At 59.2% G+C, this 57,671-nt stretch carries 45 protein-coding genes and 1 tRNA gene (2 of these 46 only partly in view); 23 read left to right on the top strand and 23 right to left on the bottom strand.

The window, feature by feature from the left end; all coding sequences use genetic code 11:
- The 6 genes from ACAM27_RS02540 to rpmH all read right to left on the bottom strand — a co-directional run.
- On the bottom strand, positions 1–372 hold the 5' end (the start) of the coding sequence (locus ACAM27_RS02540) for an ABC transporter substrate-binding protein (protein ID WP_014423150.1). 378 nt of this gene lie to the left of the window's left edge; the window shows 372 of its 750 coding nt (coding positions 1–372); it begins with the start codon at positions 370–372; its stop codon lies off the left edge, out of view.
- A 165-nt stretch (positions 373–537) separates the two neighbouring features.
- Positions 538–1,908: a tRNA uridine-5-carboxymethylaminomethyl(34) synthesis GTPase MnmE gene (gene mnmE / locus ACAM27_RS02535; RefSeq protein WP_141066695.1), complete on the bottom strand. Its 1,371-nt coding sequence runs from the start codon at positions 1,906–1,908 to the stop codon at positions 538–540.
- 72 nt (positions 1,909–1,980) lie between these two features.
- Complete coding sequence (gene yidC / locus ACAM27_RS02530; protein ID WP_222198166.1) at positions 1,981–3,684, bottom strand: membrane protein insertase YidC; 1,704 nt, start codon at positions 3,682–3,684, stop codon at positions 1,981–1,983.
- Between the two features lie 4 nt (positions 3,685–3,688).
- Positions 3,689–3,982, bottom strand: a complete 294-nt coding sequence (yidD, locus tag ACAM27_RS02525) for a membrane protein insertion efficiency factor YidD (RefSeq protein WP_011787297.1) — start codon at positions 3,980–3,982, stop codon at positions 3,689–3,691.
- On the bottom strand, positions 3,982–4,380 hold the full coding sequence (gene rnpA / locus ACAM27_RS02520; protein ID WP_011787298.1) for a ribonuclease P protein component: 399 nt from the start codon (positions 4,378–4,380) through the stop codon (positions 3,982–3,984). Before rnpA ends, yidD begins: the two co-directional genes overlap by 1 nt.
- Positions 4,381–4,395: 15 nt before the next feature.
- Positions 4,396–4,530, bottom strand: a complete 135-nt coding sequence (gene rpmH / locus ACAM27_RS02515; protein ID WP_008940054.1) for a 50S ribosomal protein L34 — start codon at positions 4,528–4,530, stop codon at positions 4,396–4,398.
- 643 nt (positions 4,531–5,173) lie between these two features.
- Between rpmH and dnaA the strand changes: the two genes are divergently transcribed.
- From dnaA to gyrB, 5 genes are all read left to right on the top strand, one after another.
- Positions 5,174–6,637, top strand: coding sequence for a chromosomal replication initiator protein DnaA (gene dnaA, locus ACAM27_RS02510; RefSeq protein WP_011783582.1), 1,464 nt, complete (start codon positions 5,174–5,176; stop codon positions 6,635–6,637).
- Between the two features lie 60 nt (positions 6,638–6,697).
- Complete coding sequence (gene dnaN, locus ACAM27_RS02505) at positions 6,698–7,801, top strand: DNA polymerase III subunit beta (protein WP_014419997.1); 1,104 nt, start codon at positions 6,698–6,700, stop codon at positions 7,799–7,801.
- An 18-nt stretch (positions 7,802–7,819) separates the two neighbouring features.
- Complete coding sequence (locus tag ACAM27_RS02500) at positions 7,820–9,091, top strand: AarF/ABC1/UbiB kinase family protein (protein ID WP_114434619.1); 1,272 nt, start codon at positions 7,820–7,822, stop codon at positions 9,089–9,091.
- 102 nt (positions 9,092–9,193) lie between these two features.
- Complete coding sequence (gene recF / locus ACAM27_RS02495) at positions 9,194–10,315, top strand: DNA replication/repair protein RecF (protein WP_121208023.1); 1,122 nt, start codon at positions 9,194–9,196, stop codon at positions 10,313–10,315.
- Between the two features lie 67 nt (positions 10,316–10,382).
- Positions 10,383–12,797, top strand: a complete 2,415-nt coding sequence (gene gyrB / locus ACAM27_RS02490; protein ID WP_113879386.1) for a DNA topoisomerase (ATP-hydrolyzing) subunit B — start codon at positions 10,383–10,385, stop codon at positions 12,795–12,797.
- A 100-nt stretch (positions 12,798–12,897) separates the two neighbouring features.
- Here the strand turns inward: gyrB and ACAM27_RS02485 are convergent, their stop codons facing one another.
- The 3 genes from ACAM27_RS02485 to ACAM27_RS02475 form a co-directional block, all read right to left on the bottom strand.
- Positions 12,898–13,665 carry a VC0807 family protein gene (locus ACAM27_RS02485; protein WP_011783587.1) on the bottom strand — a complete coding sequence of 256 codons (768 nt, stop codon included), beginning with the start codon at positions 13,663–13,665 and terminating at the stop codon, positions 12,898–12,900.
- Between the two features lie 105 nt (positions 13,666–13,770).
- A complete protein-coding gene (locus ACAM27_RS02480; protein WP_022992627.1) occupies positions 13,771–15,048 on the bottom strand; it encodes an aspartate aminotransferase family protein in 1,278 nt (425 codons plus the stop codon).
- Positions 15,049–15,136: 88 nt separating this feature from the next.
- Entirely contained in the window at positions 15,137–16,909 is a 1,773-nt protein-coding gene (locus ACAM27_RS02475) for an ABC transporter transmembrane domain-containing protein (protein WP_222447417.1), read from the bottom strand.
- Between the two features lie 226 nt (positions 16,910–17,135).
- On the opposite strand from ACAM27_RS02475, the gene ACAM27_RS02470 reads away from it, so the two are divergent.
- Positions 17,136–18,929 (top strand): ABC transporter ATP-binding protein/permease, encoded by a 1,794-nt coding sequence (locus ACAM27_RS02470; protein WP_369612485.1) that lies wholly within the window; start codon positions 17,136–17,138, stop codon positions 18,927–18,929.
- A 9-nt stretch (positions 18,930–18,938) separates the two neighbouring features.
- Here ACAM27_RS02470 and recD read toward each other — a convergent pair whose 3' ends face one another.
- The 5 genes from recD to ACAM27_RS02445 all read right to left on the bottom strand — a co-directional run bounded on the left by recD (position 18,939) and on the right by ACAM27_RS02445 (position 29,379).
- A complete protein-coding gene (recD, locus tag ACAM27_RS02465) occupies positions 18,939–21,191 on the bottom strand; it encodes an exodeoxyribonuclease V subunit alpha (protein WP_369612484.1) in 2,253 nt (750 codons plus the stop codon).
- Positions 21,188–24,913, bottom strand: a complete 3,726-nt coding sequence (gene recB / locus ACAM27_RS02460) for an exodeoxyribonuclease V subunit beta (protein WP_369612483.1) — start codon at positions 24,911–24,913, stop codon at positions 21,188–21,190. The genes recD and recB overlap by 4 nt, the downstream gene beginning before the upstream one ends.
- The gene (gene recC / locus ACAM27_RS02455) at positions 24,910–28,503 is read right to left on the bottom strand and encodes an exodeoxyribonuclease V subunit gamma (protein WP_369612482.1); all 3,594 of its coding nucleotides are present in this window, start codon (positions 28,501–28,503) and stop codon (positions 24,910–24,912) included. The genes recB and recC overlap by 4 nt, the downstream gene beginning before the upstream one ends.
- 162 nt (positions 28,504–28,665) lie before the next feature.
- Complete coding sequence (locus tag ACAM27_RS02450) at positions 28,666–28,887, bottom strand: hypothetical protein (protein ID WP_152525378.1); 222 nt, start codon at positions 28,885–28,887, stop codon at positions 28,666–28,668.
- 24 nt (positions 28,888–28,911) lie between these two features.
- Positions 28,912–29,379: a hypothetical protein gene (locus ACAM27_RS02445; protein ID WP_023011924.1), complete on the bottom strand. Its 468-nt coding sequence runs from the start codon at positions 29,377–29,379 to the stop codon at positions 28,912–28,914.
- A gap of 156 nt (positions 29,380–29,535) precedes the next feature.
- Between ACAM27_RS02445 and ACAM27_RS02440 the strand changes: the two genes are divergently transcribed.
- The 6 genes from ACAM27_RS02440 to ACAM27_RS02415 all read left to right on the top strand — a co-directional run bounded on the left by ACAM27_RS02440 (position 29,536) and on the right by ACAM27_RS02415 (position 38,972).
- Positions 29,536–31,236, top strand: coding sequence for a VRR-NUC domain-containing protein (locus ACAM27_RS02440; RefSeq protein WP_222198172.1), 1,701 nt, complete (start codon positions 29,536–29,538; stop codon positions 31,234–31,236).
- The gene (locus tag ACAM27_RS02435) at positions 31,233–33,485 is read left to right on the top strand and encodes a helicase C-terminal domain-containing protein (RefSeq protein WP_369612481.1); all 2,253 of its coding nucleotides are present in this window, start codon (positions 31,233–31,235) and stop codon (positions 33,483–33,485) included. Before ACAM27_RS02440 ends, ACAM27_RS02435 begins: the two co-directional genes overlap by 4 nt.
- Before the next feature lie 129 nt (positions 33,486–33,614).
- Positions 33,615–34,007, top strand: a complete 393-nt coding sequence (locus ACAM27_RS02430) for a globin domain-containing protein (protein WP_011783597.1) — start codon at positions 33,615–33,617, stop codon at positions 34,005–34,007.
- Positions 34,008–34,128: 121 nt separating this feature from the next.
- Complete coding sequence (locus ACAM27_RS02425; RefSeq protein ID WP_022992636.1) at positions 34,129–35,127, top strand: HlyD family secretion protein; 999 nt, start codon at positions 34,129–34,131, stop codon at positions 35,125–35,127.
- Entirely contained in the window at positions 35,120–37,849 is a 2,730-nt protein-coding gene (gene rbbA, locus ACAM27_RS02420; protein ID WP_222198174.1) for a ribosome-associated ATPase/putative transporter RbbA, read from the top strand. The genes ACAM27_RS02425 and rbbA overlap by 8 nt, the downstream gene beginning before the upstream one ends.
- Before the next feature lies 1 nt (position 37,850).
- The gene (locus tag ACAM27_RS02415; protein ID WP_206854291.1) at positions 37,851–38,972 is read left to right on the top strand and encodes an ABC transporter permease; all 1,122 of its coding nucleotides are present in this window, start codon (positions 37,851–37,853) and stop codon (positions 38,970–38,972) included.
- Between the two features lie 43 nt (positions 38,973–39,015).
- Here the strand turns inward: ACAM27_RS02415 and ACAM27_RS02410 are convergent, their stop codons facing one another.
- On the bottom strand, positions 39,016–39,387 hold the full coding sequence (locus ACAM27_RS02410) for a VOC family protein (RefSeq protein ID WP_222198175.1): 372 nt from the start codon (positions 39,385–39,387) through the stop codon (positions 39,016–39,018).
- A 129-nt stretch (positions 39,388–39,516) separates the two neighbouring features.
- On the opposite strand from ACAM27_RS02410, the gene ACAM27_RS02405 reads away from it, so the two are divergent.
- Positions 39,517–40,038: a lipocalin family protein gene (locus tag ACAM27_RS02405; RefSeq protein WP_222198176.1), complete on the top strand. Its 522-nt coding sequence runs from the start codon at positions 39,517–39,519 to the stop codon at positions 40,036–40,038.
- A gap of 15 nt (positions 40,039–40,053) precedes the next feature.
- Here the strand turns inward: ACAM27_RS02405 and ACAM27_RS02400 are convergent.
- A tRNA-Pro gene (locus ACAM27_RS02400) sits at positions 40,054–40,130 on the bottom strand.
- Between the two features lie 223 nt (positions 40,131–40,353).
- Here ACAM27_RS02400 and ACAM27_RS02395 point away from each other — a divergent pair.
- Entirely contained in the window at positions 40,354–41,799 is a 1,446-nt protein-coding gene (locus ACAM27_RS02395; RefSeq protein ID WP_022992647.1) for a TrkH family potassium uptake protein, read from the top strand.
- A 57-nt stretch (positions 41,800–41,856) separates the two neighbouring features.
- Here the strand turns inward: ACAM27_RS02395 and glyS are convergent, their stop codons facing one another.
- The 6 genes from glyS to def all read right to left on the bottom strand — a co-directional run bounded on the left by glyS (position 41,857) and on the right by def (position 49,324).
- Positions 41,857–43,938, bottom strand: coding sequence for a glycine--tRNA ligase subunit beta (glyS, locus tag ACAM27_RS02390; RefSeq protein WP_369612480.1), 2,082 nt, complete (start codon positions 43,936–43,938; stop codon positions 41,857–41,859).
- Between the two features lie 2 nt (positions 43,939–43,940).
- Complete coding sequence (gene glyQ, locus ACAM27_RS02385; RefSeq protein ID WP_036149746.1) at positions 43,941–44,963, bottom strand: glycine--tRNA ligase subunit alpha; 1,023 nt, start codon at positions 44,961–44,963, stop codon at positions 43,941–43,943.
- A 134-nt stretch (positions 44,964–45,097) separates the two neighbouring features.
- The gene (gene trkA, locus ACAM27_RS02380) at positions 45,098–46,501 is read right to left on the bottom strand and encodes a Trk system potassium transporter TrkA (RefSeq protein WP_014420019.1); all 1,404 of its coding nucleotides are present in this window, start codon (positions 46,499–46,501) and stop codon (positions 45,098–45,100) included.
- The gene (gene rsmB / locus ACAM27_RS02375) at positions 46,498–47,799 is read right to left on the bottom strand and encodes a 16S rRNA (cytosine(967)-C(5))-methyltransferase RsmB (protein ID WP_222534157.1); all 1,302 of its coding nucleotides are present in this window, start codon (positions 47,797–47,799) and stop codon (positions 46,498–46,500) included. Before rsmB ends, trkA begins: the two co-directional genes overlap by 4 nt.
- Before the next feature lie 2 nt (positions 47,800–47,801).
- Positions 47,802–48,737 carry a methionyl-tRNA formyltransferase gene (fmt, locus tag ACAM27_RS02370; RefSeq protein ID WP_369612479.1) on the bottom strand — a complete coding sequence of 312 codons (936 nt, stop codon included), beginning with the start codon at positions 48,735–48,737 and terminating at the stop codon, positions 47,802–47,804.
- 80 nt (positions 48,738–48,817) lie between these two features.
- On the bottom strand, positions 48,818–49,324 hold the full coding sequence (gene def, locus ACAM27_RS02365; RefSeq protein WP_197535995.1) for a peptide deformylase: 507 nt from the start codon (positions 49,322–49,324) through the stop codon (positions 48,818–48,820).
- A 464-nt stretch (positions 49,325–49,788) separates the two neighbouring features.
- Here def and ACAM27_RS02360 point away from each other — a divergent pair, with 464 nt between their 5' ends.
- From ACAM27_RS02360 to ACAM27_RS02325, 8 genes are all read left to right on the top strand, one after another.
- On the top strand, positions 49,789–50,805 hold the full coding sequence (locus ACAM27_RS02360) for a LysM peptidoglycan-binding domain-containing protein (RefSeq protein WP_011783624.1): 1,017 nt from the start codon (positions 49,789–49,791) through the stop codon (positions 50,803–50,805).
- A 33-nt stretch (positions 50,806–50,838) separates the two neighbouring features.
- On the top strand, positions 50,839–52,056 hold the full coding sequence (gene dprA / locus ACAM27_RS02355) for a DNA-processing protein DprA (protein WP_113879409.1): 1,218 nt from the start codon (positions 50,839–50,841) through the stop codon (positions 52,054–52,056).
- A 15-nt stretch (positions 52,057–52,071) separates the two neighbouring features.
- Complete coding sequence (locus ACAM27_RS02350; RefSeq protein ID WP_014420025.1) at positions 52,072–52,644, top strand: L-threonylcarbamoyladenylate synthase; 573 nt, start codon at positions 52,072–52,074, stop codon at positions 52,642–52,644.
- 8 nt (positions 52,645–52,652) lie between these two features.
- Positions 52,653–53,579, top strand: a complete 927-nt coding sequence (hemF, locus tag ACAM27_RS02345) for an oxygen-dependent coproporphyrinogen oxidase (RefSeq protein ID WP_011783627.1) — start codon at positions 52,653–52,655, stop codon at positions 53,577–53,579.
- On the top strand, positions 53,572–54,399 hold the full coding sequence (gene aroE / locus ACAM27_RS02340; RefSeq protein WP_113879410.1) for a shikimate dehydrogenase: 828 nt from the start codon (positions 53,572–53,574) through the stop codon (positions 54,397–54,399). The genes hemF and aroE overlap by 8 nt, the downstream gene beginning before the upstream one ends.
- Before the next feature lie 38 nt (positions 54,400–54,437).
- Positions 54,438–55,211: a motility protein A gene (locus ACAM27_RS02335; protein ID WP_011783629.1), complete on the top strand. Its 774-nt coding sequence runs from the start codon at positions 54,438–54,440 to the stop codon at positions 55,209–55,211.
- Between the two features lie 3 nt (positions 55,212–55,214).
- Entirely contained in the window at positions 55,215–56,048 is an 834-nt protein-coding gene (locus ACAM27_RS02330; protein WP_014420029.1) for a flagellar motor protein MotB, read from the top strand.
- Positions 56,049–56,173: 125 nt separating this feature from the next.
- Positions 56,174–56,491, top strand: a complete 318-nt coding sequence (locus tag ACAM27_RS02325; RefSeq protein WP_011783631.1) for a PA4642 family protein — start codon at positions 56,174–56,176, stop codon at positions 56,489–56,491.
- 30 nt (positions 56,492–56,521) lie between these two features.
- On the opposite strand, the gene ACAM27_RS02320 is transcribed toward ACAM27_RS02325, so the two are convergent.
- Positions 56,522–57,061: a gamma carbonic anhydrase family protein gene (locus ACAM27_RS02320; protein WP_014420031.1), complete on the bottom strand. Its 540-nt coding sequence runs from the start codon at positions 57,059–57,061 to the stop codon at positions 56,522–56,524.
- Between the two features lie 282 nt (positions 57,062–57,343).
- On the opposite strand from ACAM27_RS02320, the gene prlC reads away from it, so the two are divergent.
- A protein-coding gene (prlC, locus tag ACAM27_RS02315) for an oligopeptidase A (protein ID WP_369612478.1) crosses the window boundary here: on the top strand, positions 57,344–57,671 show its 5' end (the start). The gene runs 1,718 nt beyond the window's last position; the window shows 328 of its 2,046 coding nt (coding positions 1–328); its start codon is at positions 57,344–57,346; its stop codon lies beyond the right edge, outside the window.

Here is a 57,671-nt window from a genome sequence, read left to right as displayed (position 1 = left end):
GGCCGGGGCAAAGATGGTCCACAGGTTGTTCGCCAATGGCCCTACCCACTTGAACTGCGGTGCCCGGCTTTCGGTATAGGTGGTGCAGAAGATCCCGTGGTTCTTTTTGTTCAGGGCCCGGTTGTAGCCGTAATCCCAGTTCCGGAGCTTGATGACATAGTCGAGCCCGGACGCCTGCAGCACCGCTTTCACCATCTCGGTGCACAGTCCATCAATGCCATCGCCGTTATGCTCGAAGGCACGGCCGGTGGAACTCATGTTGTACGGAGGAAAGTTCTCGGTGTAGATGTAGAGTTTGTCTGAGCCCAGGGCGGGCACAGAAACGCCGGCAAACACCAGCGTGGCAGCTAACAGAGAGGCCAACTTGCGCACGGGTTATCTCCTTTACCACGAATGACTTGGTCCGCTGCACAGGCAGCGGCACGATGAGACAGTAGTGGAGTTTACCCGAGCTTTTAACGTTGTTTTACAGATAAACTGTTTGTTTTCGTAAGGGAACACCCGAGAGCCAGAGCGGGCTGAGGGCTCCTTCCTGAATTATTTCCCGATGCAGAAACTGCTGAATATTTTCCCCAGAAGCTCATCCGGGGTCAGATGCCCGGTGATTTCCCCCAGGGCATCCTGAGCGGCCCGCAGATCTTCGGCCAGCAATTCACCGGCGCCGTAACCTTCCAGCTGGGTCTGGCCTTGCAGCAGGGAATCCCGGGCACGTTCCAGGGCATCCAGGTGCCGGCGCCGGGCCAGGAAGCCACCTTCGGTGGTGCTGGCAAAGCCGATGCATTCTTTCAGATGCTCACGCAGAACCTCCAGGCCCTCCGCAGCTTTTGCTGCCAGACGAATCACCGGAGCGGTCTGATGCGACTCGGCGCTGATACCCACCGGTTCACCAGACAGATCCACCTTGTTCCGGATCACCGTCACCGGTGCACTCCTGGGCAGTTGATCAATAAAATCCGGCCAGATTTCATGGGGCTCGGTTTTGTCGGTGGTGGTGGCATCCACCATCAGCAAAATACGATCGGCCTGTCGGATTTCTTCCCAGGCCCGGGCAATACCAATCTGTTCCACTTCGTCAGGGCTGTCCCGCAGGCCGGCAGTATCAATAACGTGCAGCGGCATACCATCGATGTGGATATGTTCCCGCAACACATCCCGGGTCGTGCCCTCGATGGCGGTGACAATCGCAGCCTCCCGACCCGCGAGGGCGTTCAGCAGGCTGGATTTGCCGGCATTGGGCCGGCCAGCAATAACCACTTTCATGCCGTCCCGCAGAATGGTGCCTTGCTGGGCTTCACCGAGAATCTGCTGCACCTGCTCCAGCAGCCCCTGCAAGTCAGAAGCAACCTTGCCATCGGCCAGGAAATCGATCTCTTCCTCCGGAAAATCGATGGCCGCTTCCACGTAGATGCGCAGATGGGTGATGGCCTCCACCAGGTTATCCACACGTTTGGAGAACACCCCCTGCATGGAACGCACGGCGCAGCGGGCCGCCTGTTCCGAGCTGCTTTCAATCAGATCTGCAATGGCCTCAGCCTGAGCCAGGTCCAGCTTGTCATTGAGAAACGCTCTTTCGGAAAATTCACCGGGCCGGGCCAGCCGGGCGCCCAGGCTGCAGACTTCCCGCAACAGGATATCCAGGATCACCGTACCCCCATGGCCCTGAAGCTCGAACACATCCTCGCCGGTAAAGGAATGCGGGTTGGGAAAGTACAGACCTATGCCCTCATCAATGAGCTCTCCCTGCCGATCCCGGAACGGGCCGTAATGGGCGTACCGGGGTTTTGGCTCAAAGCCCAGCATGGTGCGGGCAATGGCCATGGCTCTGGGTCCGGACACCCGGACAATCCCCACCCCGGCCTGGCCCGGGGCAGTGGCGATGGCGGCAATGGTGTCAGTCGCTGGCTGCATCTTGGTTTTCCTGAAATAGAAATGACAAAGGCTCCACAAGGGAGCCTTTGTCAGGTCAGAAGCACTGTTGAATCAGTACTTCTTGCCTGCCGTTTCCGCTTCGATCTTGCGGGTAATGTACCACTGCTGGGAGATCGAAAGAATGTTGTTCACCAGCCAGTACAGAACCAGACCAGCCGGGAACCACAGGAAGAACACGGTGAAGATCAGCGGCATCAGCTTCATGATCTTGGCCTGCATGGGGTCCGGGGGCGTCGGGTTCAGGCTCATCTGGATGAACATGCTGGCGCCCATCAGGATCGGCAGGATGAAGTACGGGTCCATCTGGGACAGATCCTGAATCCACAGCATGAACGGCGCATGACGCAACTGGACACTTTCAAACAGTACCCAGTAAAGCGAGATGAACACCGGCATCTGCACCAGTATTGGCAGACAGCCCCCGAGCGGATTGATTTTCTCGCGCTTGTACAGCGCCATCATTTCCTGGGACATGCGCTGGCGATCGTCGCCATAGAGCTCTTTCAGCCGGGTCAGTTGCGGAGCGACCGCGCGCATTTTCGCCATGGAGCGATAGCTGGTGGCGGAGAGGTGGAAGAACACCGCTTTTACCAACACCGTCAGCAGGATGATAGCGACACCCCAGTTACCGACCAGGCCATAGAACCATTCAAGGATGTAGAACAGCGGCAGGGAAATGAAGAACAGCCAGCCGAAATCAACGGTGCGATCCAGGTTCGGAGCCAGAGCTTCCAGCCGATCAATGATCTTGGGACCGACATAAGCAGTGGCGCCCACTTCTGCGGTCTCACCCGGTGCTACCGTCGTCGCAGGATAAACAAAGCCCATGACATGGAGATCACCCCGTCGGGTGGTCTGGAACTGGGCTTTCTGGTCCCGCTCGGGTACCCATGCGGTCAGGAAGTAATGCTGCAGGAAGGCCAGCCAGCCATTGGTGACGGACTGATTGACGCGCTTCTCTGACAGATCCTCGAAATCGTACTTCTCATACGGATCTTCCGGGGTACTGATCACCATGCCCAGATAAGCCCGGATTCCCATGCTGGCCTGCGAGGTCGGATCCGGCGCCTGATCACGCACGATCTTGCCGGTGAAGTTACCTTGCCATGGGCTTTCTGAACGGTTGTCGATCAGGTAGCTGACATCAATCTGATAGCTGTTGCGGGCCAGATGATAGCGTTTGGTGATGGCTACACCGCTGTCAGTGGTGTACACCAGGTTGATGGTAAGTTCATCTTCCCCTTCCGCCAGCTGGTAACTGCCGGTTTCTGCCTGAAATACCGGAGCTTCACCGGCTTGGCTGCCATCCGGGCCATCGCGACCGATCAGGCCGCTTTCCAGAAGATAGGTGCGGGTACTGGTATTGGTCAGAAGTTTCAGTGGCTGTTCGCTGTCCAGAGACTCGTCGTATTGCAACAGGGAACTGTCAACCACATTACCGCCTACGCGGTCGATCTTCAGCTCGTAAACATCCGTGGTCACGGTAATAAAACGATCTGCCAGATCCTGATCACTGTTGGCGGAGGTTGACGCCAGTGAGCCGGTCTCCGGCGTTGCAAACTCTTCACCGCCTGCGTTGTTATCCTCAGGCAGGATCATGTCATCGGTGCTGTTGGTAGCACTGTTGTCTGAGGGAGATTGCGCCTCGGCAACCTGTTCTGTTTGAGGCTGGTGATAATCCTCGTTCCAGGCAAGTACCATCAGGTAACTGACAATGGCGAGGCCGGCAAACAAAACGATGCGTTGAATATCCATAAACTTAGTGTCTGGTCTGAGTAGTGGAATGAGTGCTTTCTGTCGGATTGCAGGCCTGGCCGGAGCGAGGCGCCGTATTCAGTTCCGTTCCCGGTACCGGATCATAACCGCCTTCTGCCCAGGGATGACACCTGAGTAGCCGGGCTGTTGCCAGGTAACCGCCTTTAAGAGGTCCGTGATGTTGGATGGCCTCGACGGCGTATTGTGAACAGGTAGGGTAATGACGGCAATGGCTGGCCATCATCGGACTGATGGCATACTGGTAGAACCGGATGGGCAAGAGCAGGAGTTGACGCATTACTCCGTACCTCTGGGATTGCCGACGGATTGATCAGGCGTGGACTGCCGGTATTTTTTCTTTACCCGATGCCAAAGATCATTCAGTGAGGAACGGACCGTATCGTTATCCAGCCGATCCAGCCCCTGGCGGCCGAGCACAATGATATCCAGGCCTGGCAGATCTGGTTGGAGCCGGAAGGTTTCCCTTACCTGACGCTTGATCCGGTTTCTCTGAACGGCGAGCCGAAGATTCTTCTTGGAGAAGATCAATCCGACCCTGGCGTGTCCCAATGAATTGGCAGAGGCCAGGATCAGAAAATTCCTGTGCGGAACTTTCAGCGTTACGTCATTGAAGACCCTGCTGTAATCCGAAGGTTTCAACAGTCTGTGAGACTTCGGAAACGTCAAGGCCTTCATGAGGCAGGCTTCAGATTACGCAGACAGGCGTGCACGGCCCTTGGCACGGCGACGAGACAGTACCTTGCGACCATTGGCTGTCGCCATACGGGCACGGAAACCGTGAACGCGCTTGCGCTTCAGGACGCTCGGTTGGAATGTTCTTTTCATGGTGATGTTCTCACAAATCGTCGATGGACATTGATCAGTGGCTGGAAAATAGACAGCCAAAACAGGAGCGGCATTCTAGTCAAATACGGGTGCAAGTTCAATGGTTATGGTTTGGTCAGGCAAGATTCTGGCATGGGTACTAACCGACATGGCGAGTAATAGAATCTGTAAGGTCTTTTTAAAATTCTTTCAAAGATATTTATTACTGTTGTTAGGCACCTTGATTTCTGTGGATAAGGTAAAATTCATATTAGTAATCATGAAATTAACGCCATGACAAAGCTTGTGACAGATACCGGTGAGCCCTGTGGATTTCGTCATCACGGATTGTGCACAAGTGGGATAGGTGATGGTGAACTGAGTTATGCAAGTATCCGTCAAGATCTTTCCCACAGGACTGAACCCCGGGTTTGCACAAGCTTCTGTGAATAACTTTTTTTCAGGCATTTTCTGTACACAAGGCTGTAGATATGTCTGAAACAATCTGAAAAATATAAAGAAAAGTTTCCACAGGGTGTTTATGACAAAGGTTTCCGGCCTTTTACTGAAGGCTCGTGCAGGTTAGAATCTCCGGTCACTTCAGGCACCGGTTGGCGTTGGTTTAACGGTGCCTTATCAGTCAGGTTTTCGGGAGCAGGCGGTCGTGCCGAACAGTATGTGGCATCAATGTCTTGAAGTACTCCGGGATGAGTTTCCCGCACAGCAGTTCAATACCTGGTTGAGACCCCTTCAGTCTGATCACCGGGAGGGGCAGCTCATGCTGTTTGCCCCGAACCGGTTTGTGATGGACTGGGTCAATGAAAAATACCTCCGCCGTATAGAAGAAGTATTGAAGGATCTGAATGGTGGTCAGGCGCCACGAGTCATGATGAAAGTGGGCTCTGCGCCCAAGCCCACAGATCCGGTGGTTCGCTCCGAAGTGGCGCCGCCGGTCCGGGTCTCGGAAGAAACCGAGCAGACCGTTACGGAAGAAGAAAGAAGTGTTGCGGCTACTGTTGCGGATTCAGCACCAAGAGCGATGTCTGCGCCGGCACCCAAGGCCCAGGCCGAGCGCCGTCCGGTGCAGGTAGAAGGTGATATCAAACACCAGAGTTTTCTTAATGAAACCTTTACCTTCGATACCTTTGTCGAGGGTAAATCGAACCAGCTGGCCCGGGCTGCCTCCATGCAGGTGGCAGAAAACCCCGGTGGTGCCTACAACCCGCTGTTTCTCTATGGCGGCGTGGGCCTGGGTAAAACCCACCTGATGCATGCCATTGGCAATGAGATTGTGCGTCGCAACCCGCGCGCGAAGGTAGCCTATCTGCGTTCGGAACGGTTTGTGGCCGACATGGTCAAGGCACTGCAGCTGAATGCCATCAATGAGTTCAAACGCTATTACCGGTCGGTGGATGCGCTGCTGATTGACGATATCCAGTTTTTTGCCCGCAAGGAACGCTCTCAGGAGGAGTTTTTCCACACCTTTAATGCGCTGCTTGAAGGTGGCCAGCAGGTGATCGTGACCTGTGACCGTTTCCCGAAAGAAATCTCTGATATGGAGGAGCGGCTGAAATCCCGCTTTGGCTGGGGCCTGACGGTGATGGTCGAGCCTCCGGAACTGGAAACACGGGTGGCGATCCTGATGAAGAAGGCGGAACAGGCCAATGTGAAACTCAGCAGCGAGGCCGCGTTCTTTATTGCACAGAAAATCCGATCAAACGTTCGTGAGCTTGAAGGGGCGCTGCGTCTGGTGATAGCGAATGCTCACTTCACTGGCTCGGAGATTACCCCGCCGTTTATCCGTGAGAGCCTCAAGGATCTTCTGGCCCTGCATGAAAAGCAGGTGAGCATCGATAATATCCAGCGAACGGTGGCTGAGTACTACAAGATCAAGGTGGCGGATCTGCTGTCCAAACGCCGCACTCGCACAGTCACCCGGCCGCGCCAGGTGGCTATGTCCCTGGCCAAGGAACTGACCAACCATAGCCTGCCGGAGATTGGCGACGCGTTCGGTGGGCGTGACCACACCACCGTTCTGCATGCCTGTAAAAAGATTGTTGAATTGCAGGAAACCGATCCCGGTATCCGTGAGGATTATCAGAATTTTATGAGATTGCTGACCACCTGATTGAAGGTGGCCCGTACGAACAACACATACATTCACTTCCGATAACTGAAGCCGAGTGCCATGAAACTGACCATCAGCCGTGAATCACTGATCACCCCGCTGCAAAGCATCGCGGGCGTTGTGGAAAAGAAACAGACCATGCCGGTGTTGTCCAACGTCCTGCTGGAAGCGGAAGACAATACGCTGACACTGACCGGTACCAATATGGAAGTGGAGCTGGTGGCTCGGGTAGCACCAGTCCATGTGGATCAGCCTGGTCGTATCACGGTTCCGGCGCGGAAGTTGGCGGATATCTGCCGGGCCCTGGGGGATGAGGCGCCTATCGATCTGGCATTGGAAGGCGATCGTCTGCATCTGCGCGCCGGAAATTCCCACTTCACCCTGTCGACGCTGCCGGCGGAGCACTTTCCCAATGTCGAAGATGAGCCGGAAAGCTTCCGCCTGGCATTGCCACAGAAAGAGCTCGGTCGCATGCTGGATGCCACTGCGTTCGCCATGGCCCAGCAGGATGTGCGTTATTACCTGAACGGGTTGTTGCTGGAAGTGGATGTTAATCATGCCCGGGTTGTTGCTACCGATGGTCATCGTCTGGCCATGGCCCAGTTCGATCTGGATACCGGGTGTCCAGAGTTGCGGCAGGTTATTGTGCCTCGTAAAGGTGTGCTGGAGCTGGCCCGGCTTCTGGATGATGAAGAATCGCCGGTTACGCTGGTCATCGGTGACAATCATCTGCGGGCGACGGTGGGCAGCTATACCTTTACCTCCAAGTTGATTGAAGGCAAGTTCCCGGATTACAACCGGGTGATCCCGCGGGGCGGTGACAAGACCGTACTGGCTGATCGTTCAACGCTGAAAAGTACCCTGCAGCGGGCGGGCATTCTGTCGCACGAGAATATCCGTGGTGTGCGTCTGAACCTTTCTCCCAACCAGTTGCAGGTGTTCGCCAATAACCCTGATCAGGAACAGGCCGAAGATGCGTTGCCGGTAGAGTATCAGGGCGAATCACTGCAGATCGGGTTTAATGTAGGCTATCTGGTGGATGTCATGAATGCACTGGATGATGACCAGGTGAAGATTACGTTGTCGAATCCCAACAGCAGTGCGCTGATTGAGGCTCAGAACGACAACCGTTGCCTGTATGTTGTCATGCCGATGCGACTGTAATCAGGTTTGGAGGGCTCTATGGGTGCTGTAACGAATGGAATCAAAGGCGCGTTCAGGATCGGTCAGACCCTATCTGTGCTTGGCCGCACCGGGGTAAACTGGGTTCGGGGCGATCGGCCCCCTGCCCCGAAACTGTTAAGGCAGACCTTCGAAAGTCTGGGCGCAACCTACATCAAGCTGGGACAGTTTATTGCCAGCTCACCGACCTTTTTCCCCAAGGAATATGTGGAGGAGTTCCAGTTCTGCCTCGACAAAACCCCGAGCCTTCCCTTCAGCGTAATCAAGAAGATCATCCGGGACGAGCTTGGTCGCCCTATTGATCAGGTGTATTCGGAAATTGATCCGGTTGCTCTGGCTTCGGCATCCATTGCCCAGGTTCATGCTGCTCGCCTGGTAACGGGTGAAGAAGTGGTGATCAAGGTTCAGAAGCCGGGTGTGGAAAACATTCTTCTGACGGACCTCAACTTTCTTTACCTGTCTGCCCGAATGCTCGAGACGCTGGCCCCGAAACTTTCCTGGACCTCCATGTCCGGCATTGTGGATGAAATTCAGAAAACCATGATGGAAGAGTGCGATTTCATCAAAGAGGCCAACAACCTGAAAGTGTTCCGGGAATTTCTGCAGAACACCCACAATGAAGACGCGACGGTGCCGCGGGTGTACGAGCATTGCAGTACTCGCCGGATTCTGACTATGGAGCGGTTCCATGGGGTTCCATTGACGGATCTGGAAAGTATTCGAGGCTTTTCCCGGGATCCGGAGCGGACATTGATTACCGCCATGAATACCTGGTTCGCCAGCCTGACCCAGTGCGAGTTTTTTCACGCAGACGTTCATGCCGGTAACCTGATGGTGCTTGAGGACGGTCGCGTTGGTTTTATCGATTTCGGCATTGTCGGTCGGATCAGGCCGGATACCTGGCAGGCCGTGAGCGATTTCATTTCGGCGATTATGGTGGGCAATTTTGACGGTATGGCTGACGCCATGATCCGGATTGGCGTTACCCGGCATACCGTGCGGGTGGACGATCTGTCTGCTGATCTTCAGCGTCTGTATCGTCAGATGGATCGCATGGTGCCGGATGATGTGCCCTATGAAGTGGAACGGGCCGAGGACGACGTGAATAATATCCTGATGGACATGGTAAAGGTTGGCGAAAGTCACGGTTTGCATTTCCCCCGTGAATTCGCCTTGCTGCTCAAGCAGTTCTTGTATTTCGACCGCTATGTTCACATCCTGGCGCCAGAAATGGATGTGTTCATGGACGAACGGCTAACCATGCTTCATTAACCGGTCTACCGGGGTTTCTAGTACACTAGGGCGATATCGGAAACGGTATCGCCCTTTCTCGTTTTGGTCGTCCGAATTTTCAGCCTGAGCACTCCCTTACCCATGGCGTTAGTCAAACTCCAGACACAGCATTTCCGAAACCTGTTATCTGCGCCTGTAGAATTTTCACCGTCCTTCAATCTTCTTTATGGCGCCAATGGCAGTGGTAAAACCAGTGTGCTGGAGGCAATTGGTTATCTTGGCCTTGGCCGGTCGTTTCGGGTCAGCCGGCATCAGGCAGTGGTGGCCCACGGGCAGTCGAAGCTGACTGTCTTCGGGGCACTGGATTCAGGTCTGTTGGCGCAAGCGTCTTCAGAAAAGGTTGAGCACAGGATTGGCATTTCCCGGGATGTCAGCCTCAAGGAAACCCAGTTGCGGGTAGATGGTGAGGCGGTTCGCAGTCTTTCGTTTCTGGCGATGCATCTTCCGGTCTCGGTGATTGATCCCGGTGTGTTCGACATTGTTGCCGGTGGTCCGGGCAAACGCCGACAGTTTCTGGATTGGTTAGTGTTCCACGTGGAACCTTCCTTTTCTGCCCTGTGGCAACAGGTTCAGAGGGTCACGTCACAGCGGAATCAAATGCTGAGAAATGGTAGACTGGACGAATCGTTGATGCGGGTCTGGGATTCCCAGTACGGCGCCTTGGCGGAGTCGTTGAGTGACATCCGCGAAACTGTCTTCCATCGCTTCAAGATCGCTTTTGAATCGGTGTTGGCGGAGCTGGATGCGCCTTGGGTGGAAGGTCTGAAGATGGACTTCTACCCGGGCTGGGATCGAAGCACAGCGTTGACCGAAGTACTGGTTAACCATCGCGAACAGGAACGTCGTATGGGTCACACCTTATACGGCCCGAACCGGGCGGATATCCGCCTGAAGTTTGGTGGTCGTCCGGTGGCGGAAACGTTCTCGCGGGGGCAGCAAAAGACACTGGTGATCCTGATGAAGATTGCTCAGGGCAAGGTGTTGAGTGATCTTGGCAAACAGGTGACGTTTCTGTTGGACGATATCAACGCCGAGTTGGATGTTCGACATCGCGTTATGCTGGCTCGCAACTTACAGGAACTGCGTTGTCAGGTGTTTATCACCTCCATTGAGCATCCGGAACCGGACACGTTGTGGCACGATGGGGATACACCTGAATACAGAATGTTCCACGTGGAACATGGACAATTGACGGAAGAATAGCTGAGCCTGGCGGGTTCGCGAATGATCGTGTCGCCAGGGCTGGGCTCACCTCCAGGAGTCTCTTTTAATGAGTGAATCGAACTACAATTCCTCCAGTATCAAAGTCCTCAAAGGACTCGACGCGGTGCGTAAACGGCCCGGTATGTACATCGGTGATACCGACGATGGCACCGGCCTGCATCACATGGTCTTTGAGTTGGTGGATAACTCCATCGATGAGGCTCTGGCCGGTTACTGTTCTGAAATCGGCATCATCATCCACCCGGACGAATCCATTACCGTAAAAGACAACGGTCGCGGTATCCCGGTCGATCTTCATGAAGAGGAAGGTGTTTCGGCCGCCGAGGTCATCATGACCGTCTTGCACGCCGGTGGTAAGTTCGACGACAACTCCTACAAGGTCTCCGGCGGTCTGCACGGCGTGGGTGTGTCTGTGGTCAACGCCCTGTCTTCCTCGCTGACCCTCACCATCCGCCGGGATGGCAAGGTCTACGAGCAGAGCTACACCCACGGCGTGCCCAATGCGCCCCTGGGCGAAGTCGGTGAAACCGATGCCTCCGGTACAAAGGTTCACTTTATTCCCTCGCCGGAAACCTTCACTCATATCCAGTTCCATTACGACATCCTGGCCAAGCGCCTGCGGGAACTCGCTTTCCTGAACAGTGGTGTGCGTATCCGCCTGACGGATGAGCGTTCAGGCAAGGAGGAGATTTTTGAATATGAAGGTGGTCTGCGGGCCTTTGTTGAGCACCTGAATACCAACAAGACGGCCATCAACCGTGTCTTCCATTTCAACCGTGAGCGGGAAGATGGCATTGCGGTAGAAGTGGCCATGCAGTGGAACGATGCCTTCCAGGAAAACATCTACTGCTTCACCAACAATATTCCCCAGCGGGATGGTGGTACTCACCTGGCCGGTTTCCGGGCAGCACTGACCCGCTCTCTGAACAACTACATTGATCATGAAGGCCTAGGCAAGAAAGCCAAGGTAGCGACCTCCGGTGATGATGCCCGGGAAGGCCTGACCGCTATCATCAGTGTGAAAGTGCCCGATCCCAAGTTCTCCTCCCAGACCAAGGACAAGCTGGTGTCCTCGGAAGTGAAGACGGCGGTGGAGCAGGAACTGTATCAGAGCTTTGCGGAGTACCTGCAGGAGCAACCCAACGAAGCCAAGCAGATCGTTAACAAGATGATCGAAGCGGCCCGTGCCCGGGAAGCAGCCCGTAAGGCCCGGGATATGACCCGCCGTAAGGGCGCCCTGGACATTGCCGGCCTGCCCGGCAAGCTGGCGGACTGCCAGGAAAAAGACCCTGCCCTCTCCGAACTGTTCATTGTGGAGGGTGATTCTGCGGGTGGCAGTGCCAAGCAGGGCCGTGATCGTAAGACCCAGGCCATCCTGCCCCTGAAAGGTAAGATCCTGAACGTCGAGAAAGCCCGTTTTGACAAGATGCTGTCTTCCGCGGAAGTTGGCACTCTGATCACGGCACTGGGTTGTGGCATCGGCCGCGAAGAGTTCAACCCGGACAAACTCCGTTATCACTCCATCATCATCATGACCGATGCCGATGTGGACGGTTCACACATCCGTACCCTGCTGCTGACCTTCCTGTTCCGCCAGATGCGGGAAATCATCGAGCGCGGCCATGTGTTCATTGCCATGCCGCCACTGTACAAGGTCAAGCGTGGCAAACAGGAGCAATACCTGAAGGACGAGAAGGCGAAGGAAGCCTATCTGACCCAGACGGCCCTGGAAGGCGCCCAGCTCTATGTGAACCCGGAAGCACCGGCCATCAAGGATTCCGCCCTGGAAACCATGGTGAAGGATTATCAGGCAGTGATGGCGATGATCGATCGCCTGTCCCGGGCCTATCCGGCCAAGGTACTGCAGCAGATGGTCTACAACAGTACGCTCAAGCCGGAACACCTGAAGGAAGAGGCTGAAGTGGCCCGTTGGGTGGCGCGCCTGGGTGAAGGTCTGGATCTGGATACCCGCACGGGCACCAAGTACACCTTCTCCGTTACCCGCGATGAGGAACGGGGCCTGTACCTGCCCAAAGTCACCATCTTTGTGCATGGCATTCCCCATGAGCATGTGTTCAGTCATGACTTCTTCGAGTCTTCGTCCTACGGGGCCATTGCCCGTCTGGGCGAGACCCTGGAGGGGCTGATTGAGGATGGCGCCTACATCCAGCGTGGCGAGCGCAAGCAGTCTGTGCTGTCCTTCGAGGGCGCCCTGGAGTGGCTGATGAAGGAAGCCCAGCGTGGCCTGAACATCCAGCGTTACAAGGGGCTGGGTGAAATGAACCCGGACCAGCTGTGGGAAACCACCATGGATCCGGAAACCCGCCGGATGATGAAGGTTACCATTGAGGATGCGATTGCCGCTGACCAGATCTTCACCACACTGATGGGGGATGATGTGGAGCCACGGCGGGACTTCATCCAGAGCAACGCGCTGGAAGTGACCAACCTGGATATCTGATCAGACAAACCTTGTTGGCAATAAAAAACGGTGGCTCCTTGTGGATGCCACCGTTTTTTTATGGGTGTCCGGGGAACCCGGAAACCGGTGTTGTAATAACCTATTTCGAGGACCCTGACTCTGCCCTCTTCCGTTCCTTTTCTTTTTCCTTTTCAATCAGATGTGGCGCCATAACCTCTTCCAGGGTATACCCCGTCAGGCGCCGGATGGTGCGCCAGAGGTAATAGAAGATCAGCATCATCATCACCATGGAGGGGATGGCAATCATCGGATAGCTCACCAGGGTCATGCGGCCCAGTTCCTCATTGAAGGCCTGGGTGCCCGAAGGGCTCACCACAATCCATTTCGCCAGCACATAATTCATGATGGACGAGAACAGGAAGGTGCCGGCAAAGAAATAGCTGGCCTTAAGTAGCCGCCCTTCAAACTCCTCCACGCAGTTCTTTTCTTCCAGTGAGGCCTGAATCTTGTCCACGTCCAGCACATTCGGGTTATAAAGCAGAGTACGGACCAGGGGGTACCTGGTGCGCGTAGACACCAGTACCGCCAGACCAATGACGGCGGGCACGGCCGCTTCCTTGATGGCGAGCCAGCCGGCATCCAGTTCCAGCAAACCAATGCCGCCGGTGAGGCCGACACTGATCAGGCCCAGCAAGGCGATGAAGTTTTTCTTGTGGTAGCGCACCAGCTCGAACAGGCCCCAGCCCAGGGGAAACGCCAGGCCGATGATCAGCGCATTGACGCTGCCGAGGTGTTCGTCACCACTGAACTTCATCAGAATCACCGAGGGAATGATGATACTGACCAGCAGGTCGATCCAGGGTCTGGGTTGGTGGTCTGGAGTGGGAGAATTACTCTGGGACGTCATGGTTACCGCCTGATCGGTGAATCAACGGCAGAACCCGAGGGGGCACTGCCGGAAAGAGCTTCCGGCAGTATACGACGAATAGGAAGTCAGACGTAACCGCCTGGTTCAGGCGCCCACTTCCTTCAGGCATTCCTCAACAATATTCAGCCCTTCTTCCAGCACTTCGTCTTCGATGGTCACCGGCATCAGGAATCGCAGTGTGTTGCCGTGCATACCGCAACTCAGCAGGATCAGTCCTTTCTCCTTTGCCTTTTTGGTAATGGCCCCGGCCAGTTCTGGCATGGGCTTGTGACTTTCCTTGCTTTCCACCAGCTCGAAGGCCGCCATGGGGCCCAGATTTCGAGCGTTGTCCACATGGGTGAACTGCTCCTGCCATTGGTCGAACCGGGCTCTGAGTTTCTCGCCCAGGCGCTGGCTCCTGCCAAGGATATCTTCTTCCTTGATGACATCGAACACCGCCAGGGCGGCGGCGCACGCGGTGGGGCTGCCGGTGTAGGTACCGCCCAGGGAGTTCGGGCCGGAGGAGTCCATCACCTTGTCGGTGCCGACGATGGCCGAGATGGGCATGCCATCGGCCATGGATTTGGCCATGGTCATAATGTCCGGCTCAATACCACTGTGTTCGATGGCGAACAGCTTGCCGGTGCGGCCAAAGCCACTTTGCACTTCATCCACGATCATCATGATGTCGTTTTCATCGCAGATCTTGCGGATGGCTTTCAGGAAACTTGGCGGTGCCGGGTAGAAACCACCCTCACCCAGAACCGGTTCCAATACGATGGCGGCGGTTTCATGGGCCGGGGAGTCGGCTTTCATGGTCATCGCCAGGCCACGCAGGGACTCTTCTTCGGAAATGCCATGGTAAGGCACCGGGTAAGGCGCGCGGTAGACCAGGCCGGGCATGGGCCCGAAGGAGGTCTGGTAAGGGGCGGCCTTGCCGTTCATGGCCATGGTGAAGAAGGTGCGGCCGTGGTAACCGCCGTCAAAACAGATAACGTTGTTTTTGCCGGTGGCTGCGCGGGCAATCTTGACCGCGTTTTCCAATGCCTCGGCGCCGGAGTTGGCCAGCATGACCTTGCCGTGGCCTTTTACCGGCACCACTTCGCTCAGTTTCTGGGCCAGCTTCACGTAGCCCTCGTAGGGCATCACCGTCTGGCAGGTGTGCATCAGTTTGTCGAGCTGCGCCTTGACGGCCTCAACCACCCTGGGATGTCGATGGCCGATGTTCAATACGCCGATACCGCCGGCGAAATCGATCATGCGTTTGCCATCTGCGTCCCAGACCTCTGCGTTCAGGGCGTGATCTGCAAATTGATCATTGGGGCTTGCTGCGCCCGCGGCGACGTATCGCTCTTTGAGTGCCTGCAATTCTTTGTTGCTCACTTTGCGTGTCTCCCTGTGTCAGGATTAGGAATTTCTAGTACCAGTGTAGGGAGTACGCACCCAACACACAAACCGACCAACGGGGCACTCAGTGTTCTGTCTGGCTCCCGGTGTCCCGGAATTGCAGGCTGGCCAGGCGCCGGTACAACGCGTTATCGCGGATCAACTGGTCGTGACTGCCCACTGCCAGCAGTCGGCCTTCGTCAAATACCGCGATCCTGTCGGCGTCCCGCACCGTTGCCAGCCGGTGAGCAATCACCAGGGTAGTCCGGCCCTCCGTGAGCGCCGGCATGGCCTGCTGAATCAGATGTTCGCTTTCCGCATCCAGGGCGCTGGTGGCTTCATCAAGCAGCAGAATCGGAGCGTCGGCCAACAGCGCACGGGCAATCGCCAGACGTTGTTTCTGGCCACCGGAAAGGCCCTGGCCGGCATCACCCAGGGGCGTGTCGTAACCCTGTGGCAGGGCCTGAATAAATTCGTGGGCGTGGGCAATACGGGCGGCCTGCTCGATCTCAGCCTGATTGGCCTCGGGCCGGGCGTAGCGCAGATTATCGGCGACAGTGCCATGAAACAGGGCGGGATTCTGCGGCACCAGAGCGAAACACCGTCGCAGGTCAGCCAGTGGAACCTTGGCGGTGTCTATGCCATCCAACCGGATAGAACCGTCCTGTAGCGGATAGAAACCCAGTAGCAGATCAAACAACGTGGATTTACCGGCACCGGACGGTCCGACCAGGGCAAGGGTTTCACCCGGCTGGATTTCCAGAGAGACCCTGGCAAGCGCTGGCCGTTCCGTGCGCCCGCTGTAGCTGAAGCTCAGGTTATCCAGAGTAATTGCACCGGTCACTGTGCCCGGAAGCCGGTCCGTTCCCGTCTCGGGACGCCGCTCCGGCTCGGTTTGCAGCAGCTCAAACAGGCGAGCTGCGGAACCGGCGGCGCGCTGCAATTCGCCAATCACCTCACTGATGGCTCCAGCCGCCACGCCAACCAGAAGGCTATAGAACACAAAGGCTGCCAGCTCCCCCGGTGAGATTCGGCCATGAATCACGTCCAGCCCGCCAATCCAGATGACAATACCGACGGCGCCCATCACCAGGGAAATCGCCAGTGTGGTCAGCCAGGCGCGCTGCCGAATCCGTTGCCGGGCAATATCGAAGGCTTTTTCAGAAACCTCGGCGAAATAGCGGCGGTCGTGAGGCTGATGATTGAAGGCCTGTACGGTTTTGATCTGGCTGAGATTCTCCCCGACATAACTGCCAACATCCGCCACCCGGTCCTGACTCAGTCGGGACAGCGCCCGCACCCGGCGGCCGTAAAACAGGATCGGCGCAATCACCAGCGGAAACCCCAGCAGGATGATGCTGGCCAGCTTGGCGTTGGTGACAAACAGAAGAATCAGCCCGCCGATAAGCATCAGCGTGTTGCGCAGAGCGATGGAGACGGTGGAGCCAATCACCGATTGCAGTACGGTGGTGTCAGCCGTAAACCGGGACTGAATCTCCAGGGCCCGGTTCTGTTCAAAGAAGCTGGGCGTGAGATCGATCAGGTGATTGAATACCCGTTTGCGAATATCTGCCACCACCCGTTCGCCAATCCAGGACACCAGGTAGAATCGGGCAAACGAACCAAAGGCCAGGCCGAGGACCAGCACGAAAAACAGGCCGATAGCCTTGGCGAGGTTTTCCGGAGACTGCGTGGCCAGGCCCTGATCGACCAGAATGCGCAGGCCCTGGCCCAGACCAAGAGTGATGCCGGCAGTAATAACCAGTGCCACCAGTGCCCCTACAACCGCGCGTCGATAGGGACTGATAAACTCGATGACAAGTCTTAGAGCTTTACGATGGTTGGGGCTGATGGTCACTCTCCTGATCGATCAAAGTTTAATTAAGCCGTTTCTTTTACGATTTGTCCTCAGATGAAGACGTATCATAGCTGTTAGCAAGAGTGCACGGGATGGGGAGCCTTTCCGGGACCGTCAAAAGCCAGGGATGGCTTTTGTCGAGCGTACAGGGATGTATTTACAGCGTGTCCCGGAAAGGCTCCCCATCTCGGGCGCTCGACATCTCCAAAAGTTCAAGGATATTACATTGAGAGCCTACGCCGACAACGACTACCCCGCCGATCATAAGCCAGACTGGTCGATTATTTCCGGGCTGTGGCCGTATCTTCTGGAATTCAGGGGGCGGGTCGCGTTGGCTATGGCGATGCTGGTTTTGGCAAAGCTGGCCACCGTCGCCACCCCGGTGGCACTGAAATACATTGTCGACTACCTGGACCAGAACCGAGGTGCCGACATGCTGCTGTGGATTCCGGTTGTCTTGGTAGTGGCCTACGGTAGCCTGCGTTTTGGTGCCACCCTGTTCAGCGAACTGCGGGATGCCGTGTTTGCGCGGGTCGCGGAGCGGGCTATGCGGCGGGTCTCTCTGCGGGTGTTTGAACACCTGCACCAGAGGGAACTGGGATTTCATCTGGACCGTAAAACCGGTGGCCTGGCCCGGGATATTGAACGCGGCACCAACGGCATCAGCTTTCTGCTGCGCTTCACCCTGTTCAACATCGTGCCTACCATCCTGGAAATCCTGCTGGTGGCGGGCATCCTGCTGGTGGTGTTCAACGTCGGGTATGTCGTCGCCATTCTGGTGGCGGTGGTTGTGTATGTGGTGTTCTCCATCAAGATCACCGAATGGCGGACGAAATTTGTTCGGGAGGCCAACGCCCGGGATAACCAGTCCAACTCCCGGGCCATCGACAGCCTGCTCAACTACGAAACCGTCAAATACTTCAACAACGAACGCTACGAAGCCGAGCTTTACGATCAGGACCTGGATGAGTGGGAAAAGGCTCGGTTGAAGAACCGTCTGTCGCTGGCCACCCTGAACGCTGGCCAGGCATTGATCATCGGCGTGGCGCTGATCGTCATTATGGCCATGGCGGTACGCGAAGTGGCCAGCGGCGAAATCACTCTGGGTGATTTCACCATGATCAACGCCTACCTGATCCAGCTGTTCATTCCTCTGAATGCCCTGGGCTTTGTCTACCGGGAAATTCGCCAGGCCCTGGTGAATGTGGAGCGTCTATTCAAACTGCTGGGTGACCAACCGGCAATCCATGACGCGTCGGATGCCAGGCCCCTGGTTGTGGATAACGGAGAGGTATGCTTCGAACATATCCACTTTGCCTACCGCCCGGACCGGTTGATCCTGCAAGACGTTAGCTTCACTATCCCTGCCGGCCATACCGTGGCGGTGGTGGGCGCCAGCGGTGCCGGCAAGTCTACCCTCGCCCGGCTGCTGTTCCGCTTCTACGAGGTCGATAACGGCGCTATCCGGATTGATGGCCAGGATATTCGATCGGTCACCCAAGACAGTCTGCGTTCTGCCATCGGGGTGGTACCGCAGGACACCGTACTGTTCAACGATACGCTTTACCGTAACCTGGCGTATGGCCGCCCCGAAGCGACCGAGGAAGAAGTCTACCGGGCCGCGCGCATGGCCCACCTGGAAGATTTTATCCACAGCCTTCCAGAAGGCTACGAAACGAAAGTCGGCGAGCGCGGCCTTAAGTTGTCTGGCGGCGAAAAACAGCGGGTGGCCATTGCCCGGGTTATCCTGAAGAACCCGCCAATACTGATTCTGGACGAGGCAACCTCCTCCCTGGACTCCTTGTCCGAACAGGCCATCCTCGGTGCCCTGAAAGAGGTCAGCCACCAGCGTACTACCCTGGTGATTGCCCACAGGTTATCCACAGTTCGCGATGCCAATAGCATTCTGGTGATGGACGGGGGCCGGATTGTCGAAAGTGGCAGTCATCACGAGTTGCTGGCCCGCGATGGTCATTACGCCCGTCTTTGGGAACAGCAACATCGGAGTGAGGATAACTAATGCCCGGGGCTATTGCTCCCCGAGCCGAAGCGCCAGTCCTGAAGCCCGCACCACCTGTTGGCTTACGCTGTCTTTGAACACCTGCGCATCGCCGGTAATCAGGCTGAACCAGTTCTTGGCCCGGGTGATGCCCGTGTACACCAGTTCCTTGGTCAGTACCGGGCTGAGGCGATCCGGCAGCACCAGACAGGTGTGGTTGAATTCGGAACCCTGGGACTTATGCACCGTCATGGCGTATACCGTTTCCAGCTGTTGCAAACGGCTGGGGGAAATCCAGCGAATGCCGCCGGTGCTGTCACCGCTCGGGAAGGCCACCCGAAGGGTCGTTTTTGGCTCGCCGGTTTCGGTCTTATCCCAGGGTACACTGAAGGTGAGGCCGATATCCCCGTTCATCAGGCCGAGGTTGTAGTCGTTGCCGGTGACCAGCACCGGCCGGCCGGCGTACCAGCCGTCGGTTTTGTCGATCAGTTTTTCAGCCAGCAGCTTCTGGGCGATACGCTGGTTCAAGCCCTCCACGCCCCAGGGGCCTTTGCGTAACGCACACAGCACCTGGAAATCGTTGAAGGCTTCCAACACCTCAGCGGCGTGGGCATCCCAGGCTTCCCGGGGACTGCCGGCGGTCAAATCACAGCTGTGGATAACTTCCAGATAATGGCGATAGCCTACCGGTGTTGGCAGCGCCTGGCCATTCACCACCCGGCCCTGGCCGGCGTTGCGGAAAGCCTCCGGTGAGCCGGTGATGGCGTGGTGGCAGATCAGCTCAAGTGTCTGATCCGGATCGGGTTTTGGTGTTTGGCCGTTCAGCCAGATTACATCATCAAACCCGGCGTCCCGGATCTGACCCAGTACCTGGCTGGTGAGCTCGCTGGAGTTTACGGATTCTGCCAGTTGACGGATACCACTGTCCTGTCCGAAGCGGTAGCTCTTGCGCAACATCGCCACCGCCTGGTCGAGTGGCTGGCCGGAGTTATCCACAAGGCTATCCGGTACCTGCGCGCCGGTGATGGCGGCCAGCCAACGGGCAGTATCCGGCGTGTAGTGGGCGTCCAGGGCCCGTTGGCAAAGTTCCCCCAGCACCGCACCGGCGTCCACTGAGGCCAACTGGTCCTTGTCACCAAGCAGGATCAGCTGAGCGCTGGCGGGCAGGGCATCGAATACCGAGGCCATCAGGTCGACATCCACCATGGATGCCTCATCGATGACCAGGATATCCACCAGCAACGGATTGTCTCGGTGATGTCGGAACTGGCGGGTGTCTGGCCGGCTCCCGAGTAGCCGGTGCAGGGTGGTGACCTTGGTGGGAATGTCCTCCAGTTTCACGGAGCCGGGTAGGTCGGCCAGTGGCAGCTTGCTGACCGCACCGCCAATGGATTCGTTCAGCCGGGCGGCGGCCTTGCCGGTGGGTGCGGCCAGGCGGATACGGTACTTGCGCCCTGCCCGCTCCGGGCTTTCCCCGGCCACGGCCTGCAGGGCTGCAAGAAGATTCACCACGGTGGTGGTCTTGCCGGTACCCGGACCACCGGTGATCACGGCAAAGCGGTTACGGGCGGCCAGGGCGCAGGCCAGTTTCTGGTAATCCACCGGCGCTGTGGACCGGAACAGTTTGCTGAGCGCTGTGGATAAGGTTTGCGAGGCCGCCGATTGCGGGTCGGCCAGCGGCGATGGCAGGGCCAGTCGTTGCTGTATGCCCTCAGCAATGCGTTGTTCGTAACGCCAGAACCGGCGCAGGTACAGTCGGGTGCCGTTCAGTACCAGCGGTGCCGGCACGGAGCCATCGCTCACGGCCAGAGAACCCTGCAGGGCTGCGAGGCAATCGGTTAGCTGTACCCGTGACAGCAGTTCCTGTGGATAACGCCCTTGCAGGTTGGCCACCTCGCTCTCAGACAGGCCGGTATTGGCCGGTTCTTCCGGCGGCAGCGCCAGGATCTGGCCGGCATCGTCGAGTAGCGTGGCCAGGTCAATGCACACATGCCCCCGGCCCACCTGGTGCGAGGTCAGTGCCGCCAACAGCAGCACCAGTGGTTGCGGGCCTTCGCCCTGCTCTTCGCTGAGTTCCCTGATCAGCCGGGCAAAGCCGGTATCCAGCGGGCGAATCCAGCCGGCCTGTTGCCATTGCCCTAACAGCGCCTCGGTGTCGTCAGGATGGGCCAGCAGCTGGGAGTTATCCACAGTCTCCGGTGATTCTGTGGCCGCCCGGTTCACTGGCGTGTCGTCACCCAGGTCCAGGGCAAACTGGTTTTCGGTATGGCGGGTACGGCTCATGCAGCCACCTCCCCGGACACCGGCTCGCCATCGAACAGGGCATCCAGTTGTTCGATCAGCACCCTGGGGGGCTTGTCGGTAAAGGCGCCGCCGCTGGCGGAGTTCACCCCTCGCAGGAACAGGTACACCGCGCCGCCAATGTGCTGGTCGTAGTCGTATCCCGGTAAACGGGCCTTCAGCAGCCGGTGCAGGGCCAGCAGGTAGAGGATGTATTGCAGGTCGTAGCGTTTGTCCAGAATCGCCTGGCCCATGGCCTGGTCGGTGTAGGCGTCGTCGTCCTCGCCCAGGGTATTGGATTTGTAGTCCAGCACGTAATACTGCCCCTTGTGTTCAAACACCAGGTCGATAAAGCCCTTGAGCATGCCATTGAAGCGGTTGGCCTCGGCCCGGGGCCGGTCCGCGCCGTTCAGGGTGTAACGGGTGACCAGTTTGTCCAGTGTATGGATGCTGACGTTACGGCTTTCAAACCAGAACTCCAGCTCCGGGCGCAGACTGCCCAACTGCGCCAGGCTGGCGGTATCCTGGCCATTGCGATCCAGTCGCAGTGGTTTGCGGATCAGTTCCAGCAGCCAGTGTTGCAGGGGGTCCACCCAGTCGCTCCAGCCCCGGGTGCCGCAGCGGCGGCTCAGCTGTTCGTGCAGCAGCTCGGGGTTATCCACAACCCGCTGGAAGCCCTGCGCCGTGCACCATTCCAGTAATTCGTGCAGGAAGGTGCCGGGGCCGGCGCCCTTGGGGAAATGGTGATGGTTGCGCACCGCGGGCACGGGGGGCGCTTCATCAGTGTCGTCCTGGGCACTCTCTTCCAGCAGGTTCTGGGTCTGGGCGTCTTCCACCTCGCCGGTGAAGGTAATGCCGGTGCCGGCCATGCCGGTGTATTCGATGGTGGAGTAACTGGCTATCCACCAGTCTTCCTTCGCTTCGCGGTTGGAGATCAGCGCCGGGCCCAGGGCTTCCGGGGCGGTTTCGGTGAATATTGTGTTTCCGGCTTCCGGCAGCGGGGAAATCCGGATTTCCGGGCGGTCCTGGGCCAGTGAGGCCAGAGCCTGGCTAATGGACCGCTCCGGTGTTCCGGCAATCGCATAGCCCAGGCCGCTCTGATACCAGTTATCCACAGCCGCCGCGCCCACCCAGGTGGCAAACCGGGCCCGGGTCAGGGCCACATAGAGTTTACGGATGTCCTCGCCCAGGCGTTCCTGGTCGGCCCTTTCAATGTCTTCCGGAGTCGGATCGAACACGGTCACCAGCTTGCCGGTGTCGTCATGGTAGCGAACATACGCCTGCTTCGGGTTCTCTGCCCGGAAGGCGGTGCCGAAGGGCAGGAATACCAGTGGGTATTCCAGGCCCTTGGATTTGTGCACGGTGATTACCTTTACCAGACCGGCGTCGCTTTCCAGGCGCAGGGTGCGGTGTTCGTCTTCTTCGTCTGCCGCCCGCAGGATCTGGGTGAAGTGGTGCACCAGGGCATGTTCGCCGTCCAGTTGCAGGCTGTCCTGCTGCAGCAGTTCGGCAATGTGCAGGATGTCAGTCAGTCTTCGCTCACCGTCAGGGCGTTGCAGCAGGCGGCCGGGAACCTCGAAGTCCATCAGAAAACTACGCAGCATGGGCAATACGCCCTGGCTCTGCCACTGTTGCTGGTAGCGCTGGAAGCGCTCGATTTCCCGTTCCAGTATCAGCTCATCGGTGAGCAGCCGATCCAGTGCGTGCCAGCTCTGGCCCAGGGTCGGTGTGGCCAGCGCGGCGCGGATGAACGCCAACTGCCGGGGTTCGGCAAAGGCGCGCAGCCAGCACAGTACCTCGTTCGCCTCCCGGGAGGTCAATACTGAATCCCGGTCCGACAGGTACACACTCTTGATGCGCCGCCGGCCGAGGGCGTCCCGCACCGCAGCGGCCTCGTTGCGGTTATTCACCAGTACGGCAATGTCTCTGGCTTCAACGGGTTCGAGGTCGTCCGGGCTGTCTGGCAAGGCAAAGCCGGCCTGCCTTCCCTGCCCCAGGGTCAACAATCGGGCGATTTCACTGGCGCAGGTTTCGGCCATTTCAGCCGTGGCGGTGCCCTTGGCGAGGCCTTTTGGGTTGCCCTCTTTGTCGGTTTCACCGGATTCGTGGGTCCAGAACACCAGGCTGGGCTGGACTTCACCCTGCACCGACCACAGCCGCCTGGTGCCGTTGGCATCGACGCCCTGGAACGGCAGCGGCGTGCTGTCGCCCTTGCCGAACAGGAAGGCGCCTCTGGCGCTGAACTGGTCGCTATGCTCAAACACCCGGTTGACGGCGCTCACCATGGTTTCGGCGGAGCGGAAGTTTTTGCCCAGGGTGTAAGTGCGTGCCTGCACACCCAGGCGGGCCTGCAGGTAGGTGTGGATATCGGCGCCCCGGAAACCGTAGATGGCCTGTTTCGGATCGCCGATCATCAGCAGGCAGGTGTCCGGTTGGTTGCCTTCGACGTTATAGATCCGGTTGAAGATGCGGTACTGCACCGGGTCGGTATCCTGAAACTCGTCAATCAGCGCTACCGGAAACTGGCGGCGGATGGTGGCGGCCAGTTGGTCCCCGCGGGGGCCGTGCAGCGCGTCATCCAGGCGGGTGAGCAGGTCATCAAAACCCATTTCCGAGCGCTGCTGCTTTTCCGCTTCCAGTCGCCCGGCAATCCAGTGGCTGGCGTGGCGCAGGATGTCGGACTTGGCACTGGGCGGGTTCTGGCCGAAGGCCAGCAAGGCGTCGATGGCGTCAAACGCCGGGTGCTGGGGTGCCGGGTCGTCGCCTTTCAGGATGTTGTCCAGACCCTCGGGGGTCTGGTTCTTGTAACCGGCAGCGCTGTCCAGCTTCTCCGGCAATAGCTCGTCGGATTCGGCCCAGGCGACCAGAAACTCCCACACCTTGAGCATGGCGTTCTTGCTGCCCCCGTGCAGACGCTTGCGTTTGTTCAGATCGTTCAGCAGGTCAGTGACTTCCTGTTGCCACTGGGCCCAGGGGTGGGCTTTCAGTTCACCGGCCCGCGCGAGCCGTTCGCTGACCACCTGGTCAATGGCTTCGTGCACGCTCTGGGGCGGTGTACCCAGAGCATCCGGGTCGTCGATCAGATTACGTACCGCCTTGCGCAGATCGGTGGGGGTTTTCCAGTGGCTCAGGGCTTCGTCCATAAGGGCCGGTGGTAACGGGTAAACGAAGGTACGCCAGTAATCCCTTGCCACCTCGTCCAGCAGTTCGCTCTGGTCCGTTTCCAGGGTGAGCTTGAACAGGCTGCCGCTGTCGAAGGCGTGTTCGCTGAGCATGCGGTTGCAGAAACCGTGAATGGTGGATACCGCCGCTTCGTCCATCCATTCGGCGGCCAGCAGCAGTTTCTTGCGGCAGTCAGGCCACCTGGCCGGGTCCGGATAACTGTCATCCCGCAGCTTGTGGATAAGTGCGGTTTCCGGGGTGGGTTCGAGGTGGTCAGCGGCGTCGGAAAACACCTCGGCGGCTTGGGTCAGCCGGGTGCGGATGCGGTCCCGCAGCTCCTTGGTGGCGGCGTCGGTAAAGGTGACCACCAGCAGGTTTGGTGGCAACAGGTTCTGCAGCGGGCTGTCTTCTGCCTGGCCATGGCCCAGCACCAGGCGCACATACAGGATGGCGATGGTGAAGGTTTTGCCGGTGCCGGCGCTGGCCTCGATCAGCGCGCTGCCATTCAGGGGCAGGGCCAGCGGGTCCAGGTTCGGGTTTCGGTTGGTTCTCTGTTCCGTCATTCCATACTCCCGATTTGCTCCGCCGCCGATTTGCCCTGTTCGGCCTCCCACAGAGGCACATAAAGCTGGTGCAGCAGGGCTTCAAACTCGCCGCTCGCCATCAGTGCCTCGGGACTTTCGAAGGCACCCAGCAGGTAGCCGGTGTCCCGGTCCAGGGCGGTGGAATAGGCCTGTTCTGCTTCGCTAATGGCCCGTTCGTGGTCGCCGACAGATTTCTTGCCGCCATAGAAACTGGTGATCCAGGCAAAGCCGGCTTCGCAGTGAATGGGCAGGGTCCGGGTGGTGGCTTCCATCCAGCGGCCCAGAATGGCTTCGAAGTGCTTTTGTGCCTGCTCCGGGGCCATGACCGGGAAGTGGAATTTACGGCCTTCTTCCTTGCCCAGGATCACGGTTTCATAGGGCTGGCCACTGAGTTGCCCGGCCAGGTGAACCAACCAGTCCCGCAGCAGATTGGCGTAGCGGACTTTTTTCGAGTAACCGGAGCCGGTCAGCAGACCGGAGTTGGCGATCACCAGTCGGCACAGTTGTCCTGAAGGGTTGCAGCGCAGATTGTCGATTAAATCGACCACCTCCACTGCGCCTGTGCTATCCGAGTACCGAAACTCGAACGGTAAGGGCTCGGCCACTGCTTCCGGCCACTCGGCCAGCGCGCCGCGGTAGCGTTGAAACAGGTCTGGCAGGCGGCCGGCCAGCTCGGTGCGCAGGCGATGTTCGGTCACCCCCATACCCAAATCGCCCCGCCGGGCCATACGGTCCAGAGTGGCTTCCAGGCGTTCGTGCAACTCCTCTTCACTGGCCGCTTTGACGACACCCTCATGGATCAGCTCGTTGTCCAGGCGCCAGCGGTCCAGGCCGTTCAGGTCGAAGTTTTCGTTATCGGTGTCGTCTTCTTCCACCGCTTCAAAGCGCACCTGCAGCCGGCGCTGGTAGAAGATGTCGATGGGCTTTTTCAGGAAATTCGCCAGCTCGTTCAGGCTGATGGGCTCTTCGGGCGTCTGGTACGGCAGCGCTTCCCGGCTCTGCTCCGGGTTATCCACTGCATGAGCGCTGCGCCATTCCCGTTCATAGGTGAACAGTCCCCGGGCCTGCAGCACGTCGGCCAGGGGTTTGGGTTGGGTCTCTTCACCCTCGCCCACGCCGTTGGTTCTGGGGAAATAGTCCCGGCTGAAAGGCTGCAGCGGATGCTGGGTGGTCAGAGCCCTGGTAACAGAACCATCCGGTTGCCCCGCCACGGTCCACAGACTGTTCAGGTGGTCCTGTAACTGGCCGATGAGCACCGAGGGTGGCCGTTCGGAGTCGTCCCTGATACTGCGCCCCACCCAGCTGATGTACAGCTGTTCCCGGGCGGACAACAAGGCTTCCAGAAACAGGTAGCGGTCGTCTTCCCGGCGGGAGCGGTCCCCCGGCCGATAATCCTGGGCCATCAGGTCGAAATCCACCGGCGGCCGGGAGCGAGGGTAATCGCCGTCGTTCATGCCCAGCAGGCAGACCTTGCGGAACGGAATGGCCCGCATCGGCATCAGGGTGGCGAAGTTGACCTTGCCGGCCAGGAAACGCTGGTTCAGGCCGCCCTCATCCAGGCCCTGCAGCAGCACATCCTTGACGATATTCAGGGGCAGCGGTTGCTGTTCCAGTCCGGCGGCCAGGGCATCGTCCAGCCACTGCTCCAACTGACGGCGGAAGCGGTTCAGCAACAGCAGGTCCTGGCCTTCCACCTTGTGGAAAAACTGCTCCAGCATGGCGGAGAACAAGACTTCCCATTCCCCGGGCGTGCGGGTGGCCTGCAGTGCCTGCCACAGGGCTTCCAGCTGGTGCACGAATTCGCCCAGGCGACCGGCCAGGCTGGCTTGCAGGCCGCCGATTTCACCATAGGGCTCTACCCCGCCCCAGGGCTGGTCATCGCCCATGCCATAACCCAGCAACATGGCGCGCAGCCCTGCTTGCCAGGTGTTGCGTTCCAGCTCTGCCGGCAGGTCCAGGCTTTCCCGGTGCTTGCCATGCAGGCCCCAGCGAATGTTGGCGCCTTCCACCCAGCGCCGGGCCAGAGGGATGTCGTCTTCGCTGATGTCAAAGCGGTCGCGGATGCCGGCTACTTCCAGCAAGCTGATGATTTCGCTCACACCGAAGCGGCTGCGGGGCAATGACATCAGGGTTTCCAGGGCAATCAGCACTGGTTCGTGGTGGCGCTGTCCCTGGTCGGAAATGGTGAACGGAATGTGGCGCTTGCGGCCCGGCGAGTAGCGACCGAACACCGCCTGAATATGAGGCGCGTACACGTTGATGTCAGGCACCATCACGATCACATCCCGGGGCCGCAGTGTCGGATCGGCATTGAACGCAGCCAGCAGCTGGTCGTGCAGAATTTCCACTTCCCGCTGGGGGCCGTGGGCGTCGTGGAACACCACGGAATGGTCGCGGGTCAGATCCACCGTGCGCTGCTGCTGGCGGATTTCCTGCAGCGGCGTCAGGTTGTGGATATCGTTCTGCAACTGGTGCAGCAGGCAGGGGTTATCCACATCGCCATGGTCGGTGAAGATGTCGATCTTCTGGCCCGGCGTCTGGAAACTGGCGCGGTAGTCGTCCGGGTTGTCGAACTCATCCAGCAGGCGGATGTAGTCCCGGCCCTGTTTTCCCCAGGCCGCCAGCAACGGGTTGGCGTGCTGGTGCAACTGGTCCGGGTCGTCAATTTGCGACAACACCGGGTGTGCTGCGCCCCGCTTGCGTTCGGCTTTTAACAGTTCCCGGTCGCTGATGATGTCGGCCCAGTAGAACTGGCAGGGGTTGTGGACGCACAGCACCACCTGGCTGAACCGGCTCAGTACATACAGGGCTTCCAGCGCCTGCCGGGGCAGCGACGATACTCCGAACACCACGATGCGCTTGGGCAAGCGACTGGCATTGGCCGGTTCGCTGATGCGCTGGCCCTGGGCCATAAAGCGGGTGTGGATTTGCGAACGGCTGGTGTGGGCCTCGCTGCCCACGTCCTCGACCAGCTTGCGCCAGAGCAGGGGCTGCCAGCAGGCTTCCGTATCCAGAGCTTTCTCCTCGCCCCGGGCCGTGATCACCACATCCTTGCCCTGTTCCCAGGCCGCGAGCCAGTCGGCCCGGAACACCTGGTACTGGTCGAACAGATCCGCCACTTTCTCCGCCAGCTGGAAATTGCGCAGATCGGTATCGCGGCCGTCCAGGAATCGCGCCAGTGGTGTGAAGGCCTCATCCTGCCCCACCAGCTCCGGCAACAATCGGTACAGCCGCCAGACCAGGCGGCGCTTGTCGAAGGGGGACTGCTCCGGTACTTCGCCGTCGGGCAACACCGCCCGATAGGCCTGCCAGATGAACCGGGCAGGAAACAGGAAATCCATGCCGGCGGCAATGCCCAGGCCGCCTTCCACGCCATCCTCGGTGCGCTTCTCTGCCAGCGCCAGCTTCAGCCACTGGGCAATGCCGTTACTCTGCACCAGAAAGGTCTCGCTCTGTAGCGGCGGCATGGGGTTCTGCCGGCAGATATAGACCACGGCGCGGCGCAGGTCTTCCAGATGGTTGGCATGGATGGCGTGAAAGCCGGGTTCAATGGCGGTAGAGTCGGCCATGGTTTTCCTTGTCTGATGAACAATTCAATCCTTGGGCCACAGCTTACCGCAGTTGGCCGAGAATACGGACCGTCAGGCACACTCCATCGTAACCTGACGGAGCGATGCGGGCAGTCGTGATTGTTCAAAAGACAGAGGTTGCGAATCCGGATGACGGCCGGGTCAGGAATGCCGCAGACAAGCCAGAAGCAGATGACGAACCTGGCTCTGGGAGGACGCATCCAGACAAGAGAAATCCTCGGCGTGCAACTGCCTGTTTTGCATCAGCCTGGCCAGACTTTTGGTATCAATGCTGATGCAAACCCGATCATGATGCCGGCTCTCCAGCCAGCTCAGATCTTCAATCTTGTGCGCCTGAACCGGGTTCGGGCGTGTGAAGGGCATACCCATAGCTCCTCCGTAAACCTGTCAGTGCATGGCCATCGCCGGACGTGTTGTCGGCGTTGTGAACGGGAACGAGGGCCAGTTCAGGTACTCGGCAAAGAATGCCGAATGACGACGATGATCCAGCAATACCTCCAGACACTCATCGGTGCTGCATCGACCGGTTATACCCGGGCAGGGCTCGCTGGATTGCAGGCTGTCCAGAGCCCGGAAAAGCACATGCTCGGCGGCGCTGATGTCGCCACGGTCGCGGAGCGCCCGGCATACCAGTATCGCCGCCAGGGTCAGCTCTACCTGCATGCAGTCCGGGTGATGTTTGCGGGCCAGGCACGCCAGATCGAAAGCACTGCCGGTGGCGGCCACCAGCTTGTCGGAATCCTGGTTTTCACTGAAGGTAAAGGCATATTCCATCCAGAGCAGCCATAGATCATTTTTCTCGTTCAGGGAAAGACTGGCAAACATCCGGCGGTGGCGTGGGCAGAGAAATTTCATGGCGTCCTCCTTGTCTTGATGCAAATGATAATAGTTATCATTAAATGAATTGGCAAGGCTCGTGATGATTAATTTTTGTGCATGGAACAGGTTTGAGCCTATCCGCCTTCCGGCGTAAAGTTTGTGCCTCTCTGCCAATCCAACGTCTGCATTCCTATGATCAAGCACCGACCGGTTCCCGCCAGCCTGGATGATCCGCTCTATTATCTGGAGAACATGGATATTCTGGTGGCCTGGGTAGCGAACCACCACGCGGACCTGTTAACGGAACAGGAGCGAAACCGGCTGGCGGCCTTCAGCGGCCTGGCCACCGGGCCCCGGGCGCTGCTGACCCGCATGGTAATGCGCACCGGAGAGCTGTTCCGGGCCGACAAGCTGCGTTATCCCGAACTGCCGGTGCCGGAATCGGAAGCACTCAGGACACTGGTGCAGGCGAGCTGGCTGGATCCTGCGCCGGAGCTAAGCCTGGACGACCTGTTCCGGCTGTTTACCCTGGCCGAATTACGGCCGGTGTTCGCCGATTGGTTGCAACAGCAGGGTCACCCGAAAACTCTGGGCAAGGCCCGGATGCGGGCGCTGCTGGCGGAACCGTTCAATGCACCAAGAGCCCTGGGGGCTTGGCTGCCTGGTGGCGGTGAGGCTTCGACTGTGGTCCGGTTGAAGGACATGGCCCTGTTCGACCGCATCCGCCTGATGTTCTTCGGCAACCTGCGCCAGAGCTGGACCGACTTTGTACTGGTGGAACTGGGCGTACAGCAGTTCGAGTCTGTGCCATTTACCCCGGCATCCCGGGCCTTCCAGCAGCGGGCAGAGGTGGATTGCTACCTGCAGATGCATGCATGCCGGGAGCGACTCGACAACGGCGAACCGGCGGTCGACGTCTGGCCCGATGTTCCGGGGCCTGTGGATAACCCCTGGCTCACCAGCCGCCGGGACCGGTTGTTGCTGGAACTGGGCCGGCAGGCGGAGCGACAGGGCGAACGGGAACTGGCACTTGAGGTTCTGGAAAACAGCGGACACCGGGAAGCGCGGCTGAAACAGCTTCGCTTGCTGGAACGGATGAAGCGTTTTCATGAGGCCTGGGGCATAGCCTGTCAGTGGCGAACCAGTGCGCTGAGCGACGCCGAAGCCCAGGGCCTGACCCGGTTGCTGAAGCGGCTGGCGCCGAAGGTAGGGGCCGACCAGCCCAAGCCTGTGGACAACCCCCCGCTGCAGGAATTCACCCTCACATTGCCGAAGCCGGACACGGGTACGGTGGAGTGGGCAGCGCTGCAACATCTGGCCACGGATGACGCCCCGGTGTTCTATGTGGAAAACACCCTGATCAACGCCCTGTTCGGTCTGCTGTGCTGGCCGGTGATCTTCCAGCCCCTGCCCGGCGCCTTCTTCCATCCGTTCCATATTGGTCCGGCAGACCTGACCCGGGAAGACTTCGTTGCCCGTCGCCAGCAGGCGTTCGAGCAAAGGTTCCGTTTGCTGGGCACTGGCGCCTATCGCCGGGAAATCCTCGACACCTTCAAGAACAAGCAGGGCATCGCCAATCCCTTCGTGTTCTGGCCGGTTTTGGATGAAGCTCTTTTGGAGCTGGCCCTGCACTGCATTCCCTCGGGCCACCTGGAGGCCCTGTTCCGACGCCTGCTCAACAACATCAAGGAACACCGCAGCGGCTTCCCGGACCTGATCCGTCTGGTGCCAGAAGCAGACCACCCGGAACAACGCTATGAAATGATTGAGGTGAAAGGCCCTGGCGACCGCCTGCAGGACCATCAGGTGCGCTGGTTGCAGTTCTTCGCCCGGCAAGGCATCCCGGCCAGCGTGTGCTATGTGCGCTGGCAGGATGATGAGGCCATTGTGTGAAAGTTGCTGTCCGCACCCTGTGTGAGTTCGCCGCCCGCCACGGCGACCTGGATTTTCGCTACACTCCTGCACCCACCGCCGAGGAGGGCATAGCCGGCCATCAGGCCATCCAGTCAAAGCGTGGCTACGGCTACAAAAGCGAGTTTTCAGTGACCGGTCTCGTTCTCGGAATGGAGCTGTCCGGCCGGGCTGATGGTTACCATCCGCACAAGAACCGGCTGGAAGAAATCAAGACTCACCGGGGCGATGTGTCCCGCATCCGCCTTCACCAGCGGGCTTTGCACCGCGCCCAGTTACGGGCCTATGGCGCTTTGCTGTGCCGGCAGGAAAACCGCAAGAGCGTGGAACTGGCGCTGGTCTACTACGACATCGGCCGGGACAAGGAAACGTTGCTCACCGAAACCGCCAAAGCCGACGAGCTCTGGCAGGAGCTGGAAACCCTGTGTGGTCTGTACAAAGCCTGGGCCGAGCAGGAAGAACACCATCGGGAACAACGAGACGCCCTGCTGGCCAACCTGCGCTTTCCCTTCCCGGACTTTCGCCCCCGGCAACGGCAGCTGGCGGAAACCGTGTACAAGAACTCGGTCAAAGCCGGCACCCTGCTGCTGGAAGCGCCTACCGGCCTGGGCAAAACCCTGGGTACCCTGTTCCCGGCCCTGATGGCGATGCCTGCCGCGAGGCAGGACCGGCTGTTCTACCTCACCTGCCGCAACACCGCCCGGCAGCTGGCGCTGGACGCTGTGTATAAGTTGCAGCATGCCCGGGATGAGTTGCAGCCCTGGCCTCTGCGCACCCTGGAACTGGTATCGAAGGACGACGCCTGCGAACACCCGGACAAAGCCTGCCACGGCGACTCCTGCCCGCTGGCAAAGGGCTTCTTCGACCGCCTGCCCGATGCCCGGGCCGAGGCGGTACAGAGCAAGGAGCCGTTAACTCAAGAGACATTGGCGAACATCGCCGCCGGTCATGATATTTGCCCCTACTTCCTGGCCCAGGAAATGGTCCGCTGGAGCGACCTGGTGATTGGTGATGTGAACCGGCTGTTCGATCAGTCGGCCCTGCTGCACGGCCTGATTCGCCAGAACCACTGGCAGGCCAGCGTGCTGGTGGACGAAGCCCACAATCTGGTAGACCGGGCCCGGGGCATGTACTCGGTGCAGCTGGAACAGCAGCGCTTGTTGAAGCTGAAAAAAACCGCCCCGAAACCGGTGAAAGCCGCCCTGGAACGCACCGCTCGGGCCTGGCAGGCGCTGATCCGGGATCACGGCGAACAGGCCCAGCCGGTGTTCCTGCCGATTCTGCCGTCGCAATTGCTGGGTGCCCTGCAGGCGATGGTCTCGGTGATCACCGATTACCTGGCTGACAACCCGCCGGACCTGGCCCTGCAGGAAGTGATGTTCGAAAGTGTGGCCTTCATGAAACTGGCGGACAGCTTTGGTGATCATTCCCTGTGCGAATTCCAGCGCAGCGGCCGTGGCCGGGCCAGCCTGACCATCCAGAACCTGATCCCGGCGGATTTCCTCATTGAGCGCTTCAAAGCCGCTCACTCGGTGCTGCTGTTCTCCGCAACCCTCAGCCCCGGCGTGTATTACCGGGACTTGCTTGGTTTGCCGGAAGACGCCCGCTTCACGTCCCTGCCCAGCCCGTTCAGCGCCGGACAACTGAAGGTTGAGTTCACGCCCGGCATCAGCACCCGGCAGGTGCATCGTGAAGCCAGCCTGCAGCCCATCGCCGAACTGATCGCCAAACAGTACCGGGCACGGCCGGGCCACTACCTGGCGTTCTTCAGCAGCTTTAAATACGCCAAAGAGGTGAGTGATGCGTTGGCAAAACAGGCACCTGATATTCCCCAGCGTTCACAACAACCGGGGATGAGCGCGGAGCAGCGTCGGCAATTCCTGGCGGACTTTCGGAAGGCTGAAGGCAGCATCGCCTTCGCGGTGCTCGGCGGCGTGTTCAGCGAAGGCATCGACCTGCCTGGTGACCAGCTGATTGGCGCCTTTGTGGCTACCCTTGGCCTGCCACCGTTTGATGCCTGGCATGAAATCCTCAAAGACCGTCTGCAACAACGATTTGGCGAAGGCTATAACTACACCTACCTGATCCCCGGCTTGCAGAAAGTGGCCCAAGCCGCTGGCCGGGTGATCCGCACACCGGAGGACCGGGGGGTAATCTGGCTGATTGATGACCGCTTTCTGAAACGACCGGTGCGGGGCCTGTTGCCGACCTGGTGGTTCACCAACACCTGATTCAGAGAGCGTCAAATTGTCGCGATCGACGTCAGTTGTTACATATCACTATGGAAAAACCTGTTCGCTTGCTTAAAATCCGTGGCCCTTAATGACAATCCCTCCGATGATCAAGGACACTGATTGCAAATGAACCCGACCGATCTTGTTTTCCAGAGCTATGGTCGCTGCTGCCGCAAGGATGAATTCTTTGTGGATTTCTACGACTTCTTTATGTCCAGCTCCGATGCCATCCGCAACCGGTTTCTGAACACGGATATGTCTGCTCAGCGCCATCTGCTGCGTAACGGTGTGATGCAGATCATCCTGGTTGCCCGGGGTATGTCCGACCGCAAACTGCGGGATCTGGGAGAAAGCCATAATCGCCACAATTACAATATTCAGCCTGAGTGGTACGACCTCTGGCAGGAGGCATTGCTGAAAACAGTTCGCGCTCACGATCCGGAATACACGCCCGAACTCCGAGAGGCGTGGCGTAGCGTGCTCAAGCCCGGTATCGACCTGATCCGCGGCGCTTACTGAGTTCGCGGCAAGCTGACGGGCGGGATAGATTGGAAGCTATCTTGATTCCCGTCAGCCTGAACGTCACACTTCTGCTCTATACTTACCTTGTCATACCTATTCTTCCCCTCAAGGACGACACATGGCCCAGAAAAGCACCAACACCGCTCCCAAACTTTTTCTCGTTGTGCTGATCGTGGCCCTGATTGCCGTTGCAGCCTGGTACCTGATGCCGAAAGGCGATCAGGTGCCGGAGCATATTGGCTCTGGTAACGGTCGTATTGAAGCCACCGAAGTTGATATTGCCACCCGAATACCCGGACGCCTGGAATCTTTCGAAGTCCGCGAGGGCGACATGGTTGAAGCCGGCATGTTGCTGGCTGTGATGGATACCGACGAACTTGAGGCCAGCCTGGCAGCGGCGCAAGCCAGTTTGCACCAGGCCGAGCAGAGCCGGCGACTGGCCGAGGCCGTGGTGGCCCAACGGGAAAGTGAGCGTCGGTATGCCCAAGCCGAACTGGCCCGTATTGAATCGCTGGCCGATCGGGGCCATGCCTCTCAGGAGCAGTTGGACCGCGCCCGTACCGCGGCGGAAACCGCCGAGGCGGCATTGCAGGCCGCCAGAGTACAAGTGGCGTCTGCCGATGCCAGTATCGAAGCTGCCAAAGCCAGTGCCCGCCGTATCCAGACCAATATTGATGACAGCCAGTTGACCACGCCGGTGGGTGGCCGGGTTCTGTATCGGCTGGCGGAGCCGGGCGAGGTGCTGGCCGCCGGTGGCAAAGTAGCCACGGTACTGGATGTCACCGATGTGTACATGACCATCTTCCTGCCCACAGCCCAGGCAGGCAAAGTCCGGGTTGGCTCCGAAGCCCGGATCGTTCTTGATGCCCTGCCGGACTATGTGGTGCCAGCGGAAGTCAGCTTCGTCGCCGCCGAAGCCCAGTTCACGCCGAAGTCTGTGGAAACCCGCAGCGAGCGGGAGAAGCTGATGTTCCGGGTTCGTATCCGGATTGATCCGGAGTTGCTCAAAGCCTATCGGGACCGGGTGAAAACCGGTGTACCCGGCGAAGCCTACGTAAGACTGGATGAGGGCCAGCCCTGGCCCGAGAGCCTGAAAGTGGCTTTGCCCAATGACTGAGACCGTGGCCCGGCTGGAAGGAGTCAGCCATCGCTACGGGGAAACCGATGCGCTGTCTGATATTTCCCTGACGTTTCCGTCTGGCTGCATGGTTGGGCTGATCGGCCCGGACGGGGTGGGCAAATCCACACTGTTGGGCCTGCTTGCCGGTGCCCGTGAGTTGCAGACCGGCGAGTTGCAGGTGCTTGGCGGCGATATGCGCAGCCAGCGGTTTCGTAACCGGTCCGCCCCCCGCATTGCCTATATGCCCCAGGGACTGGGCGGTAATCTCTACCATACGCTGACGGTGGACGAGAACATCGCCTTCTTCGCCGATCTGTTTGGTTTGCGAGGCCCCTCCAGGAAGGATCAGATTGACCGGTTGCTTGAAGCTACTGGGTTGTTGTCTTTCCGGGACCGTCCCGCCGGCAAGCTGTCCGGCGGTATGAAACAGAAGCTGGGGCTGTGCTGTGCCCTTATCCACAGCCCCGATCTGCTGATTCTGGATGAACCCACCACCGGCGTGGACCCGCTGTCCCGCAAGCGTTTCTGGGATCTGATCGATACCATTCGCCGGCAACGCAGCGGTATGAGCGTGTTGGTGGCCACGGCCTACATGGAAGAAGCCGAACGTTACGACTGGCTGGTGGCCATGGACGAGGGCAAGGTACTGGCTACAGGCTCACCGGCCGAACTCCGTGAGCAGACCAATACCGAGACGCTGGACGATGCCTTCATCGCGCTGTTACCCGAAAACCGGCAGGTGCAGGAAAGCGGCGATACGGCTAATGCTGCGCAGCGAGAGCCAACCGGGGAAAACCAGACGCCGGCCATTGAGGCTGAGCATCTGACCCTGCGGTTTGGCAGCTTTACGGCGGTTCGTAACGTCAGCTTTTCCATCCCGAAAGGCGAGATCTTCGGTTTTCTGGGATCCAACGGTTGTGGCAAGACCACCACCATGAAAATGCTCACCGGATTGCTGACCCCAACAGAAGGCGAAGTCCGGCTGTTCGGTGAACCACTGGATGCCAAAGACCTGGCCACCCGGCAGAAGGTGGGCTACATGTCCCAGGCCTTCTCGCTCTATGGCGAGCTCACCGTGCGCCAGAATCTGGATCTGCATGCCCGGCTGTTTCACCTGCCGGACACCAGAATCCCGGAGCGTATTTCGGTGCTGGTTCGGGAGTTCGGTCTTGAAGATGTACTGGACCAGCGAGCAGGCGCCCTGCCACTTGGGGTTCGCCAGCGGCTGTCACTGGCCGTGGCCGTGGTGCACGAGCCCGAATTGCTGATCCTGGATGAACCTACCTCAGGCGTCGACCCGGGGGCCCGCAACCGGTTCTGGCAATTGTTGATGCGCCTGTCGCGGGAAGATGGCGTGACCATTTTTATCTCCACCCATTTCATGAACGAGGGTGAGCGCTGCGACCGGATTTCGCTCATGCACGCGGGCGAAGTATTGGCTTGCGATACGCCCGATCGACTGGTTGAAGCCTCCGGCACCGACAGCCTGGAAGGCGCGTTCATGAAAACCCTGGAAGCGGTGGATAAAGAGCCGGAGACCGGCGCCGACCAACTGGCTCTGGAGCCCGCCAGTCATGGTGACCGGCCGGCCGTGTTCAGTCCCCGGCGCTTGCTGGCGTACGCCACCCGGGAAGCGAGGGAACTGTTGCGGGACCCCATTCGAATGGCCTTCGCCTTTATCGGTTCCGCGTTGTTGATGCTGATCCTGGGTTACGGCATTACCCTGGATGTAGAAGACCTGTCGTTCGCCGTGCTGGATCGGGACCAGACACCCCAGAGCCGGGATTACATTGCGGCGGTGTCCGGCTCCCGGTATTTCCTGCAACAACCGGAATTGCAGAATATCCAGGAGCTGGAACAACGCATGCGCTCCGGCGAGCTGAGTCTGGCTATTGAGATTCCGCCGGGCTTCGGCAAAGACCTGAAACGGGGGCGACCGACCGAAATGGCGGTTTGGGTGGATGGTGCCATGCCTTTCCGGGGCGAGACCATCCTGGGTTACGTTGAAGGCATGCACATCAGTTACCTGACGGAGCTGGCCCAGCGCACTCTGGGCGTGGTACCCACGCTGACACTGGTCACGCTGGAGGACCGGTATCGCTACAACCAGGACTTCCGGAGCCTGGATGCGATGGTGCCAGCGGTTATCCCCATTCTGCTGATCTTTATTCCGGCCATTCTGATGGCCCTGGGCATCGTTCGGGAAAAGGAACTGGGCTCCATCACCAACCTGTACGTCACTCCGGTTACCCGTGTGGAGTTCTTGCTGGGCAAACAGCTGCCCTACATCGCGTTCAGCATGATCAGCTACGTGAGCCTGGTCTTGCTGGCGGTGTACGTGTTTGATGTCGCGATCAAAGGCAGCCTGCTGACGCTCACCTTCGGCGCCCTGCTCTTTGTGACGGCCACCACGGCCCTGGGTCAGGTAATGTCGACCTTTGCCTCGACCCAGATTGCCGCCCTGGCGGCCACTGCGATTCTCACCATACTGCCGACCGTACAGTTTTCCGGCCTGACCGAACCGGTGTCGTCCCTGAGCGGCGCCGGCGCGTTGATCGGTCCGGTCTGGCCGGCGACCTGGTTCCTGCAGATCAGCCGTGGCGTGTTTACCAAAGGCCTGTCGCTGGCGGATATGCAGGGCGCGTTCCTGGCCCTGGCGGCGTTCGTTCCGGTGCTGACCGTAATGGCGGTGGCGTTGCTCAGAAAACAGGGGCGCTGACATGAATTCCTTACGCAACATCTGGCACCTCGGCATCAAGGAACTGCGCAGTCTGTGGCAGGACAAGGCATTGATGGTGTTTGTGCTGGTGGCGTTTACGGTGATGATCTACACCGCAGGTTCCGCCGGCTCCATGGAGCTTCACAACGCACCGATCGCCGTGGTGGACGAAGACCAGACAGTGTTGTCTGGCCGCATCATCAATTCGCTCCAGCAGCCGTGGTTCCTGAAACCCGATCTGGTGGCTTACAGTGCCATCGACGACCTGCTGGACAAGGGCAGTCATACCTTTGCCCTGGTAATCCCCGAAGGCTTTGAGCGGGATGTCCGGCAGGGCAACCCGGTGGCGTTGCAGCTGAACATCGACGCCACCCGCATGAGCCAGGCCTTTATTGGCACCAATTACATTCAGCGCTTTGCGATGGCGGAAGTGGCGGAGTTTCTGCAACCGGGTAGCTCTGCCAGCACCGGGCTACCGATCGAGCTGGTCACCCGGGTGAGTTACAACCCCAACCTGGACGGAACCTGGTTTGGCGGTGTCATGGAGCTGATTACCCAGGTGACCCTGATCAGCATCATTCTTACCGGGGCAGCACTGATCCGGGAGCGGGAGCACGGCACCGTGGAGCATCTGATGGTGATGCCGTTGCGGCCTTTCGAAATCATGGCGTCCAAGGTGTGGGCCAATGGTCTGGTGGTGTTACTGGCAGCGGCGCTGTCGGTAACGCTGGTAATTCAGGGTTGGCTACAGGTGCCGGTGGCTGGGTCGGTGTTGCTGTTTCTGCTCGGCGCCCTGATTCACCTGTTTTCCACCACCGCGATCGGCATTCTGATCGGCACCGTGGCCCGAACCATGCCCCAGTTTGGCCTGCTGCTGATTCTCACCATCCTGCCTTTGCAGCTGTTGTCGGGCGGTATCACGCCCCGGGAAAGCATGCCCGAGCTGGTGCAGGATCTGATGCTGGCGGCGCCCACCACCCACTTTGTCAGCATGGCCCAGGCCATTCTGTACCGGGGTGCGGGGCTGGAGGTGGTGTGGCCACAGATGCTGGCTCTGATGGCCATTGGCGGGGTGTTCTTCACGGCGGCGTTGTTGCTCTTCCGTCGCCATCTCTCGGTGTAAGTCAGTAAGGCCACCACCCGACCGGGGTGGTGGCGGTTGACGCTTAGCCGAATTCGAAGAACGCCAGCTTGTTGCCATCCGGGTCGCGCACATAGGCGCCGTAGAACATGTCCGGAATGCGCTGCCCCGGTTCGCCATCGCAGGTGGCGCCCAGTTCAATGGCCTTGTGGTAAAACTTATCCACGGCTTCTTTGGAGCCCGCCGGAATGGCCACCATGTTGCCGTTGCCGGGATGGTTGGGTTCACCGTTGAACGGGGTGCAGACGGCCAGCATGGGGGCTCCCATGCTTTTGCCAATAAACGCAATTCGCTCCATGTCCATCAGCACCTTGGCGCCCAGATCTGCCAGCAACTCCGTGTAGAACTGCTTGGCCCGGCCTATATCGCTGACTCCGAGTGTGACGTATCCGATCATATTCGACTCCTTGGTTGGTTAGCGCTGGGTATACGAGCGCCAGGGTGTTTTAGAGCTTAACACCTGTTTGACGATCTTTGCCTGTGGCTTTGCTATGGTTGGTTCACGACTGTTCTTTGGGAGTTTGTCATGAAGACTGGATTGGCTGTAATCGCGTTACTGTTTCTGATGACGGGCTGCACCGGTGTGCCCAAGGGCATTGAACCAGTGACCGGTTTTGACCAGCAGCGCTACCTGGGCACCTGGTACGAAATCGCCCGGTTGGATCACTCGTTCGAAGAGGGCCTGAGCCAGGTTACCGCCGAATACAGTCTAAACAATGACGGCAGTATCAAAGTGGTCAACCGGGGCTACAACGCCGAAGCCGGTGAATGGAAAGAAGCCGAAGGCCGTGCGGTATTTGTGGGCGACAGCAATGTAGGCCACCTGAAAGTCTCGTTCTTTGGACCTTTCTATGCGTCCTACGTGGTGTTCGAGCTGGATGACCAATACACCACCGCGTATATCACCGGGTATGACCGGGATTACCTGTGGCTGATGTCGCGCACGCCGGAGGTGAGCGATGAGGTGCTGGCGGCGTTCAGGGCACGGGCTGAAGCTAAGGGTTTTGAGCTGAAAGAATTAATACTTGTCGAACACGGGGAAGACTAGACAAAAGCGGGAAAGTGGTCGGCGTGGCAGGATTCGAACCTGCGACCCCTTCGTCCCGAACGAAGTGCGCTACCAAGCTGCGCCACACGCCGATCAACGGCCGGTATTATACGCATTGGCGGCGGTTTTGCTACCCCTTCCCCGGGCTGGAATTCAAAAATTCTGTCGTGGATTGTCCGGATCGGTGGCAAGCAGAAGCCTCGCCCTGGCAGTGGTAAACCCGGTTGAATGGGCGTATAACAGCGGCGTGGATGCCGCCTTGCCTTGTAAGGCGTTGCGACTGGCCTGTGTCCGGACATCGGAGCCCCCTGCCCTGTGAACATTATCCCCATTGTTCAGATCCTCGGTTTTCTGCTCATCCTGCTCAGTTTCCTCATGACCCTTCCGGTTAACCTGCTGGTATTCGGTGATACGCCGGATTGGCTGGCGTTCGTGAAATCCTCGGTGGTCTGTTTCAGCATTGGTGCCGCAGCTCTGGCTTTGGCGGGGCGGCAGAAACACGCCTTGAGGCAACAACAAATGTTCATGCTGACGGTGTCGGCGTGGGTTGTGATTCCGCTGTTCTCCAGTTTGCCTCTGCTGCTGAGCGACATGAAGCTGAGCATGACCGATGCCTTCTTTGAAAGCATTTCCGGCGTGACCACCACCGGTTCCACCGTTCTTACCGGCCTGGATCATCTGCCGGACGACATCTTGCTCTGGCGTTCGATTATGCAATGGATGGGCGGTATCGGGATCATCGGTATGGCCGTTGCCATCCTGCCGTTTCTCCGGATTGGCGGTATGCGGCTGTTTGCCACCGAATCGTCCGAATGGAACGAGAAAGCGGTGCCCCGCACCAACCATCTGGCCCGCAGTCTGGTACTCATCTATCTGGGCTTGACGCTCGGTTGCGTGCTCACCTACTGGCTGCTGGGGATGAGTTTCTTTCAGGCACTGAATCACGCGTTGACCACGGTATCGACCGGCGGCTATTCCACTTCAGACAGCTCCATGGGGCAGTTTGATTCGCCGTCCATTCTCCTGGCGTCGACGGTATTCATGGCGATGGGCGCCATGCCGTTCTTTCTGTTTGTCCGGTTTATTCACGGGCAGCGCCAGCCCCTGATTCGGGATCAGCAGGTGCGTTTCTTCCTCCGGTTCCTGGTGATTGTCGCTGCGTTGCTGACCATTTACCGGGTTCTGAGGGAACCGGTAGATCCGTTTGAGACCTTTGTTTCAGCGCTGTTCAATGTTACGTCGGTGGTGACCACCACGGGCTATGCTTCTACCGACTATTCCTTGTGGGGCCCGTTTGCGGTGGTGGTGTTTCTGTTCATCACCTTTGTCGGCGGCTGTTCCGGGTCCACGTCCGGTGGCATGAAAATCTTCCGGTTTCAGCTGTCCATGCTTTTGCTCAGGGAGCAGGTACGTCGTTTGCTGCACCCTCACGCGGTGTTTGCCCGCAACTACAACGGGCGGGTGATTGGTGACGATATCGTGGCCTCCAGTGTCGCCTTCTCTTTCATCTTTCTGGCGACGCTGGCGCTGGTGACGGCGATTCTGGGTGCATTGGGACTGGATCTGGTGACCAGCCTTTCCGGAGCGGCTACGGCTTTGACGAATGTCGGGCCAGGACTGGGCGATACAATCGGTCCTGCAGGCAATTTCCAGACGTTGCCGGATGCGGCCAAATGGGTCCTGATGGGCGCCATGATTCTGGGCCGGTTGGAACTGTTGAGTGTGTTTGTGATGTTGTCGCCGGACTTCTGGCGCAGCTGAGTGGAAAAGCAGGACAGGCGGGCCGCTGGTTTATCGTGAACCAGCGGCCTGTGTGTCTCAGCCTGCTGTGGGCAGCAGGGAGATGTCGGCAACCCGCAGGAACAGGTTGCGCAGGCGGTTCAGCAGTGCCAGACGATTGTTGCGCACGGCTTCTTCGTCTGCCATCACCATCACTTCATCAAAGAAGGTGTCGACCGGCTCACGCAGGCTGGCCAGCGACGTCAGCGCACTGGCGTAGTCACCCTGCTCGAACATCGGCAGTACTTTCTGTGCCTGCTCTTCCACCTTCGCGGCCAGGGTCTTCTCGGCAGCGTCCTGCAACAGTGTGTTGTCTACGGTCTCGCCGATGCTGTCACCACCCTGTTTGGTGAGGATGTTGGAAACCCGCTTGTTGGCGCCTGCCAGAGCCTGGGCTTCCGGCAGCTGGCGGAAGGCTTCCACGGCTTTTACCCGGCGATCGAAGTCCAGCGGGCGGGTTGGGCGGCGGGCGTGCACAGCCAGGTACACTTCGGCGCCGATGCCCTGCTCATCATAGTGGGCACGGAAACGCTCCAGCATGTAGTCCACCACGGTGCTGGCGGTGTTCTTCTCGGTCAGCACGGTAAAGTTCTGTTCCGCCCACTCGCACACCGTCTGCAGGTCCAGCGGCAGTTCACGTTCGATGATGATGCGCAGCACACCGAGAGAAGCACGACGCAGGGCGAACGGGTCCCGGGTACCGGACGGCGGCTGGTTAATGCCGAACAGGCCGACCAGGGAATCGATGCGGTCGGCGATGGCCACGGCGCAGCCGGTCAGGGTGGTGGGCAGATCGTCGCCGGCAAAGCGCGGCATGTACTGCTCGTTCAGGGCCTTGGCGACATCGGCATGTTCGCCGTCGTTGGCAGCGTAGTACTGGCCCATGATGCCCTGCAGGTCGGTGAACTCCAGCACCATTTCGGTGACCAGGTCGGTCTTGGCCAGCATGGAAGCCCGCTCGGCCAGAGCCGGGTCGCTGTTGATGGCTTCGGCAATCTTTTTGGCCAGGGCTGCTACCCGTACAGATTTGTCGTAGATGCTGCCCAGCTTGTCCTGGAACACGATGGGCTTGAGTGCCTCGATGCGGTCTTCCAGCCTGGTCTTGCGGTCGGTGTCGTAGAAGAAGGCGGCGTCGGACAGGCGCGGGCGAATCACTTTCTCGTTACCGGAAATCACCTGGGCCGGGTCTTTACTCTCCAGGTTGGCCACGGTGATAAACAGCGGCAGCATCTTCCCGTCGGCATCGACCACGTGGAAGTACTTCTGATGTTCCTTCATGGAGGAGATCAGGGCTTCGGCGGGTACATCCAGGAAGCGCTCCTCGAAGCGCCCCATCAAGGGTACCGGCCATTCGTTCAGGGCCGTCACTTCGTCCAGCAGGTCTTCGTCGATCACGGCCTTGCCGCCGGCTTCTTTCTCTGCCAGCGCGGCCACGCCGGCGCGGATCTGCTCACGACGCTCGGCGAAGTCTGCCAGTACGTAGCCTTCCTGCTTGAGCACCACTTCGTAGTCGGCCGGGGTGGGCACAATCAGCTCTTTCGGGCAGTGGAACCGGTGGCCACGGGTCTTGTTGCCGGGCTTGAGGTTCATCACCGGTGCTTCAATCACCTTGTTGCCGTACAACAGAATCAGCCAGTGCACCGGGCGCACGAATTCCGTCTTCCAGGCACCCCAGCGCATACGCTTGGGAATGGGCAGGGCGGCCAGGGATTTCTCGACCAGATCCGGCATCAGTTCTACGGTGGGCTTGCCCTTCTCAACGGTACGGTACACCAGCCAGGCACCCTTGTCGGTCTCCATGGTGTCGAGCTGATCCGGGGTAATCCCCAGGGAGGTGGCGAAGCCGGTCAACGCCCGGGTCGGGTTACCGGAGTCATCAAACGCCGCTTTCACGGCCGGGCCGCGCTTTTCCACCGATTTGTCCGGCTGGGCATCGGCCAGGTCCCGGATCCGTACCGCCAGACGACGGGGTGCTGCGAAGCTTTCCACCGCACCAAAGGCCACGCCGGCTTCTTCCAGGCCTTTGACAATGCCCTGGGTGAAGGAGTCAGACAGTGGCTTGAGGGCTTTCGGAGGCAGTTCCTCGGTGCCCAGTTCGACCAGAAAATCCTGAGTTGCCATGATTATGCGTTCCCCTGTTCCTGCGGTGCCTTGTTGGCTTTCTTGCCCTTTTTACTGGCCTTGGCGTCGGCGGCTTCAGCGGCGGCCAGCACTTCCTTGCGGAGGTGTTCCGGGGCCAGCGGGAAGCCCAGCTTGCGACGGCTCTCGAAGTAGGCCTGAGCAACAGAACGGGCCAGGGTGCGTACACGCAGGATGAAACGCTGGCGCTCGGTCACGGAGATGGCGTGACGGGCGTCCAGCAGGTTGAAAGTGTGGGAGGCCTTGAGCACCTGCTCATAGGCCGGCAGCGGCAGGCCGGCGTCGATCAGGCGGGCGCTTTCCCGCTCATAGACATCGAAGCTGTGGAACAGGAACTCGGTGTCGGCGTGTTCGAAGTTGTAGGTGGACATCTCCACCTCTTGCTGGTGGAACACGTCGCCGTAAGTGACCACGCCATCCGGGCCATTGGTCCAGACCAGGTCGTACACGCTGTCGACGCCCTGCAGGTACATGGCGATACGCTCAAGGCCGTAGGTCAGCTCGCCGGTGACCGGATAGCATTCCAGGCCGCCTACCTGCTGGAAGTAAGTGAACTGGGTCACTTCCATACCGTTCAGCCAGATTTCCCAGCCCAGGCCCCAGGCGCCCAGGGTCGGCGATTCCCAGTTGTCTTCGACAAAGCGGATGTCGTGCACCAACGGGTCCAGGCCCAGGGCGCGCAGAGAATCCAGGTACAGCTCCTGAATGTTGTCCGGAGACGGCTTCAGAACCACCTGGAACTGGTAGTAGTGCTGCAGGCGGTTGGGGTTCTCGCCGTAACGGCCGTCGGTGGGGCGGCGGCTGGGCTGGACGTAGGCGGAGTTCCAGGTTTCCGGACCAATGGATCGCAGGAAGGTGGCCGGGTGGAAGGTACCGGCGCCCACTTCCATGTCCAGGGGCTGGAGAACCACGCAGCCGTGCTGCGCCCAGAAATTCTGCAATGCCAGGATCAGACCCTGGAAGGTCTTGATGTCCGGCGCGGAGTTGTTGGTTGCCTTGTCTGTCACGACGTTTGCCTGCTGGTCAGTCTGTGTGTGGGCCCCGGTTCCGGGGCACTCCGAAAATTTGAAAACGCGCATTATACGCTGGCCGGCGCCGCATTTCTAAGTGCCAGCCAGGGTGTTGTTTTGCCTGAGATCAATCAGAAGAACGTGAGGCCCACCTGGAACAGTTTCTCGACGTCCCGGATGCGTGATTTGTCCACCAGGAACAGGATCACGTGGTCGTCTGGTTGCACCCGCAGGTGGTCATGGGCGATGAGCACTTCGTTGTGCCGGACAATGGCACCAATGGTCGTTCCGGATGGCAGATTGATTTCGTCCAGGCGCTTGCCAACCACCTTGGAGGAACGGTGGTCGCCGTGGGCGATGGCCTCAATGGCTTCGGCCGCGCCCCGGCGCAGGGCGTGCACGTTCACCACGTCACCCCGGCGCACGTGGGTAAGCAGGCTGCCGATGGTGGTCTGCTGGGGTGAGATGGCCACGTCGATATCGCCGCCCTGGATCAGATCCACGTAATCCGGATTGTTGATCAGGGTCAGGACCTTGCGGGCACCCAGTCGTTTGGCCAGCAACGAGGCCATGATGTTGGCTTCGTCGTCGTTGGTGACGGCGCAGAACACATCGGTATTTTCGATGTTCTCTTCCAGCAGGATGTCCTTGTTGGCCGCGTTACCTTCCAGTACCACGGTCTTGCGCAGGCGCTCGGACAGCATCACGCAGCGTTCATGGTCCCGTTCCAGGAGTTTCACCTGGTAGCGGTCTTCCAGGGTGTTGGCCAGCCGGTAGCCGATGTTGCCACCGCCGCAGATAAAGATGCGTTTGTAGGGCTTCTCCAGCGGTTGCAGTTCACTCATCACCGAACGGATATGGTCGGCAGCGGCGATGAAGAACACTTCGTCGCCGTCTTCAATCACGGTATCGCCCTGGGGCATGATCGCCCGGTCCTTGCGGAAAATCGCCGCCACCCGGGTATCGATCTTGGGCATGTGGGTGCGCAGGTAGGACAGTTCGTGCCCCACCAGCGGGCCGCCCTCGGTGGCGCGAATGGCGACCAGTCGGGTCAGGCCCTTGGAGAACTCCAGTACCTGCAGAGCACCGGGGTATTCAATCAGCCGGGTAATGTGCTGGGTCACCAGATGTTCCGGACTGATCAGAACGTCCAGGGGGAAGCCTCTCAGGCTGTCCAGGTCCTTGACCGTATCCCGGTTGTAGAACAGTTCCGGCTTGGCCAGATAGGCGCCGGCCCGCACCCGGCAGATGGTAGTGGGGGTCTTGTACAGCAGCTTGGAGACCTGGCACGCCACCATGTTGGTTTCATCGCTGTTGGTGACCGCGATGATCATGTCGGCATCTTCGGCACCGGCCTGTCGCAATACCGTGGGATAGGAGGCGCGGCCATGCATGGTGCGGATATCGAGCCGGTCCTGCAGTTCACGAAGGCGGGCGCTGTCGTTGTCCACCACGGTGATGTCGTTGGCTTCGTTTGCCAGGTTTTCCGCCAGGGTGCCGCCGACCTGGCCGGCGCCGAGAATCAGGATTTTCATGGTTCAGGTTTCTCCAGCACGGCGTAGAAAAAGCCGTCATGGCTGTCCGGGTCTGGGAACAGCTGACGCCCGGTGTTCATGTCCCGGCCCCAGTCTGCCTCGATACACTTCAGCGTTGCCTGATTCTGCTGCTTCAGGAATCGCTGGATTATACGGTGGTTCTCCTGTGGAAACACCGAACAGGTGGCATACACCAGTCGCCCACCGGGCTTCAGGATAGACCACATGGCCTCCAGCAGGCCAAGCTGGATACTGGCCAGCGGCACAATATCGGATTCCCGGCGCAGCAGTTTGATGTCCGGGTGCCGGCGAATCACGCCGGTAGCGCTGCAGGGAACGTCCAGCAGGATGCGGTCGAAGGGCGTGCCGTCCCACCAGCTGTCGATATCGGCGGCATCGGCCTGGGTCAGGGTGGCCTGCAGGTCGAGCCGGTCCAGGTTTTCCTGGACCCGGGGCAGGCGCTCGGCGGATTCGTCGATGGCCACCACTTCGTCCAGTGCGCCACAGGCTTCAAGGATGGCGCAGGTCTTGCCGCCCGGCGCGGCGCAGGCATCCAGTACCCTCTGGCCTGGCTGCAGATCCATCAAAGTCGTACACAATTGGGCGGCTTCGTCCTGAACACTGACCGCGCCGTCCTCGAACCAGGGCAGTCGGTCCACCGGCACCGGCCGTTGGAGCTGGATGCCGCTGGGGGCAAAGCGCGTGGCGCGGGCCTCAATGCCGGCTTCCGACAACAGGTTCAGGTACTCGTCGCGTTTGAAGCGCAGGGCATTGACCCGCAGGGTCATGGGTGCCTGCTGGTTGTTGGCTTCAAGGATGGCCTGCCAATCGTCCGGCCAGTTGTGGCGAAGCTTCTCCACCATCCACACCGGATGACTGAAGCGGCCACTATCGTCTTTCGGCGCTGGCGCCCCTTCCCGTTCGGCGGCCCGCAGCACTCCGTTGACCAGACCGGTCAGGTGGGGCTTGTCCAGTGCCCGGCAAGCCTCCACGGTTTCGTTCAGTACCGCGTAGGTGGCCTGTTCGCTGTAACGTAACTGAAACAGGGCCACCAGCATCAGGTGGTGAATGATCCGGTCCGGCTTGCGCAGGGGCTTTTTCAGGCGCTGGTTCAGCTCGCTCTCAAGCCGGTGAAACCAGCGGCAGGCACCGTAACAGATAGCTTGCAGTTGTGGCCGTTGTTCCGGGGGTAACTGGTTCAGGGCGGGTGGCAGGCATTGGGATAACGACTGGCCCTGTTCCACCGCCAGCAATACGTTGGCGGCAATGGCGCGGAATGGCAGGGGCTGGTAAGCCATGGTCAGTTCAGCTCCTGGCCGGGCAGCAGCACCTGCTTGCCACCATTGATCAGGTCGTTGATGCTCTGGGCCTTGCTGCCTGGTAACTGCACGGAAGTGATTCTGAGGGTGCCGGTGCCGCAGGCAACGTCTACACCGTCCCGCTCCCGGGCAATCACGGTGCCGGGACCTTTGTCGCTGTCCTGCTTCAGGGCGCTGGCCTGATGAATACGGATACGTTGCTCGCCAAGATCGGTAAAGGTACCGGGCCAGGGGTTGAAGGCGCGAATCAGTCGTTCGATCTCCTGCGCGTTTTGGCTCCAGTCGATGTGGCCCTCTTCCTTCGACAGCTTATGGGCGTAGTTGGCCTCTGCCTCATTCTGGACTTCGCCGGTCAGATCGTTGTTGGTCAGCCTCTCCAAGGCCTGCACAATGGCCTTGCCGCCCATCTCGGCCAGCCGGTCATGCAGGCTGCCGCCGGTATCGTCGGCATTGATGGGGGTGCCCAGTTTCAGCAACATGTCGCCGGTATCCAGGCCCTCGTCCATCTGCATGATGGTGATTCCGGTTTCGGCATCGCCGGCGGCAATCGCCCGCTGGATAGGGGCGGCGCCACGCCATCGCGGCAGCAGGGAGGCGTGAATGTTCAGGCAGCCATGGGTTGGTATGTTCAGCACTGCCTTGGGCAGAATCAGGCCATAGGCAGCCACGATCATCACATCCGGTTGCAGTGACGCCAGTTCCTGTTGGGCCTCTTCTGGCTTCAGACTGACCGGCTGATACACGGGAATACCAGTATCCAGTGCCACCTGTTTGACCGGGCTGGGCATCAGTTTTCGGCCGCGGCCGGCGGGGCGATCAGGCTGGGTGTAAACGCCGACGATGTCGTAACCGGCATTCAGCAGGGTTTTCAGGGCGGTGGCGGCGAAATCCGGCGTGCCGGCAAACACAATGCGCACGTTGGTTGCTTCTCTGTGTCGTTGATACGAAAAAACCGGGTCGTAACCCGGTCCTGAATTCGGTCTATGCTGGCAGCGCCTCAGGCGCTCTGCTTGTGCAGCTTTTCCAGCTTCTTGCGAATGCGATTACGTTTGAGCTGGCTCAGGTAATCGACAAACAGCTTGCCATTCAGGTGGTCCATTTCATGCTGGATGCAAACTGCCAGCAGGCCTTCAGCCTCCAGGACAAACTCCTTGCCGTCGCGATCCCTGGCGGTAATCCGGCAGTGCTCGATGCGCTTCACATCTTCATAGAACCCCGGTACCGACAGGCAGCCTTCCTGCATGGCTTCGAGCTCGCCATCCAGCACTTCCACTTTCGGGTTGATGAACACCCGCGGCTCGGTTTTATCTTCGGACAGATCCATTACGATGATCTGCTTGTGTACATCCACCTGGGTCGCGGCCAGGCCAATGCCGCGGGCATCGTACATGGTCTCGAACATGTCGTCGATCAGCGTACGGATGTCATCGGTCACTTCCTCCACCGGCTTGGCGATGGTGCGAAGTCGTGGGTCCGGATACTCAAGAATTTCTCGAATCATAATGCTCTTGCTTCTGGCCTGTGTGTATCGGGCAATCTCTAATGTCAGCCTGTTTGACGGGCTGCCCAGCGCAGAATTTTACCATTTGTAACGCTGTGAAACCGATTGCCGAAATGCGACAGCGTACTGCGCAAATTTTCTTGGTCTGCCTATGATGAATCCAGAGATTCCGACAGTATGAACCGTTAATGCTGGCAGAGTTCCCGGGTTCAAGGTAATAACGTCCGCCTGACGGTGCCTATTATCCAATAATTCGCCGATTGAGTACAAACTGATCAGTTAATAGTTAAAATCTTTCACGAATGCGCTTCGATGGCTGCAGAAATCACTCGAAGAACAAAAGATAACATCACAAATTCCGGGACTTCTTCTATAGTAACGGGAATAACAACGTAATATGCTGCGGGGATTCTGCGGCGACATTACCGAACGCAAAGATTCAAGGCACGCGATCAAGGACATAAACAATGAGGAAACTGTTGTACGCTCTGGCAGCCTCTGCGCTGCTGTTTACCTCCTGGGCCCAGGCACAGCCGGAGCTGAGGTCTGATCATCCTGAGCGTTACACTGTCGTCAAAGGGGACACCCTCTGGGACATTTCAGCGCGATTCCTGAACAACCCGTGGTACTGGCCGGAAATCTGGCACGTGAACCCGCAGGTTGCCAACCCACACCTGATCTATCCCGGTGACCGCCTGGCACTGGTGTACATCGATGGCAAGCCCCGGATTACTAAGGTCGCGACGAGCGATGTGGTGAAGCTCTCGCCTCAGGTTCGTTCCGAGGCCATCGACACACCAATACCGGCCATCCCCCTGGATGCCATCGCCAGTTTCCTGACAGAAACCCGTATTGTCAGCCCGGAAGAAATTAACGGTGCGCCCTATGTGCTTGAAGGTGAGGACGGCCGCATCATCACCGGTGCCGGTGACCGTATTTACGCTCGCGGCGAGAAGCCGGCCGATCGCGTGGGTATTTTCCGTCGCAGTAAGGAATTTGTGGATCCGGACACTGGCGAGTTCCTTGGCCTGGAAGCCCGGAGCATTGCCCGCGGCAACGTTAATGCCGAAAACGGTGATGTGTTGACCGTAGGCATTACCAAATCCAGTGAGGAAGTGCGTATTGGCGACCGGCTACTGGTGAATGAAGATCGCCGGCTGACCACCAGCTTCGTGCCCAGCTCGCCGGATAGTGAGATCGAAGGCAAGATGATTTCTGTCGATGGCGGTGTCAGCCAGATCGGTCAGTACGATGTGGTCGCCATTAACCGTGGTGAGCGCGAAGGCCTGGCGCCCGGTAATGTGCTGGCGGTGCTAAAGGCGGGCAACATGGTTCGTGACCCGGTCACCGGCGAAACCATTGAATTGCCGTCTGAGCGGGCTGGCCTGCTGATGGTGTTCCAGGCCTATGAGAAAATGAGCTACGGTCTGGTGCTGCAGGCAACGCGGCCCCTCTCGGTGGGTGACAAGGTCACCAATCCCTGAGGCCGCGCGTTTGATGAGTTGAAGGAATAAGACATGGCCGGGCCGGAATGCCCGGCCATTGTTGTTTTCAAGGAAGAGAAAATGTCAGATCAGGAATTTCTGCAAACACCGGCAGGCCAGTGGCTGCTGCTGTCACTGCTGCCCCGGTTCGGAATCCCCCTCAGGGAGCGGATTCTGGGTTCTGTTGATACGCTCACCGATATCCTGCCCCTGAATGCTGCCACGCTTCGCGCCATGGGGCTTGGCGGCGATGCCGTGGAGGCGATTGTCGCCTGGCAGGCGGGTGATCTCAGCCAGGGCGTCATTGCCCGGGCACTGGATATCTATCGCCAATGTCGGGAACGGGGTATTGGCGTGCTCGGACAGGGCCAGGCGCCCTACCCGGAATGCCTGCGCCATATCCACAATGCCCCTCTGGTGCTCTATACGCTGGGTAATGTTGAGTTATTGCAACGGGACCAACTGGGCGTGGTCGGCAGTCGCAACGCCACCCGGGCGGGGCTGGACCATGCCCGCCAGTTTTCTGCCGAACTCAGCCGGCGAGGGCTGCTGATCACCAGTGGTCTGGCCCTGGGAATAGATGGTGCAGCCCACGCCGGCGCCCTGGATGCTGGCTATCCGACACTGGCGGTGGTGGGTTGTGGTCTCGACCGGTTGTATCCGGCCCAACATCGTAACCTGGCTCACCGCATCATTGAGAACGGTTTGATTGTTTCTGAGTACCCGCCGGGCACCCAGGCCAGGGCCGCCTATTTCCCCCAGCGTAACCGCATTATCAGTGGCCTCGCCCGGGGCGTGCTGGTGGTGGAGGCCAGCCTCCGGAGCGGTTCACTGATTACCGCTCGAACCGCCCTCGAGCAGGGGCGGGAGGTGTTTGCCATTCCCGGTTCGGTGCACAGCCCGGTGGCCCGGGGCTGTCACCAACTGATTCGCCAGGGCGCCCGGCTGGTGGAGACCGCCAACGACGTGATGGAGGAACTGGGTACCTGGTGGTCCATGCAGGCGCAGCCCGCAGAACCGGAAGCAACGGAGAATTCGTCAGACCTGTCGTTTCTGGACAGCCGGGAAATCGCGGTATTCGAGGCTTTGGGGTATGATCCGCAGTCTACCGATGCACTGAGCCTTGCCACGGGTTTGCCCGCGGATCAGTTGCTGCAGTCGCTACTGATCCTGGAGCTTGAGGGCCTCGCCCATGCCTGCCCGGGTGGTTATCAGCGCACCGGTCGGGACCTTGTTCATTGTTCTGCATGAGGGCGCCGATATCTGATGGCGAATACATCTTCTCCGAGTTTTCTTCAACTGGCTCTTGCCCGCCAGACGGTACTGGCAGGCGGAGTAATCGCCTATCCCACGGAAGCGGTGTGGGGACTGGGGTGCGATCCCTGGAACCGGGAGGCGGTCGAATACATCCTTGAGCTCAAGCGGCGACCCATGGAGAAGGGCGTGATACTGGTGGCAGCCTCGGTTGAACAGGTGCGTTTCCTGCTGGATCCGTTGCCCGACGCCGTTCAGAGCGAGGCTCTGCGCCACTGGCCAGGGCCGGTCACCTGTCTGTTGCCGGACGTAAACCAGCAGGTGCCGGAGTGGGTCCGCGGCAAACACAGTTCCATCGCCGTTCGGGTCAGTGATCATCCGGTGGTGCGGGCCTTGTGTGAGGCGACGGGTATGCCGCTGGTCAGTACCTCATGCAATCCGGCGGGGCGTCAGCCAGCCCGTGCCATCTGGCAGGTGCGGCGCTATTTCGGCGACCGCATAGATCGTATTGTCCCCGGTGCGCTGGGCGGCAATCGCAAGCCCAGTCGCATTATTGATATTGTTACCGGTCAACAGTTTCGCTAGGAGAATTCATGTCACAGCAGCCGGATATCCAGGCCGTCAAGGACTACCTCATCGGTCTTCAGGAGCGCATTTGTCAGCGGCTGGAAGCGGTCGATGGCCAGGCATCGTTTATCCGTGACAGTTGGCAGCGGCCGGAAGGCGGTGGCGGTATCAGCCGCGTACTGGCCGACGGTGGTGTTATCGAGAAGGGCGGCGTTAACTTTTCCCACGTGATGGGCGAGACCATGCCAGCGTCTGCCACGGCTCACCGCCCTCACCTGGCGGGCGCACCCTGGCAGGCCATGGGGGTATCGCTGGTGATTCATCCGAACAATCCATACGTGCCCACGTCTCATGCCAACGTGCGCTTTTTCATCGCTACGCCGGAGGACAGCGCTCCGGTGTACTGGTTCGGTGGTGGCTATGACCTCACGCCCTATTACGGATTTGAGGAAGACTGCGTGCACTGGCACCGCACCGCAAAGGCAGCCTGCCAGCCATTCGGTGACTCCGTCTACGCGGACTACAAGCGCTGGTGCGACGACTATTTCTACCTCAAACACCGGCAGGAGCCACGGGGCGTTGGCGGGCTGTTCTTCGATGACTACAACACCGGTGATTTCGACCGTGACTTTGCCTTTATGCAGGCCGTGGGCGACAGTTACATTGAGGCCTACGAGCCGATTGTGCGCCGGCGTATGGATCAGCCCTGGGGGGAACGGGAGCGGGAATTCCAGCTCTACCGCCGGGGCCGCTATGTCGAGTTTAACCTGGTGTACGACCGGGGCACGCTGTTTGGACTGCAGTCGGGCGGCCGGACCGAGTCTATCCTGATGTCCCTGCCCCCGTTGGTGCGCTGGGATTACGACCGCCGTCCGGAGCCAGGCACTGAGGAAGCCCGGCTGACCGAGTATTTTCTGACCGGCCGTGACTGGTTGGAGGAACGTAATGACTAACGATCTGTACGCCGTGGTGGGCAACCCCATCAGCCACAGCAAATCACCCCGTATCCACAGCCTGTTTGCCCAACAGACCGGTGAGGCTGTGGAATACACCGCGATTCAGGCGCCGCTGGAGGATTTCGCCGGCACCGTTCATCACTTCTTTGACCACGGCGGCAAGGGTCTGAACATTACGGTGCCGTTCAAGGAACAGGCCTGGACCCTGGCTGAGCACCGGACTCACCGGGCCGAGCTGGCAGGTGCCGCCAATACTCTCTATCTGGATCAAGAAGACCAGCTGGTGGCCGATAACACAGATGGTGTGGGTATTGTTCGCGACCTCCGGGACAACCATGGCGTGCCTCTGAAGGGCGCGCGTGTGCTGGTGCTGGGCGCTGGTGGTGCGGTGCGCGGTGTGCTCGGGCCTCTGCTGGACGAGCAGCCCGCCAGTGTGGTTGTGGCCAATCGTACTGTCGCCAGAGCCGAAGCGCTGGCCCGACTGTTCGGCCGGGAACACAGTGGCATTGAACTCTCGGCCTGTGGTTTTGAGCAGGTCGAAGGACCGTTTGATCTGGTGATCAACGGCACCAGCGCCAGCCTGAAGGGCGATTTGCCAGCCATTACGGCAGATGTGATCGGCGCAGATACCGTGGTCTACGACATGATGTATTCTCTGCAGACCACCACGTTTAACCAGTGGGCCCTGGATCATGGCGCCGTACGCGTGTTTGATGGTCTGGGCATGTTGGTGGAACAGGCTGCCGAAGCTTTTTTCGTGTGGCGGGGCGTACGCCCGGAAACCTCGGCCGTCATCGAGGAACTGAGAACAGACTGAGGCAGGCGATGCAGCCGAGCCGTCGATAAGGGTCAGTTATGGATATTCTTACGCTTGTCGGGTTGCTAGCCGGAACCCTGATTGTGTTGCTCGCCATGTTGGCGAATGCAACCGTACTTACCTTTCTGAACCTGCCTGGCCTGGCCATTGTACTCGGGGGTACGTTTGCCGTAACCCTGATCAAATTCCGCATGCCCTCAGTGCTGAGTGCTTTCCGGCTCGCATTCCGCGCGGCCTTTACGGACAAGCTGGCCCGCCCGGCGGAACTGATTCGGGAAGTGGGCGTGCTGGCCCGGGTGGTTCGCAAGGAGGGCATTCTGGGTCTGGAGAACCATGACACCAAGGACGAGTTCCTGCAGAAAGCCATCAACCTCTGTGTCGATGGCCACCCGCCGGAACTGGTGGAAGAGGCCCTGTTGCAGGACAGCCAGCAGACCGCCGAACGCTACGAAGTGGCGGAACGGGTGTTCCGCGGCATTGGCGAATCGGCACCGGCCATCGGCATGCTGGGTACACTGGTGGGGCTGGTGCAGATGCTCAATACCCTTGATGATCCCTCCTCCATTGGTCCGGCCATGGCCATTGCCCTGCTGACCACCCTGTACGGCGCATTCATTGCCCAGCTGATGGCGTTACCCCTGGCCGACAAGCTGCAGCTGAAGGCGGAAGACGATGCCCGCAACCAGATGCTGATCATTACCTCCATCAAGAGCATCATGCGCGGTGAAAACCCCAGGGTTATGACCGAACTGTTGTCTTCCTACGTGTCTCCGGAACACCGCACCAACCTCGAACCCGAGCGGGAGGCCTGAGGTTTGCAACCGGCACGGCCACTGAAAAAGAACCGGGGCAAGAAAGGCACCCCGGACTGGATCGTGACGTTTGCCGATCTGGCCACATTGCTGCTGACGTTTTTTATTCTGCTGCTGTCCTTCGCCGAAATGGATGTGGAAAAGTACCGGGCCATGGCCAACTCCATGTCGCTGGCCTTTGGCTCCAGCAACGTGGTGGCGGAGGACGTGGGTGGCTCCCCTATTACCCTGGTTGAATCGGATACCGTCTCGCTGCCCGAACCGTCGGAGTCGTTGCAACAACAACCTGAGTTTATTGATGAGCGTACCGAGCGCTCGGAAACCCGGCAGATACCCGGCGGTGTGCTGGACCTGGCCGGGCGTCTGGTTCGGGAACTGGAAGAGGAAGTGGCTTCCGAAACCCTGCATGTGAACTACGACGAGGATCAGGTGGTTATCCGGTTCTCGGAGGAAGCGACCTTCCGCTCTGGCGACGCCACCATCAAGCCGGAAATGATCCCGATCATCGAGCGTGTGGTGAGCGTCCTGTCCGCCTGTAGCGGGGATGTGGTGGTTTCCGGGCATTCCGACGATCGACCGATTTCCAGCAGTCAGTACCGCTCAAACTGGGACCTGTCTGCTGCCCGGGCGGTCTCGGTGGTGCATGAACTGGTACTCAACCGGGATATCCCCGCCGAGCGGGTCGTTGCCGCGGGCCGTGCCGAGACCCGGCCACTGGCCCCCAACACCAGCCCGGAAAACCGCGCTATCAATCGCCGGGTGGAAATCGCCATCCGTAACCCCGAATGCAGTGATGAAGTGCCCACCGCAGACCTGCCGGTGGAAATCCTGCCCTGAGACGCCGGTATGTACCACCCGCCTTATGCTCGCAGCGCAGATACTCATAGTGGATTCATATAACCTCTGCCCATTCAAAGCCTTATACTGTGCGCCCTGAATTGCACACAGCAGGAGATGCCAGCATGAGCGGACCGGACAAACCGAAAGTCATTGGTGAGGAATGGAGTGACGAGCGGGTAAAGAGCTATCTCGACCTGACCCCCTGGGACCGAAGCATCAATGCCGATTATTTCGTGCTGAGTCGGGCTTATGAATCTATGCGGGCCGAAGACTTCGAGCGCTTTATCAGCTTTTTTGTTGAGGCCGGTCGTGACCTGAATGCTGAAGACGAACACGGAGCAACCATTCTGGATCGGGTTGCTCTTCACCGGCGTAGTGCAGAGTATGCCCGCGTCCTGGAAAACGCCGGCGCACAAAAAAAGGCAGCGGCCGGGAACTGATTCCCGGCAAGGCTGCCTTGTCGCTGCTTTTTATTCTGAGGGATTCAGGTATTCGTCTTTCAGTTTGACATAGTTGGCGGCAGTGTATTTGAAGAACGTTTTTTCCTTGTCGCTCAGGGCCCGGGCCTGCTTGCACGGGGAGCCCACGTACAGGTAGCCGGATTCCAGGCGTTTGCCTGGCGGTACCAGGGTGCCGGCGCCGATAATGACTTCATCTTCCACCACGGCGCCGTCCATCACGGTACAGCCCATGCCGACCAGAACCCGGCTGCCAATGGTGCAGCCATGCAAAAGGGCTTTGTGGCCAACGGTCACGTCGTCGCCCAGGATCAGCGGCCAGCCGCCGGGGTTGTAGTCGCTGGCGTGGGTGATGTGGAGCACCGAGCCGTCCTGGATGCTGCAACGGTCGCCGATTCGGATCTTGTGCATGTCGCCTCGGATTACGGTCATGGGCCAGACCGAGCAATCCTCCCCCATTTGTACATCTCCGATGACCACGGCGCTGTCGTCTACCCAGGTGCGTTCGCCAAATTGTGGTGTGATACCCTTGTGAGTTCGTACATTCGCCATTACATATACCTCAATGCTGTCCAAGTGCGGTGCAAGGTGCCGGTGGGGGATGGCTTTCAGAAACACGCTCCTTCGGCACTCCTGCGGAGTCCGGCCCGCAATCACAGATTGCGGTCGCTCAGCGGTCGCATGAAGCTTCGCTTCATAAACGCTCGGCGGAGCCCCTGTGACGCTTGAGTTCCGCCATCCCTGGCTCCACACAGTTTCTGAAAGCCATCCCCCACCGGCACCCCGTAAGTTGGTGCAAGCTATCTCATAAACGAACAGCTGAGAAGGGGACCTATGAATAACCCGCTACTGACTGACGATCTGTTGCCGAAGTTCGGCCATATCCGTACCGAGCACATGGAAACGGCCATAGACCAGATTCTCAGCGAGAACCGGATGAAGATCCAGACGCTGGCCCAGCAGGAGGATCCCAGTTGGGAAACTCTGGCTCAGCCCATGCAGGAGCTGGAAAACAAGCTAAGCAATGCCTGGTCGGTGATCTCCCACCTGAACGGTGTCATGAACAACGATGACCTGCGCAAAGTGTACAAGAACTGCCTGGAAAAACTGACTGAATACAGTACCGAAGTCAGCCAGAACAGTGTCTTGTGTGAGGCCTATA

This window comes from Marinobacter sp. RI1 (genome assembly GCF_041155085.1).
GTDB classification, from domain to species: domain Bacteria; phylum Pseudomonadota; class Gammaproteobacteria; order Pseudomonadales; family Oleiphilaceae; genus Marinobacter; species Marinobacter nauticus.
The sequence above is the reverse complement of the archived record's forward strand: the minus strand, read 5'-3'. Positions and strand labels throughout refer to the sequence as shown.

Coding starts and splice junctions, on each gene's coding strand:
- ACAM27_RS02325 (WP_011783631.1), top strand. CDS start 56,174: ATGAGCGGACCGGACAAACCGAAAGTCATTGGTGAGGAATGGAGTGAC.
- ACAM27_RS02450 (WP_152525378.1), bottom strand. CDS start 28,887: ATGCCCTTCACACGCCCGAACCCGGTTCAGGCGCACAAGATTGAAGAT.
- dnaN (WP_014419997.1), top strand. CDS start 6,698: ATGAAACTGACCATCAGCCGTGAATCACTGATCACCCCGCTGCAAAGC.
- yidC (WP_222198166.1), bottom strand. CDS start 3,684: ATGGATATTCAACGCATCGTTTTGTTTGCCGGCCTCGCCATTGTCAGT.
- ACAM27_RS02350 (WP_014420025.1), top strand. CDS start 52,072: ATGGCGAATACATCTTCTCCGAGTTTTCTTCAACTGGCTCTTGCCCGC.
- recC (WP_369612482.1), bottom strand. CDS start 28,503: ATGGCCGACTCTACCGCCATTGAACCCGGCTTTCACGCCATCCATGCC.
- rsmB (WP_222534157.1), bottom strand. CDS start 47,799: ATGGCTTACCAGCCCCTGCCATTCCGCGCCATTGCCGCCAACGTATTG.
- rpmH (WP_008940054.1), bottom strand. CDS start 4,530: ATGAAAAGAACATTCCAACCGAGCGTCCTGAAGCGCAAGCGCGTTCAC.
- ACAM27_RS02405 (WP_222198176.1), top strand. CDS start 39,517: ATGAAGACTGGATTGGCTGTAATCGCGTTACTGTTTCTGATGACGGGC.
- ACAM27_RS02410 (WP_222198175.1), bottom strand. CDS start 39,387: ATGATCGGATACGTCACACTCGGAGTCAGCGATATAGGCCGGGCCAAG.
- recD (WP_369612484.1), bottom strand. CDS start 21,191: ATGAGCCGTACCCGCCATACCGAAAACCAGTTTGCCCTGGACCTGGGT.
- ACAM27_RS02500 (WP_114434619.1), top strand. CDS start 7,820: ATGGGTGCTGTAACGAATGGAATCAAAGGCGCGTTCAGGATCGGTCAG.
- mnmE (WP_141066695.1), bottom strand. CDS start 1,908: ATGCAGCCAGCGACTGACACCATTGCCGCCATCGCCACTGCCCCGGGC.
- rbbA (WP_222198174.1), top strand. CDS start 35,120: ATGACTGAGACCGTGGCCCGGCTGGAAGGAGTCAGCCATCGCTACGGG.
- hemF (WP_011783627.1), top strand. CDS start 52,653: ATGTCACAGCAGCCGGATATCCAGGCCGTCAAGGACTACCTCATCGGT.
- gyrB (WP_113879386.1), top strand. CDS start 10,383: ATGAGTGAATCGAACTACAATTCCTCCAGTATCAAAGTCCTCAAAGGA.
- trkA (WP_014420019.1), bottom strand. CDS start 46,501: ATGAAAATCCTGATTCTCGGCGCCGGCCAGGTCGGCGGCACCCTGGCG.
- glyS (WP_369612480.1), bottom strand. CDS start 43,938: ATGGCAACTCAGGATTTTCTGGTCGAACTGGGCACCGAGGAACTGCCT.
- recB (WP_369612483.1), bottom strand. CDS start 24,913: ATGACGGAACAGAGAACCAACCGAAACCCGAACCTGGACCCGCTGGCC.
- ACAM27_RS02425 (WP_022992636.1), top strand. CDS start 34,129: ATGGCCCAGAAAAGCACCAACACCGCTCCCAAACTTTTTCTCGTTGTG.
- yidD (WP_011787297.1), bottom strand. CDS start 3,982: ATGCGTCAACTCCTGCTCTTGCCCATCCGGTTCTACCAGTATGCCATC.
- ACAM27_RS02430 (WP_011783597.1), top strand. CDS start 33,615: ATGAACCCGACCGATCTTGTTTTCCAGAGCTATGGTCGCTGCTGCCGC.
- ACAM27_RS02360 (WP_011783624.1), top strand. CDS start 49,789: ATGAGGAAACTGTTGTACGCTCTGGCAGCCTCTGCGCTGCTGTTTACC.
- ACAM27_RS02440 (WP_222198172.1), top strand. CDS start 29,536: ATGATCAAGCACCGACCGGTTCCCGCCAGCCTGGATGATCCGCTCTAT.
- aroE (WP_113879410.1), top strand. CDS start 53,572: ATGACTAACGATCTGTACGCCGTGGTGGGCAACCCCATCAGCCACAGC.
- recF (WP_121208023.1), top strand. CDS start 9,194: ATGGCGTTAGTCAAACTCCAGACACAGCATTTCCGAAACCTGTTATCT.
- ACAM27_RS02320 (WP_014420031.1), bottom strand. CDS start 57,061: ATGGCGAATGTACGAACTCACAAGGGTATCACACCACAATTTGGCGAA.
- ACAM27_RS02415 (WP_206854291.1), top strand. CDS start 37,851: ATGAATTCCTTACGCAACATCTGGCACCTCGGCATCAAGGAACTGCGC.
- rnpA (WP_011787298.1), bottom strand. CDS start 4,380: ATGAAGGCCTTGACGTTTCCGAAGTCTCACAGACTGTTGAAACCTTCG.
- ACAM27_RS02485 (WP_011783587.1), bottom strand. CDS start 13,665: ATGACGTCCCAGAGTAATTCTCCCACTCCAGACCACCAACCCAGACCC.
- ACAM27_RS02335 (WP_011783629.1), top strand. CDS start 54,438: ATGGATATTCTTACGCTTGTCGGGTTGCTAGCCGGAACCCTGATTGTG.
- ACAM27_RS02445 (WP_023011924.1), bottom strand. CDS start 29,379: ATGAAATTTCTCTGCCCACGCCACCGCCGGATGTTTGCCAGTCTTTCC.
- dprA (WP_113879409.1), top strand. CDS start 50,839: ATGGCCGGGCCGGAATGCCCGGCCATTGTTGTTTTCAAGGAAGAGAAA.